This is a genomic window from Allobosea sp. (assembly GCF_035999205.1).
Classification (GTDB): domain Bacteria; phylum Pseudomonadota; class Alphaproteobacteria; order Rhizobiales; family Beijerinckiaceae; genus Allobosea.
The window spans coordinates 1-57,671 of sequence record NZ_DASYHA010000003.1 but is presented as its reverse complement, the minus strand read 5'-3'; the positions used below and the strand labels follow the sequence as shown (position 1 = coordinate 57,671).

At 65.1% G+C, this 57,671-nt stretch carries 44 protein-coding genes and 1 tRNA gene (1 of these 45 running past the window's edge); 18 read left to right on the top strand and 27 right to left on the bottom strand.

All coding sequences use genetic code 11. From position 1 onward, the window contains the following. Both VGN82_RS00545 and VGN82_RS00540 read right to left on the bottom strand, forming a co-directional pair. Window positions 1-151 carry the 5' portion of a monovalent cation/H+ antiporter complex subunit F gene (locus tag VGN82_RS00545; RefSeq protein WP_327525023.1) on the bottom strand. 125 nt of this gene lie to the left of the window's left edge, so 151 of the gene's 276 nt are visible here — the first part of the coding sequence; the start codon lies at window positions 149-151; its stop codon lies off the left edge, out of view. Then, window positions 144-656 (bottom strand): Na+/H+ antiporter subunit E, encoded by a 513-nt coding sequence (locus VGN82_RS00540; protein ID WP_327525022.1) that lies wholly within the window; start codon window positions 654-656, stop codon window positions 144-146. The genes VGN82_RS00545 and VGN82_RS00540 overlap by 8 nt, the downstream gene beginning before the upstream one ends. A gap of 368 nt (window positions 657-1,024) precedes the next feature. Between VGN82_RS00540 and VGN82_RS00535 the strand changes: the two genes are divergently transcribed. Further along, window positions 1,025-2,758: a metallophosphoesterase family protein gene (locus VGN82_RS00535; RefSeq protein ID WP_327525021.1), complete on the top strand. Its 1,734-nt coding sequence runs from the start codon at window positions 1,025-1,027 to the stop codon at window positions 2,756-2,758. A gap of 75 nt (window positions 2,759-2,833) precedes the next feature. Here the strand turns inward: VGN82_RS00535 and VGN82_RS00530 are convergent, their stop codons facing one another. The 9 genes from VGN82_RS00530 to VGN82_RS00490 form a co-directional block, all read right to left on the bottom strand. Further along, window positions 2,834-3,910: an AI-2E family transporter gene (locus tag VGN82_RS00530; RefSeq protein ID WP_327525055.1), complete on the bottom strand. Its 1,077-nt coding sequence runs from the start codon at window positions 3,908-3,910 to the stop codon at window positions 2,834-2,836. 196 nt (window positions 3,911-4,106) lie between these two features. Continuing rightward, window positions 4,107-5,177 (bottom strand): patatin-like phospholipase family protein, encoded by a 1,071-nt coding sequence (locus VGN82_RS00525; RefSeq protein WP_327525020.1) that lies wholly within the window; start codon window positions 5,175-5,177, stop codon window positions 4,107-4,109. 35 nt (window positions 5,178-5,212) lie between these two features. Beyond that, window positions 5,213-6,952, bottom strand: a complete 1,740-nt coding sequence (locus tag VGN82_RS00520; protein ID WP_327525019.1) for a hypothetical protein — start codon at window positions 6,950-6,952, stop codon at window positions 5,213-5,215. Next, entirely contained in the window at window positions 6,949-7,467 is a 519-nt protein-coding gene (locus tag VGN82_RS00515) for a DUF1269 domain-containing protein (RefSeq protein ID WP_327525018.1), read from the bottom strand. Before VGN82_RS00515 ends, VGN82_RS00520 begins: the two co-directional genes overlap by 4 nt. A 64-nt stretch (window positions 7,468-7,531) precedes the next feature. Continuing rightward, the gene (locus tag VGN82_RS00510) at window positions 7,532-8,701 is read right to left on the bottom strand and encodes an efflux RND transporter periplasmic adaptor subunit (RefSeq protein WP_327525017.1); all 1,170 of its coding nucleotides are present in this window, start codon (window positions 8,699-8,701) and stop codon (window positions 7,532-7,534) included. Beyond that, on the bottom strand, window positions 8,698-11,826 hold the full coding sequence (locus VGN82_RS00505) for an efflux RND transporter permease subunit (RefSeq protein WP_327525016.1): 3,129 nt from the start codon (window positions 11,824-11,826) through the stop codon (window positions 8,698-8,700). Before VGN82_RS00505 ends, VGN82_RS00510 begins: the two co-directional genes overlap by 4 nt. Continuing rightward, window positions 11,823-12,911 (bottom strand): efflux RND transporter periplasmic adaptor subunit, encoded by a 1,089-nt coding sequence (locus tag VGN82_RS00500; protein WP_327525015.1) that lies wholly within the window; start codon window positions 12,909-12,911, stop codon window positions 11,823-11,825. The genes VGN82_RS00505 and VGN82_RS00500 overlap by 4 nt, the downstream gene beginning before the upstream one ends. Window positions 12,912-13,196: 285 nt before the next feature. Next, the gene (locus VGN82_RS00495) at window positions 13,197-14,036 is read right to left on the bottom strand and encodes a helix-turn-helix domain-containing protein (protein ID WP_327525014.1); all 840 of its coding nucleotides are present in this window, start codon (window positions 14,034-14,036) and stop codon (window positions 13,197-13,199) included. Window positions 14,037-14,392: 356 nt separating this feature from the next. Further along, window positions 14,393-15,517: an alpha/beta hydrolase gene (locus tag VGN82_RS00490; protein WP_327525013.1), complete on the bottom strand. Its 1,125-nt coding sequence runs from the start codon at window positions 15,515-15,517 to the stop codon at window positions 14,393-14,395. Between the two features lie 411 nt (window positions 15,518-15,928). Between VGN82_RS00490 and VGN82_RS00485 the strand changes: the two genes are divergently transcribed. The 5 genes from VGN82_RS00485 (at window position 15,929) to VGN82_RS00465 (ending at window position 22,091) form a co-directional block, all read left to right on the top strand. Continuing rightward, window positions 15,929-17,482: an AbgT family transporter gene (locus VGN82_RS00485; RefSeq protein ID WP_327525012.1), complete on the top strand. Its 1,554-nt coding sequence runs from the start codon at window positions 15,929-15,931 to the stop codon at window positions 17,480-17,482. A gap of 60 nt (window positions 17,483-17,542) precedes the next feature. Beyond that, window positions 17,543-18,754, top strand: coding sequence for a M20/M25/M40 family metallo-hydrolase (locus VGN82_RS00480; protein ID WP_327525011.1), 1,212 nt, complete (start codon window positions 17,543-17,545; stop codon window positions 18,752-18,754). 50 nt (window positions 18,755-18,804) lie between these two features. After that, on the top strand, window positions 18,805-20,643 hold the full coding sequence (locus tag VGN82_RS00475) for an SLC13 family permease (RefSeq protein ID WP_327525010.1): 1,839 nt from the start codon (window positions 18,805-18,807) through the stop codon (window positions 20,641-20,643). 42 nt (window positions 20,644-20,685) lie between these two features. Beyond that, the gene (locus tag VGN82_RS00470; RefSeq protein ID WP_327525009.1) at window positions 20,686-20,913 is read left to right on the top strand and encodes a hypothetical protein; all 228 of its coding nucleotides are present in this window, start codon (window positions 20,686-20,688) and stop codon (window positions 20,911-20,913) included. A 344-nt stretch (window positions 20,914-21,257) separates the two neighbouring features. Further along, complete coding sequence (locus tag VGN82_RS00465; RefSeq protein ID WP_327525008.1) at window positions 21,258-22,091, top strand: helix-turn-helix domain-containing protein; 834 nt, start codon at window positions 21,258-21,260, stop codon at window positions 22,089-22,091. 39 nt (window positions 22,092-22,130) lie between these two features. Here VGN82_RS00465 and VGN82_RS00460 read toward each other — a convergent pair whose 3' ends face one another. Further along, window positions 22,131-22,694: a hypothetical protein gene (locus VGN82_RS00460; protein ID WP_327525007.1), complete on the bottom strand. Its 564-nt coding sequence runs from the start codon at window positions 22,692-22,694 to the stop codon at window positions 22,131-22,133. A 464-nt stretch (window positions 22,695-23,158) separates the two neighbouring features. Further along, a complete protein-coding gene (locus tag VGN82_RS00455) occupies window positions 23,159-23,974 on the bottom strand; it encodes an IS1595 family transposase (RefSeq protein WP_327525006.1) in 816 nt (271 codons plus the stop codon). 531 nt (window positions 23,975-24,505) lie between these two features. On the opposite strand from VGN82_RS00455, the gene VGN82_RS00450 reads away from it, so the two are divergent. The 4 genes from VGN82_RS00450 (at window position 24,506) to VGN82_RS00435 (ending at window position 31,020) form a co-directional block, all read left to right on the top strand. After that, complete coding sequence (locus VGN82_RS00450) at window positions 24,506-25,375, top strand: hypothetical protein (RefSeq protein ID WP_327525005.1); 870 nt, start codon at window positions 24,506-24,508, stop codon at window positions 25,373-25,375. A 140-nt stretch (window positions 25,376-25,515) separates the two neighbouring features. Further along, complete coding sequence (locus VGN82_RS00445; RefSeq protein ID WP_327525004.1) at window positions 25,516-27,525, top strand: hypothetical protein; 2,010 nt, start codon at window positions 25,516-25,518, stop codon at window positions 27,523-27,525. 17 nt (window positions 27,526-27,542) lie between these two features. Next, window positions 27,543-29,567, top strand: coding sequence for a type I secretion system permease/ATPase (locus tag VGN82_RS00440; RefSeq protein WP_327525003.1), 2,025 nt, complete (start codon window positions 27,543-27,545; stop codon window positions 29,565-29,567). A gap of 109 nt (window positions 29,568-29,676) precedes the next feature. After that, entirely contained in the window at window positions 29,677-31,020 is a 1,344-nt protein-coding gene (locus VGN82_RS00435; RefSeq protein ID WP_327525002.1) for an HlyD family type I secretion periplasmic adaptor subunit, read from the top strand. 84 nt (window positions 31,021-31,104) lie between these two features. Here the strand turns inward: VGN82_RS00435 and VGN82_RS00430 are convergent, their stop codons facing one another. From VGN82_RS00430 to VGN82_RS00395, 8 genes are all read right to left on the bottom strand, one after another. Continuing rightward, window positions 31,105-31,953 (bottom strand): transporter substrate-binding domain-containing protein, encoded by an 849-nt coding sequence (locus VGN82_RS00430; RefSeq protein WP_327525001.1) that lies wholly within the window; start codon window positions 31,951-31,953, stop codon window positions 31,105-31,107. 46 nt (window positions 31,954-31,999) lie between these two features. Beyond that, window positions 32,000-32,770, bottom strand: a complete 771-nt coding sequence (locus VGN82_RS00425) for an ABC transporter ATP-binding protein (protein WP_327525000.1) — start codon at window positions 32,768-32,770, stop codon at window positions 32,000-32,002. Further along, a complete protein-coding gene (locus VGN82_RS00420; protein ID WP_327524999.1) occupies window positions 32,767-33,492 on the bottom strand; it encodes an ABC transporter permease in 726 nt (241 codons plus the stop codon). Before VGN82_RS00420 ends, VGN82_RS00425 begins: the two co-directional genes overlap by 4 nt. Beyond that, entirely contained in the window at window positions 33,492-34,211 is a 720-nt protein-coding gene (locus tag VGN82_RS00415; protein ID WP_327524998.1) for an ABC transporter permease, read from the bottom strand. The genes VGN82_RS00420 and VGN82_RS00415 overlap by 1 nt, the downstream gene beginning before the upstream one ends. Before the next feature lie 28 nt (window positions 34,212-34,239). Beyond that, on the bottom strand, window positions 34,240-35,661 hold the full coding sequence (locus VGN82_RS00410; RefSeq protein WP_327524997.1) for a M20 family metallopeptidase: 1,422 nt from the start codon (window positions 35,659-35,661) through the stop codon (window positions 34,240-34,242). A 128-nt stretch (window positions 35,662-35,789) separates the two neighbouring features. Further along, a complete protein-coding gene (locus VGN82_RS00405; protein WP_327524996.1) occupies window positions 35,790-37,187 on the bottom strand; it encodes an MATE family efflux transporter in 1,398 nt (465 codons plus the stop codon). A gap of 189 nt (window positions 37,188-37,376) precedes the next feature. Beyond that, complete coding sequence (locus tag VGN82_RS00400) at window positions 37,377-37,901, bottom strand: DUF7847 domain-containing protein (RefSeq protein ID WP_327524995.1); 525 nt, start codon at window positions 37,899-37,901, stop codon at window positions 37,377-37,379. A gap of 410 nt (window positions 37,902-38,311) precedes the next feature. Beyond that, window positions 38,312-40,585, bottom strand: a complete 2,274-nt coding sequence (locus tag VGN82_RS00395) for a bifunctional diguanylate cyclase/phosphodiesterase (RefSeq protein ID WP_327524994.1) — start codon at window positions 40,583-40,585, stop codon at window positions 38,312-38,314. A gap of 634 nt (window positions 40,586-41,219) precedes the next feature. On the opposite strand from VGN82_RS00395, the gene VGN82_RS00390 reads away from it, so the two are divergent. Beyond that, on the top strand, window positions 41,220-42,071 hold the full coding sequence (locus VGN82_RS00390) for an MBL fold metallo-hydrolase (RefSeq protein WP_327524993.1): 852 nt from the start codon (window positions 41,220-41,222) through the stop codon (window positions 42,069-42,071). Between the two features lie 12 nt (window positions 42,072-42,083). Here VGN82_RS00390 and VGN82_RS00385 read toward each other — a convergent pair whose 3' ends face one another. Then, window positions 42,084-42,458: a hypothetical protein gene (locus VGN82_RS00385; RefSeq protein WP_327524992.1), complete on the bottom strand. Its 375-nt coding sequence runs from the start codon at window positions 42,456-42,458 to the stop codon at window positions 42,084-42,086. A 657-nt stretch (window positions 42,459-43,115) separates the two neighbouring features. Here VGN82_RS00385 and VGN82_RS00380 point away from each other — a divergent pair. From VGN82_RS00380 to VGN82_RS00370, 3 genes are all read left to right on the top strand, one after another. After that, the gene (locus tag VGN82_RS00380; protein WP_327524991.1) at window positions 43,116-45,203 is read left to right on the top strand and encodes an FAD-dependent oxidoreductase; all 2,088 of its coding nucleotides are present in this window, start codon (window positions 43,116-43,118) and stop codon (window positions 45,201-45,203) included. 63 nt (window positions 45,204-45,266) lie between these two features. Next, window positions 45,267-47,261: an ABC transporter ATP-binding protein gene (locus VGN82_RS00375; RefSeq protein WP_327524990.1), complete on the top strand. Its 1,995-nt coding sequence runs from the start codon at window positions 45,267-45,269 to the stop codon at window positions 47,259-47,261. 597 nt (window positions 47,262-47,858) lie between these two features. After that, window positions 47,859-48,455, top strand: coding sequence for a hypothetical protein (locus VGN82_RS00370; protein WP_327524989.1), 597 nt, complete (start codon window positions 47,859-47,861; stop codon window positions 48,453-48,455). Between the two features lie 98 nt (window positions 48,456-48,553). Here the strand turns inward: VGN82_RS00370 and VGN82_RS00365 are convergent, their stop codons facing one another. Then, complete coding sequence (locus VGN82_RS00365) at window positions 48,554-49,135, bottom strand: NADAR family protein (protein WP_327524988.1); 582 nt, start codon at window positions 49,133-49,135, stop codon at window positions 48,554-48,556. Window positions 49,136-49,181: 46 nt separating this feature from the next. Further along, entirely contained in the window at window positions 49,182-50,231 is a 1,050-nt protein-coding gene (locus VGN82_RS00360) for a phosphoribosyltransferase-like protein (RefSeq protein ID WP_327524987.1), read from the bottom strand. Between the two features lie 223 nt (window positions 50,232-50,454). On the opposite strand from VGN82_RS00360, the gene VGN82_RS00355 reads away from it, so the two are divergent. The 4 genes from VGN82_RS00355 to VGN82_RS00340 all read left to right on the top strand — a co-directional run bounded on the left by VGN82_RS00355 (window position 50,455) and on the right by VGN82_RS00340 (window position 54,799). Beyond that, a complete protein-coding gene (locus tag VGN82_RS00355) occupies window positions 50,455-51,090 on the top strand; it encodes a recombinase family protein (RefSeq protein ID WP_327524986.1) in 636 nt (211 codons plus the stop codon). Between the two features lie 370 nt (window positions 51,091-51,460). Further along, the gene (locus VGN82_RS00350) at window positions 51,461-52,888 is read left to right on the top strand and encodes a DNA sulfur modification protein DndB (protein WP_327524985.1); all 1,428 of its coding nucleotides are present in this window, start codon (window positions 51,461-51,463) and stop codon (window positions 52,886-52,888) included. A gap of 553 nt (window positions 52,889-53,441) precedes the next feature. Continuing rightward, the gene (locus tag VGN82_RS00345) at window positions 53,442-53,966 is read left to right on the top strand and encodes a hypothetical protein (protein ID WP_327524984.1); all 525 of its coding nucleotides are present in this window, start codon (window positions 53,442-53,444) and stop codon (window positions 53,964-53,966) included. Then, the gene (locus VGN82_RS00340) at window positions 53,963-54,799 is read left to right on the top strand and encodes a ParB/Srx family N-terminal domain-containing protein (protein ID WP_327524983.1); all 837 of its coding nucleotides are present in this window, start codon (window positions 53,963-53,965) and stop codon (window positions 54,797-54,799) included. The genes VGN82_RS00345 and VGN82_RS00340 overlap by 4 nt, the downstream gene beginning before the upstream one ends. 49 nt (window positions 54,800-54,848) lie before the next feature. Here the strand turns inward: VGN82_RS00340 and VGN82_RS00335 are convergent, their stop codons facing one another. From VGN82_RS00335 to VGN82_RS00325, 3 genes are all read right to left on the bottom strand, one after another. Further along, on the bottom strand, window positions 54,849-56,378 hold the full coding sequence (locus tag VGN82_RS00335; RefSeq protein WP_327524982.1) for a DUF6538 domain-containing protein: 1,530 nt from the start codon (window positions 56,376-56,378) through the stop codon (window positions 54,849-54,851). An 84-nt stretch (window positions 56,379-56,462) separates the two neighbouring features. Further along, window positions 56,463-56,549, bottom strand: a tRNA-Leu gene (locus VGN82_RS00330). 138 nt (window positions 56,550-56,687) lie between these two features. Then, window positions 56,688-57,671 (bottom strand): methyl-accepting chemotaxis protein (locus VGN82_RS00325; protein WP_327524981.1); only part of this gene is annotated, 984 nt, incomplete at its 5' end.

The window sequence follows — 57,671 nt, the reverse complement described above, 5'->3', positions numbered from 1 at the left end:
CGAGCAGGAGCAGCGTCGCCGCGCCCCCCGTTCCGAGCAGTTGCACCGCCATCAGCCGCTCGATCGCGATGCGCGAGCGCAGCACCACCACCAGCCCCGCCGCGCTGGCCAGTAGGACGAACAAGGCGACAGTGGTCAGGCTTTCAGCCACGATCGCGCCCTCCCGGCTTTGTGCTGTCCTGGCCCTGCGCAGGGTGCAGGATGCCGAGGAAGGCCGCTTCATCGGCCGCGAGCTCGGCCGCCACCGGCGCGTCCATGTCGAGGCAGTGGACCCGCATGTCGCCGCTGACCGAGCAGGAGACCGGCAGCTTGCCCGGCTGGAGGCTCATCACCGCGCACATCGCGCCCTGCGCCAGGCCGGACGGAAGCGTCGCACGATAATCGACCAGCCCAGGCCTGAGCGCGATGCGCGGCGCCAGGGCGCGCCGGGCGATATCGGCACCCGCAATCAGTGATTGCGGCAAGAAGCGCAGGACGAAGCGTGCGAGGCCGGACGGCGACAGCCGTCCATCCGATGGCCAGAGCCAGGTGCTCGCCCATGTCGCCGCCGCCGTCGCAAGGACGCCGAACGGCATGTCCTTCGCCGCGGTGCCGATCAAGGCGAGCCAGACAAGGAAGAAGCCGAAGCTCCGCGCCAGAAGGGAGGCGGTCAGCATGCGTCCGCGCGCTTCTGGAAGGTCATTCATCACGAAGATGCCCGCTGGATGCGGACGAAAATGTCAGATGACGCCAGCTTGCACGGATGCGAACAAGCAAGATCGCTCGGTGAGTTCAACGAATTACTCGGTCTGGAAGAAAGAGGTCTTTCCAGTTTCATTCGGGGTGAGTGTCTCTTGTTAAATCGAACGGTATGATATTGCGTTACGCTGATGGATTAAGGTAGCATCCGCTTCCGGGGCGGGCATCTGCCGCCTGTCTCAGTTCTGTGCCCGCCGTCCCATTTTGCGGGCGGGCCGTTTCAGGTCGTGCCGATGGTTCCAGTGAGACGTTTGCAAGCGTCAGCGTCCTCCGGAGGCCTCCGCCGATGCTGATCGAACCGCGCCACGGCGACGCCGAGGACGATGCGAGCAGCACCAAGACGCATTCGCTCATCGCCATCGCGGGCTCCCTCCTCGGTGAGATCAACCTGCCGAAACTCGCCCTGGCCTGGGTCATCCTGGCTCTGGTTCCGGGCATCCTGCTCGGCGTCGCACCGCTCCTCGTCACCGCCTGGTTCGGCAACATCTCCGGCCGGATCATGGCGCTGGCCGGAATTGGCCCGCTTTTGATCCTCGTCGCGGTTGGCGCCATCGGCTGGTTCGGATTGCGGCCCTTGTTCCGGGCGGCGGAGCGCAGCTTCTGGTCGCTCAATTCGCTGGCCGTCCAGCCAGGCTATGTGCTCTCCCGCGAAGGGCTGCGCCATCTGGCCGAGCGCTTCCTCCCTGCCGGCGCCAGCGAGGACAGCCGAGCCCGCCTGCGGGCGCTGACGGCCTTCGCAGCCGGGCTCGGCGCGGCGCTCGTAGCGGGCGGCATCGCCACCGCCGTCTGGCCGGCGACACGCTGGTCGGGAGAGGTCGCTGATCTCGCGCATCCCTTGCGCCTCGCGGTGCCGGCGCTGGCCAACACGGTCGCCGTCATGAGCGGCTTCTTCGCGGTCGCCGCGCTGGCCTGGGGCATCGCCGATGCCATCATGGATCAGCCGCGCGATCTGGCCCGGTTCGATGATGCGCCGGCAACGGGGCGGCAATGGCGCGTGGCGCATCTCTCCGACATCCATGTCGTCGGCGAGCGCTATGGCTTCCGCATCGAGAGCGGGCGCGCCGGTCCGCGCGGCAACGAGCGGCTCGGGCTCGTACTGGAGCGGTTGGCGGCGATCCACGCCGAGGCGCCGCTCGACGCCGTGCTGATCACCGGCGACATGACCGATGCTGGTCGTTCGGCCGAATGGGCGGAGTTCCTCGACGCGCTGGCGCGCCATCCGCAGCTCGCCAAGCGCACGCTGATCCTGCCCGGCAATCACGACGTCAACATCGTAGACAGGGCCAATCCGGCGCGGCTCGAACTGCCGACGAGCCCGGGTAAGCGCCTCCGGCAGATGCGGACGCTCTCGGCCATGGAAGCCGTGCAGGGCGCGCGCGTCCATGTCGTCGACAAAAATGCGGGTGAGATCGGCAAGACCCTGTCCGACCGGCTCGAACCTCATCGTGAGGCGATCGGGGCCTTCGCCGATGCGGGCGGCCTTCGGTTGTCGATGGGCCTGTCGGCGATCTGGGAGGAGGTCTTTCCGATGGTGCTCCCGCCGGCGCAGGCGGATGGGCTCGGCGTGGTGCTGCTGAACTCGAATGCAGAGACGCATTTCTCCTTCACCAATGCGCTCGGCCTCGTCGCCGAGGAGGATATGCGGGCCATGCTCGCCGCGCTGGCTCAATATCCGCAGGCGCGCTGGATCATCGCGCTGCATCACCATCCGGTCGAGTATCCGCAGCGAGCCAAGGCCTTCTCGGAGCGGATCGGCACGGCGCTGATCAATGGCAGCCGCTTCGTGCGCCAGCTCAAGCCGCATGGGCGCAGGCTGGTCGCGATGCATGGGCACCGCCATGTCGACTGGATCGGCCGCTGCGGCGCGCTCCGGATCGTCTCGGCGCCGTCGCCCGTCATGGAGGCGACGAACGATGAGCCGACCGCCTTCTACATCCACCGACTTGCCGCCGGTGCCGATGGGGGGCTCGCCCTGCTGGCGCCGGAGAGGGTCGAGATCTCGCCTGGAAACCCGATCTGAGCAAACAGCGTGGTCGCGCCCTGCGCGGGCGCGCGTCTTACGACGAGGCGCGAGATCTTCCGGCCCGGTGAGCGCTCAAGGCCGGTTGGCCAGCGCGCCGCTCACGCTTTCGTCGTTCGCCGGTATTGGTTCGCGCGGGGAGGAGCCTAACAGTTCTGCCACCCACAGGCTCGCCGGGTGCTGTGCGCAGAAGGTCAGCAGGGCGATGCTGATCGGCACGCCGATGAAGGCGCCGAAGATGCCCCAGAGATAGCTCCAGAAGAACACCGAGAACAGCACCAGCGCCGGCGACATCGCGAGGGCGCTGCCGGAGACGCGCGGCTCGATATAGCTACCGACGACGAACTGGATCAGGTTCAGGCAGGCGAAGACCGAAACCACCGCCTCCCACGACCCGAACTGGGTCATCGCGAACAGCGTCGGGAAGACGGTCGCGACCAAGGGGCCGAGGAAGGGGATGTAGTTCAGCGAAAAGGCGATGAAGCCCCATTCTGCCGCCAGCGGCAGGCCGACGGCCTTCGCGAAGCCCCAGACGAGCAGGCCTGTAACGACGCTCATCGCAGTCCGCACCAGCATATAGCGGTAGAGCTTCGCCGCCGTCTGCTCGCTGCCGCGCAACAGTACGTCGCCGACGACGCGGTTACGCATGGCCTTCAGCTTGCGCGCAAAGTCCTCGACCTCGAGCAGGCCGAGGATGACGTAGACCAGCACCACCAGCCAGAAGCTCATTGTCGTGTTGAGGCGGCCGGTCACGGTCTGCGCCGTGCGCAGCATCCAGGCGACGTTGAAGTTCTCGGCCCAGAGACCGGTCACGGCGATCCCGTGTCCTTCGAGCCAGGTCGTCGCCTGGTCGTACAGTGCCTGGAAGCGGCCGGCGTCACTGACGATCCAGCGCCCGACCCGGCCGAAGGCCCAGACGATCAGCGAGCCGAAGGCGAAGAATGCCAGCACCATCACGACGATGCTGATGAACAGCGCCAGCATGCGTGGCAGGGCACCCTGCAAGGCGCGTTGCAGCGGCCAGACCAGCGCAATGATGAACAGCGCGAAGGCGACCGGAGCGAAGACGGAACTCGCCACGGACAGGGCCGCGACCACCAGGATGATGGCGATCAGCACCTGGGCGCCTTGATGAATCTTGCCGCTTGTCATCTGCATTCCCGTCAAGTCCTGCCCGCGCGGAGCCTGGAGTAGAAAGTCGTGTCGTCATCCCAGGCGCAGCGAAGCCGAGACCCGGGATCCATTCCGCCACATTCGCCGGAAAGGGTTGGGAATGGATCCCGGATCTCCCTGGGGGCGCCCGCTGTGACCGGCGCGGATCGCCGGAGAAATGAGCGAAACAGTCCGCTCACACGCCCTCGGTCAACTCGTCGAGGTCCAGCGTCGAGCGCTTGCCGATATCGTCCTGATGCGTCCGATAGAACAGCTCTGCGGACTGGCGGCCCTCGGCGCGCAGCATCGTGAGGAACTCCCACTCCGCGTTGAGCTTCGAGGAGTAGCCGAGCTCGGCCATCCTGTCGCTGGTGATGCGGTGGACCCGCATCCCCGCCCAACGCGCGCCCTCGCCGTCTTTCGGATTTGCGCCCTTGCGCAGCATCGCCATCATCCTGAGTTCCTTGAGCAGGACACCGTTGAACGAGACCTCGTTCAGTCGGTTGAGGATATCCCGCGCCGTGGTCGGCGTGCCCGGCCGTTCGACCGGGTTGATCTGGACCAGGATCGTGTCGAGCGCATTGCTCTCGCGGATCAGCGGGGTCATCGTCGGGTTGCCGGAATAGCCGCCGTCCCAATAGCCGTCGCCGTCGATTTCGATCGCCTGGAAGAGGGTCGGCAGGCAGGCCGAGGCAAGCAGCACCTGCGGCGTGATCTCGGCATTGCGGAAGACGCGGCCCCGGCCGGTGCGGACATTGGTGGCCGTGATGAAGAGCTTGATCGGGCCGGCCGCCAGCGCCTCGAAATCGATCACGTCCGTCAGGATGTCCGCCAGCGGGTTCGAGCCGCCGGGGTTGAGGCTATAGGGCGAGACGACGCGGGACATCATGTCCATCGCGACGAAGAGAGGCGAATTGTCGAGCGTCCAGCGTCCGAGCAGGATGTCGAGCGGGCTGCGCTGGAACGGGCTGAACCGCGCCGCCTCCGATGTCTTGCGCCAGAACGCCTCGAGCGCCAGCCTTGCACCTTCCCGGCCGCCCTTTGCGAAGCCCGACGCCAGCACGGCGGCATTCATGGCTCCGGCCGAGGTGCCCGAGATCGCCTCGATCGTCAGCCAGTCCTCCTCGAGGATGCGGTCGAGCACGCCCCAGGTGAAGGCGCCATGCGCGCCGCCGCCCTGCAATGCCAGGTCGATGATGAGCGGCGCGCGTTCGCTGCCGCTCGCAGCCGTCGCCGCACCCTGTTGTGCCTTTGGAGCCTTGCTCAACCCTCACCCCCTCGCAGTAGCGCCGGCCGGTCCGATCATGTCGATTTCACCAGCCCCGAGAAACCCGCGACCGCCAGCAGGCTGAGCGCCCAGCCGACGATCGCCTGGAAATAGAAGTAATTGATCGCGATCCTGCCGACGGTGCTGTTCGGATTCGGGCGCCAGAACGATTTCTGGCCGAGGTCGAGCACCGGCAGCAGCGTGTCGAGCGAATAGAACCACGGGTTGAAGGCAGGGTAGCTCGAAGCCTCGCCTTGCTCGCGATAGCAGGCGAGTTGCGTCTGCCCCGGTGCCGCCCGCCCGCTCATCGACTGCGGCGGTGAGCCGATCAGGCGTTGCTCGGCGGTGGTCACCCCGCACAGCGCCCATTCCGGCGAGCGCAGCACGACGGCGCTGTTGGGCTTGAAGGCACCGCCGGCCTCCGCCACCCCGAAGACCGCAACGCCGGTGACCCAGAACAGGGTCAGCCAGAGAAAGGCCAGCAGCGGCTGGCGCCCATAGCGGACGGTCACCGCGAGGAAGTTGTCGTTCAGCCGCAGCAGGGCCCGCCAGAGCGGGTTGCGCGCCCGCGCCCGCCGCGCCCGGCGTTGCAGCTTTTCCTTCATGATCAGGACGCTGCGGGCATCCTCGCCATGGCCCATCTCGCGGAAGACGGAGGCGAGCTGCTCATAGGGCTGCGGCCAGAAATCCTCGCCCCAGCGCTGGGGTGCCTGCCGGGACAGCCAGTCGAGCCGGCTCGCAGCATCGACCGGGGCGGCGATGAAGGCGCCGTAGCGGCAGCGGTTGAGCAGGAGGTCGCCAGGCGCCGGCCAGCAGACCGCCTCGTCATGGATGGTGCCGATCGAGGCTCCGGTCATGGCGAGCGCACCGCCGATGCGGGCCTCGTTGCGCAGGAAGAAAGCACCTTTGATCTGGGCACGGCTGAGGTCGAGCGCCATCGTGCCCGGCTGCTTCAGTTCGGCGCCGCTGACGTCGAGATCGCCGCTGACCACGGCCGCGACGAGGCGGACTTCGCCGGCGATCTGGGCCTTGCGCAGCACGACGCTGCCGCCGTTCTCGACCTCAGTCGCATCGATTGCGACGCTGTCCGCTTCCTCGATCACCGCGCCTGCGCAGTCGAGATCGGCGGTGATACGGGCGCCGGCGACCGTGATGCCACCGCGCAGGGTCGCCCCACGCAGCAGCAGGTTGCGCAGCTCGATCGCTGCCGCGTCGATCGCGCGCCCGCTCGGCGCGCGGATGGTCGCCCCGTCGCATTCGAGATTTCCGCCGAGCCGGGACTGGGGGATGTTGACCTCGCCCTGGACATGCGCGCCGCGCAGATAGACGCCGCCGCGCGCCTCCAGACGCTCGGCCTCGAGGCCGGGCAGGGACGAGCCGTCCAGGAACAGACGGTTGATGATCGCGGCGCGCAGGATCGGCGTCGCTTCGAAATGGCAATCGATCAGCCCGATGTCGCGGAAGACATGGCAGGCTTCAAGATCGAGCGTCTCGGTGATCCAGGCCCCGGTGATCCGGACGCCCTTCTCGTGCGGGCGGCAACCCTCCTGCCCGCCAAGCATCAGGAAGCGCAGGAAGGAGGCGCGGATAACGCGGCTCGGATCGGGTGCCTCGGGCCTCGTGCCGTCGCCGAGCCGGTCGTAGTTGCCGCTGAGCAGCCGGGCGACGACCTCTTCCTCCGCCGGCAGCAGCGGCTGGAAGTCGTCGAGCCGCGCGGTCGCAAGCGCCCATTGCGCCCGCTCCGCCAAGGGCCCGGCCGCTGCGGCTGCGCTCATGTCGCGGCCGGTGCAGCCGTTCCGCTCGGGGCCGCGGCCGCCAGCGCCTCGCGCAAGGCCGCCTCCTTGGTCTCGTCGAAGGAGGTGCTCATCAGCGTACCGCCGCTGCCGCGCAGATCGGCCAGCACCTTGTCCGTCGTCATCTTGCGGATCAGCAGGAACAGCCCGGCGGTGCCCGGCTGGAGTGCCTCCGCCGTATCCTTCATGAACTGGTCGTTGATGCCGACATCGGTCAGCCTGCCGCCGAGAGCGCCCGAGGCTGCGCCAAGCGCGGTCCCGAGCAGCGGCGCCATGAAGATGAAGCCGATCAGCGTGCCCCAGAGCGCCCCAGAGGCTGCCCCGGTCGTGGTCAGGTTCATCAGTTGGTTCAGCTTGATGTGCCCGGCCTGGTCCTTGACCACGACGACGGCGTCGCCGAGCTCGATCAGGTATTCGCGCTGCATCGCGAGCACCTTCTTGCGGACCTCCTCGGCCTTTTCCTCTGTCGGGAATGCGATGAAGACCAGATCGCTCATGTTCTCGGCTCCTTCGGTTGAGGTCTCAGCTGTCTTTGCGGATGCGCTCCGCGTCCGGGCGCGGTCAGCCCGGCGTCTTGGCGGCGCCGGCCGCCGCGCTGCGTGCGCCCGCCGCCGGCAACGGTGCCACCCGCTGCCCGGAATGCAGCGCCTGGACGCCGGCCGAGACGATGGTCTCGCCGGGCGCGAGCCCTTGCGAAACGATCACGTGGTCGGGGTCGAAGCGCAGGATGTCGATCGGCCGCAGGCTGACGGTGGAATTGACGGGGTCGACGATCCAGACCGCAGGCGAGGTGCCCGATTGGGTCAGGGCTGTCGCGGGGATTGCGGTGATCACGGCGGACGAGGTCTCGATCGACCCCACGACCGTCGAGCCGAGGCGCATCGCCTCCGGCGGATCCTGCAGCCCGACCCTGACCTGGAAAGTCCGCGTGACTGGATCGGCTTGCGGCGAGACTTCGCGAATCCGCCCGACCGCGCTGACGCCGGGTGCCTCGGCAAGCCTCACCCGGACGATCTGCTCGCCGGCCTTCGCTTCCAGCAGCCTGGCCGGGACGCTGAAGACGGCGTCGCGACCGTCATCGCGCGCGATCTGGACGATGGCCTGGCCGGGCTGGACGACCTCTCCGGGCTCGGCACTGCGGGCCGTCACCACGCCGGCGACATCGCTGCGCAAATCGGTGAAGCCGAGCCTGTCCTGCGCCAGCTCGAGCTGAGCTTCGGCATTTTCGAGCGCGGCCTGGGCCGCTTCCTGCGCCTTCTCGGCGGCATCGAAGCGTGGCCGGGTGGTGAAGCCCTGGCCCATCAGCCGTTCCTGCCGCTCGAAGGTGTTGCGTGCGGTCACGACCTCGCCGCGTGCTGCCTCCAGCGCGGCACGGGCGGCGGTGACGGCATTGGTCTCGATCGTCCGGTCGAGCCGGGCGACGATCTGGCCGGGCGCGACCCGGTCGCCGACATTGACCGGGCGATCGGTGATCCGGCCGGCGATGCGGAACGCAAGCGACACGGTCTTCTCAGCCTGGATCTCGCCGCTGAGGTCGACGCCTCCCGCGAGCTTGCCCGCCTCGATCTTGACCACCTGCACCGGCCGGCCGGCGCTCGGCGCGGCCTTCTCGGCGCGGTCGCAGGCGGTGAGCGCGAGCAGCAGGGTCACGCCGAGCAGGGCGCGCCCGGGGAGGGGGCGTGCCGGGCGGGAACGATCCGTGTTCATCGTGAGGAGAGGGCGACGGGTCATCGTGCAGTCGCTCCCGCGGTGCGAGGGGGCTTGCCTTGGCCCTTGGTCTGGCCGTTGCCCTGGACCTTGCTGGCAGGGGCCTTGTCGGCGCCGGGCGATGTGCCGCCGAAGACGGTGACATAGAGCACGGGCAGCAGGATCAGCGTCAGGACGGTCGCGACCAGCAGGCCGCCCATGATCGCGAAGGCCATCGGCCCCCAGAAGACGGTCGGCGCGATCGGAATCATGCCGAGCACGGTCGAAACCGCGGTCAGCATGATCGGCCGGAAGCGGGTCGAGGCGGCGTCCAGCGCGGCCTCCGTGATGCTCTTGCCGGCCGCCCGTTCGGATTCGATCTGACCGATCAGGATCACCGCGTTCTTGGTGATGATGCCGATCAGCGCGAGCACGCCGAGCAGGGCGACGAAGCCGAGCGGCTTGCCGGACAGTAACAGCGCGCCGACGACGCCGATCATGCCGAGCGGCGCGATGCTGACCACGATCGCGAAGAGCCTGAAGCTGCGCAGTTCCGCCATCAGTACGGTGAACATGATCAGCAGCATCACCGGCACCACCGCGATCACCGAAGCCTGCGACTTCGCGCTTTCCTCCACCGTGCCGCCAGTGGCGATGCCGTAGGCGGGCGGCAATGTCTTGCGCAGCTCCTCGACGGCGGGTGCCAACGCGCTGACGACCGTGTCGGGCAGCACGCCGGGCTTGATGTCGGAGGCCACGGTCAGCGTCGGCACCCGGTCGCGACGCCAGATCAGCGGCGCGTCGAGATCGTAGCTGAAGGTAACGAATTGCGAGAGCGGCACAGAGCGGCCGCCGGGCAGTGCCACCTGCATCGTGCGTAGCGTGTCGAGCGAAATCCGGTCCGCGCCCTGGGCGCGCACGACGACATCGACCAGATAGATGTCGTCGCGCAGCTGCGTCACGACCGTGCCGGAGACGACCGTGTTGACAATGCCGGCGAGCGCCGCCGAGCTCAGGCCGAGCCGGCGCGCCTCGTCCTGGTCGACCCGCAACCGCAATTCGCGAGAGGGTTCGATCCAGTCGAAACTGATCTGGTCGGTATTCGCGTTGCTGGCGACAACCTGCGCCAGCTTCATGGCGATGGTCCGGACCTCGACGATATCGGGCCCCGTCACGCGGTACTGCACCGGCGAGCCGACCGGCGGGCCGAGCTCGAGCGGATAGACGCGAGCGACGAGATTTGGGAATTCTGTCGCGAGCCGAGCCTCCAGCTTCTTCTGCAGCCTGTCGCGCGCCGCCAAGTCCTTGGCAACGATCACAGCCTGATTGAAGAAGTCGTTCGGAAGCTGTGCATTCAGCGGCAGGTAGAAGCGGATCGCGCCACGACCGACATAGGTGCTCCAGCGCGCGACGTCGGGATCATCCTTCAAGGCCGCTTCGAAACGCTTCACCAGCGACTCGCTGGCATAGATCGAGGCGTTCTGCGGCAGCGTCATGTCGACGAGCAGCTCGGTGCGGTCCGAGGCCGGGAAGAACTGCCGCGGCACCAGCGGAAGGGCGAGCAGCGAAGCCACGAACAGTCCGAGCGTCACCGCGATCGTCAGCCAGCGCACGCGGATCGCTCCGGAGAGGAGGTTCCTAAACCCCTTCTCGACCCGGCCGGGGCCGGAGGCCTTCGCCGAAGTCTGCGGCGCCTTCAGCAGCGCCATGCCCAGCACCGGCGCGAAGATCACCGCCACGAACCAAGATACGACGAGCGCAATCGTGACGACTGCGAAGAGCGAGAAGGTGTATTCGCCGGCCGAGCTCGCCGCGAAGCCGATCGGCACGAAACCGGCGATGGTCACGAGCGTGCCCGCAAACATCGCCACGGCATATTTATCGAAGGCGAAGGTCGCTGCCTTCTCTTTCGCGTCGCCGGCCGCGAGCCGCGTCACCATGGCGTCAGTCGTCGTCATCGCGTCGTCGACGAGGAGCGCCAGCGCGATGATGAGGGCGCCCAGCGAAATGCGCTGCATGTCGATGTTGACGACGTTCATGACGGCGAAGACCACGGCGAGCGTCAACGGGATCGAGAGCGCCACCACGAGGCCCGGCCGCACGCCGAGACTGATGAAGCTGACCACCAGAATGATCGCGACCGATTGCCAGAGCGAGGTCATGAAGTCGTCGATGGCCTCGTCGACCGTGACGGACTGGTCGGCCACGAGCCGGGGCTCGATGCCGACAGGCAAGTCCGCTGTGATCTTGTCCATCGCGGCCTTGATGTTCTGCCCCAGCGCCAGGATGTCGCCGCCATCGCGCATGGCGATGCCAAGCCCGATCGCCTCCTGACCGTTGACGCGGAACATCGGCTGCGGCGGATCGGCAAAGCCACGCCTGACCGTTGCGATGTCGGCGAGCCGGACCATGCGGTCGCCGACCGGGAAATTGACGTTGAGCAGGTCGGCCTCGGACTGGAAGGCGCCGGTGACCCGCAGCGAGAAGCTCTCGTTCTGAGTCTGCACGACGCCGGCCGGCCTGACCACGTTCTGGCTCTGCAGCGCGCCGAGCAGGGCGCTGCGATCGATGCCGAGATTGGCGAGTTCCCGCACCGAGAATTCGATGAAGATGCGCTCGTCCTGCGCGCCGATGATCTCGATCTTGGAGACGTCGGGCACGAGCAGCAGCTTCGACCGGGCTGCCTCGACGTGGTCGCGCAATTCGCGGCCGCTGAAGCCGTCGGCGGTGAAGCCGTAGATGATGCCGAAGGTGTCGCCGAAGCGGTCGTTGAAGAACGGCCCCTGCGTGCCGGCCGGCAGCGTGTGGCGGATATCGGCAACGAGATTGCGGACCTTGAACCAGGTCTCCTGCACATCGCGCCCCGGCACGGAATCCTTCAGATTGACGAAGATCGTCGTCCGGCCGGGCGTCGTGAAGCTGCGCACGAAGTCGAGCCCGGGCGTCTCCTCGATCTGGCGCTCCAGCCGCTCGGTCAACTGCTTGAGCGTGTCTTCCATGGTCGCGCCTGGCCATGCGGCAGCGACGACCATCGACTTGATGACGAAGGCGGGGTCTTCGTTGCGGCCGAGCTTGACGAAGGAGAAGATGCCGGCCGCGACCGCCACGATCATGAGGTAGATCACGACCGAGCGGCTCTTCAGGGCCCATTCGGAGAGGTTGAACTTCATCGTGCCTCGGTCCCGGACAGGCGCACGCGCTGCCCTTCCTTCAGGAGATTTGCGCCGGCGGTGACGACGATGTCGCCGAGAGCCAGCCCCTTGCCGACGATGGCTGTAGCGGGATCGCGCGAGAGCAGTTCGAGCTTGCGCAGCGAGACCGTCAGCGCGTTCGGATCAACGATCCACACGCCGGTATCCTGCCCGTTCTTCGCCAGCGCCGTCGCGGGAATCGCGATGCCCGAGACCTCGCCACCACGGATGCTGCCGGAAACCGCGGTGCCGAGGCGGAAGGAGGGCGGCGGGTTCGCCAATCCGACGCGGACCCGGAAGGTGCGTGTCACCGGGTCGGCCTGCGGTGCGACCTCGCGGACATGGCCGCGCACGCTGACCGCGGGGTCACTCGACAGAGAGACATAGATGGTGGCGTCGGCGGGAATGGCGCGGATCGTCTCGGCCGGCAGCTCGAAGACGGCATCGCGCCCGTCGCGCCGCGCGAGCTGCACGATCATCCGCCCGGCCGCAACGACCTCCGCCGGCTCGGCACCGACCCGCGTCACGATGCCCGGCGCATCGGCCTTGAGCGTCGTGAACGCGACGATGTCCTCGGCCGTCCGGACGCGGGCCTGCGCCGCTTCGACCTGCGCGCGCGCCGCGACGCGGCCCTGCTCGGCGGCCTCGAAATCGGCCTGGCTGGTGACATTGCGCGCGAGCAGGTGCTCCTGCCGCTGATGCTGGTTCTCGGCCTTCCGCAGCGCGCCCTCAGCGGCCGTGAGCGCCGCGCGGGCGGCGCGCAGATCATTGAGCTCGTTCTCGGGATCGAGCCTCGCGACGACTTCGCCCTCGGCCACGGTGGCGCCGACACCGACGAGGCGTTCAGCCAACCGTCCGCCGATGCGGAAGGACAGGGCGGCCTGATCCTGCGCCTCGACATGGCCGGTGAAGCCGAGATCGCCAATCTGGCGCGGCGCTTCGACCGTGGTCGTGCGCACCGTCCGGACCGGCGGGGCAGCGGGCTTCTCGGCTTCGCGCTGGCAGCCCCCGACGAGAAGCATGATCGCGGTAAGGCAGCCGGCGAGGTGAAGGCTTCTCGGCATGGCGACGCCGCGCCCGTTCATGCCGCGCGACCCGTCTTCGCCGTTGTTCCGGCCGTCTCCGCCATCATCATGTCCTGCCTGCAAGAGTCCTGGCCTTCGCATCAATCATCCGCTCGCATCGCGATTGTCCTGGGCGTCTGTCCTGGGCGTCGCAAGACCGCGTCCGTCTGACCACGACACGGGCACGTGTCTTCTGGGCAGGCATTGTCACAGGCATGCGTCATCGCGCCCATTTTTCAGGCGGCTGCCGGAAGGCTAGCAACACTCCCCCGCAGCCGGATCAGCTCAGAATCCCAAAACTGGGCTGTTCATCCCATTCTCCGGCAGAGCTTCGCGACCGGTATCGGGGCGGGAGAGAAGGGCGCGCTCGCGCGCCTCGGTCGGGCTGCAGCCATATTCCCGACGAAAGGCCCGGCTGAAGGTCGAATGATCGCGGAAGCCGACCTGATTGGCGATCGCGTGGACCGAACCTGCTTCGCGGGGAGAGGTCAGATCGTCCCATGCCCGGGTCAGTCTTTCGCGGTTGATGAAATGAGCGACACCGCCGTCGCCGTCGAGCAGGCGGTAGAGCTTCGAGCGCGACATCGCCAGCAGCCGGGCCAGCTGTTGCGGACCGAAATCCGGCGAGCCCATGTGCCGTTGCACGACGAGCCGGGCGCGCTCGACAGCACCGGAGGCGATGCAGGGGGCGGTGGCTGCGGCAGGCACGCTTGCCGGGGCCGTACAGGCGAGAACCAGCGCGCGCGTGGCGGCCGCCAGCATGGCGGCCCGATCATCGGGTATGTGGTCGAGCTGCCCTGCGAGCTGGCGCATAAAAAGCGCCAGCAGGGCGCCAGTGCCTGTCGAGGCGTCGATCCGCCGCGCCTGCATGGCTGCCTCGGGCTCCGAGCCCGCGAACGCATCGATGGGCAGAAACAGCGTCAGAACCTCGCGACCCTGTCCGGAACGGGGTTGCGGCCAGGCGAGCGGAGGCTTGGCGAGACCGGCACGCGGCGCCACGATCAATGTCGGCGGCGCGCGCTCCGGATCAGTGCGGAGCAGTGTAACGCTGCCATGGCGTCGCGCGTGGTGGGGGGATGGTTGCCAAGGTTCGCGTTGCCCATCGCGACGGATCTCGCGGGTCAAGGTCAGATCGCCGAAGCGCCATTCCGAGAATGTGTCCGTGCACTCATCGGGAAGCCGCGGCGTCGAGCGTGGAACGAGCATCCCGGCGGTGGCGAAGATCCGTTCGTCCAACTCATGGCCGGGGTCGCCTTGCGGGATCGCGACCGAAGGGAAAAAGCTCTCCGGAAGTTGATGGCGCTGGGCGCTCGAGTGAGTTGTCATACTCGCCTCCGTCGGCTGCTTCTCATCAGAATTAGATCAAAGAACGTGCTGTCATTTCCCTAGGATTCAGATCGTTTTTGTCGTGATGTTCGGCTTTGATCTTGATCAACCGCGTCGATTTATTGCGTTTGAAACATGTGCTGGGCAGAGTGCTCCTACCTTGTGGTGGCTGCGTCGAAGACGCGGATCGGGGCGGTGATCAGAAGGCCGGCGGCCGAGCCCAGCGTCTCGACAGCCGTCGAGGTGCCCGTGACGTCGGAATCGGTGATGACCTGGCCCTGCAGCAGCCTGTCTCCGATCAGCCGGACGATTTCGGGGCTGGAGGCGTAGGTGTCGTGGTTGATGCGATCGCTCGCGCGCACGTCGCTCATATCGATCACGGTGATCCCCGCGAGGCCGCCCAGCTGCGCCTGGTATTGCTCGCGTGAGAGATCGATCGCGCCCAGCCTTGTCGCGCCGCGGGCGAGGAATTGGGAGAGCTGCAGCGCCCGGTCGTTCTGCGAGGCGAAGATCGTGATCTGCGGGCGGCGCGGCCCCATCTCCTCGACCTGGCGGCGGAAGACGTCGATGTCGAGATCGGGCGATGCCAGGATCAGATTGTTGATCTTGGGCGGAACTCCGCCCTTCTTCAGCGCGACCTGCTTCAGCGCCTCGACCGCGACCCAGGCGCCCATGGAATGCGCGAGCACGACGACCTCGCCGACCGCCGGGCTGTTAGCGGCCATAAGCAGGAGGTCGGCGAGGTCGGTACGCGAGAAGGAGGCGTTGTCGAGGTCCAGCCTGTAGTCGAACAAGTGGCCGCGGGACGGCCATGAGAACAGCACGGGCGCCGCATTGGCATCCGCGTCATGCGCGAGCTGGGCAAAACGGAAGACCGCGCGGTCGAATTGGGTGTTGAAGCCGTGGACGAAGACGAAGGCCCGGCGCTTGCGCCCCCCGGTCGAGGCGAACCAACCCGGCAGCTCGGCTCGGCTCAAAGCCCTGGCTGAACTGACGGTGAAGTCCGTAGCCGGGTTGCCAGGCGCGGTGCGCGGCAGCTGGATTGTCCCGGCCTCCCGACCGGGCGGGATCGAGACGACGATATTGCTGAAGGAGACGCCGCGGCCGCGGTCGCCGCTGTAGAGGACTCCCGGTTCTTGCGATGCAGCGCGCGTGGTTGCGGTCAGCATGTTAACCTTGTCCGTGCCGGCGATCGGCCCGACCGGCTGCAGCAATCCGCTGGGTGTCGAGCCGCAGGCTGCCAGCAGCAGTGCCATGACCGTCGCCAGGGCGCTGCGCATTGCTGTTCCCGCGCCGATCCTCATCAACCGACCTGCCATGGACACGCGGGGCGGGCCAGCACATCGCGGCCCTGCAAGAACCTGCTGCATCCATACGCGCGCATTTACGTAAGCTCCGAAGTCGTCCCGATGAGGACAGCCAGATCGGAGCCCCCCTCCGAACGATCCCGGTCAGGATAGTGAAGCGCCGTGTCGGCAGCAAGACAAGTTGGCCCGGTCATGCCGTTCAGCGGTTGTGCATGCCTGCCGAATTCCTGCCAAGTTTGGGACATCCGGCCCAAGCTTTGGGATTCTGTGCAGATGCCCTTCGGGCATAGGCGACTAAGTTCGGCGAGACGTCTCCGCCGCGATCATGTCGCGGCGGCTTGATCGTTTCGCACTGGGTGTTGTCCCAGTCTGGGGGAGGCCGACATGTCCACCATTGAAAGCACCGCACCGAAAACGGCGATGCAGCGCTTCCTCGACGGCGTCGAGAAGGTCGGCAACATGGTGCCGCATCCGGTTGTGATCTTCCTGATCCTGATCGGCATCGTGATCGTCCTCTCGGCGGTACTCAGCCTGTTCGGTGCCGCCGTCACCTTCGAGCGCATCAATCCCGACACCCATAAGGTCGAGACCGCGACAACGGCGATCCGCAGCCTGCTCAATATCGAGGGCATTCGCTTCATCTACTCGTCGCTGATCCCGAATTTCATGAGCTTCACCGCGGTCGGCCTGATGATCGTCGCGATGATCGGCGCAGGCGTCGCCGAGGAATCGGGCCTGGTCACGGCACTGATCCGCAAGCTCGTGATCGTTTCGCCGCACTGGGCGCTGACCTACATCCTCGCCTTCGTGGGCATCATCGCCAGCATCGCTGCGGATGCCGGCTATCTCGTGCTGATCCCGCTTGCCGGCATCGCCTACCTAGCAGTCGGTCGCAATCCGCTGGCGGGCCTCGCGCTCGGCTTTGCGGCGGTGGCGGGCGCCTTCACCGTCAACATGCTGATCAAGCCGCTCGACGCGGTCCTGGTCGAGTTCACCAACGACGCCGCCCATCTCGTCGATCCCAATCGCTCGATCGGCCTCGCCTCGAACGTCTGGTTCTCGATCGCCTCGGTGCTGTTCCTGACGGTGATCATCGCCTTCATTACAGACAAGATGATCGCGCCGCGGCTCGGCCCTTACGATCCCAAGCTCGCGGCCGAGGGCACGACCACCGAGCAGGGCGCGGCGCTCTCCGAACAGGAATCGCGCGGTCTGCGCTATGCCGGGCTCGGCCTGCTCGGGCTGATCGCGGTCTTCCTCGTGCTCACGGTGCCGTCCTGGGCGCCGCTGCGCAATCCGACCACCGGCGAACTGATCGGCAACTCGCCCTTCATGAATGGGCTGATCGCGCTGATCATGCTAATGTTCCTGACCACCGGCTGGTGCTATGGCATCGGCGCCGGCACGCTCAGGACGCTGACCGAGGTCATTGCCGCGATCGAGAAGTCGATCAAGAATCTCGGCGGCACGATCTTCCTGTTCTTCGTGCTCAGCCAGTTCGTCGCCTATTTCACCTATACCAATATGGGCACCGTGATGGCGCTCAGCCTGTCGGGCATCCTGCAATCGGCCAATATCGGCGCGCTGCCGCTGCTGCTCGGCTTCATCGTCGTCGTCGCGATCATCGATCTGCTGCTGACCGGCGCCATCGCGAAATGGGCGATCTTCGCACCCGTCTTCGTGCCGCTCCTGATGAAGCTCGGCGTCGAGCCGGAGGCCGTGCTGGCGGCCTATCGCGTCGGCGATTCCCCGATGAACGCGATCACCCCGCTCAACGCCTATTTCGCCCTCGTGGTCGGCTTCGCCCAGAAATACGACCGCAACGCCGGCGTCGGCACCATCGTCTCGCTGATGCTGCCTTACGTCGTCTGGATGTTCGTGCTGTGGACCGCACTCTTCGCGGTCTGGAAGATGCTCGGGCTGCCCTGGGGGCTGTAGGCGGCTACGCCAATTCTGGAACACTCCTGGCTAGGCCTTCGAACAAGGGCCCAAATTCGGATGGATGTCATGAGCACTGCCAATGTGCCGCTCGATGTCGAAGCGGCGATCGACCACCTGATGAACTTCCTCTCGGTCGAGGGCGTCACCGGCGAGGAGGCCGCGATTGCCGCTGCCGTCAGTGAGGCCTTGAAGAAGATCGGCGTGCCTGCTTCGGCGATCCGCTTCGACGACGCCAACAAGCGCATCCCGCTGCCGACGCAGACCGGCAACCTGATCGTCGAGTTGCCCGGCACCAAGCCGGGCCCGCGCCTGCTGTTCTCGACCCATCTCGACACCGTGCCGCTTTGTGCTGGAGCCAAGCCGAAGCGCGAGGGGGATCGCATCGTCTCCGACGGCACGACCGCGCTCGGCGGCGATGCGCGCACGGGCGTCGCGCTGCTCGTCGTGCTGGCCGAGACGCTGATCAAGAACAAGCTGCCCCACCCGCCGATCACGCTGCTGTTCACGGTGCGCGAGGAGAGCGGCCTTCACGGCGCCCGCGAGCTCGATCCCAAGGAGCTCAAGCAGCCGGCCATGTGCGTCAATGTCGACGGCCAGCTTGCCTCCGAACTGATCATCGGCGCGGTCGGTCAGGAGAACTGGGAAGTCGAGATCAAAGGGCGCGCCTCCCATGCCGGCGTTGCACCCGACAAGGGCATCTCGGCGACGCTGGTCGGCGCGATAGGCCTCGCCGAGGCCAAGGCGGCCGGCTGGTTCGGCAAGGTCGTCAAGGGCAAGGAGTTCGGCACCAGCAATATCGGCATCTTCGGCGGCAAGAACGGCAAGCCGGCCGGCGACGCCACCAACGTCGTCACCGACTACGCCTTCCTCAAGGGCGAGGCGCGCAGCCCCGAACTCAGCTTCGCGACCAAGATCGTCGACGGCTACGAGGCTGCCTTCGCGAAGGCCAAGGCTGCTGTGACAGACCACGAGGGCGACACCGCGGATGTGACCTTCCGCCGCGCCGCCGCCTATCCGCCCTTCGAGCTCGGCAAGGACACGCCTGTCGTGAAGCGCGCCACCAAGGCGCTCGGACTGCTCGGTATCGAACCGACCTACCTGTTCTCCAATGGCGGGCTCGACGCCAACTGGCTCGACAAGGCCGGTGTCCCCACGATCACCATCGGAGCGGGGCAGGCCGAGATCCACACGATCAAGGAGTATGTCCGGCTCGACGAGTACGAGAAGGGTTGCCGGCTCGGCATCCTGATGGCGACGCTCGAGGACTGAGGTCTTCGGCGAGATAGCGTGGCCGGAAGGGCCCAGGAAGGAGCTGCCTCGTGAGCCCGATTGCCTATACCGGCCTCATTATCGCCGTTGCCGTCGTGCTGTTCGTCACGAACAAGGTGCCCGTCGTGCTCGTCGCGATGGGCACCTCTCTGGCGCTCTGGGCGACGGGCGTCCTGACCCTGCCGCAGGCGCTGAGCGGGTTCGGCGACCCGGCTGTCATCTTCATCGCCTCGCTCTTCGTCGTCAGCTCGGGCCTGGAGATGACCGGCGTGACGGCCTGGGCCGGTCAGCTCCTGATCAAGGGCGCGGGTGAGGAGAGTCGGACACGGCTGCTCTTGCTGATGATGGGCCTCGTCGCGCTGCTGGTCGCGTTGATCAGCCTGAACGGTGCCGTCGCAGCCCTGCTGCCGGTCGTCGTCGTCATCGCGGTTCGCCTCAGACGCAATTCCTCGCAATTGCTGATGCCCCTGGTCTTCGCTGGCCATGCCGGATCGATGCTGGCCCTCACCGGCACGCCGGTGAACGTGCTGGTCTCGGAGGCGGCGATCGACGCCGGCAAGGCCGGCTTCGGCTTCTTCGAATTCGCGCTCGCCGGCATTCCGCTGCTGGCCGGCACGATGGCGATCATCATCCTCTTCGGCGAGAAGCTGCTGCCGCAGCGCAACGGCGCGACCATGCCGACAGATTTCAGCCGTCACGCCAGGACGCTGGTCGAGCAATACGGCCTTGCCAGCGGCGTCTACCAGATGCGCGTGCGCGCCACCTGTCCCTATATCGGCCAGTCGGCGTCCGTGGTGGATCTTGCGGCCTATCCCGGGCTTCAGTTCGTGGCGATCCAGGAGGGCGAGAGTGGAGGCCCGCTGCGCCGTGGAACGATCGCGGAAGGTGACCAGATCCTGCTGCGCGGCGACGCCGAGGCCGCGGCCAACTTCTCGGTCGCGATGCATCTCGCCTTCCGTGACGAGAGCGCCGCTTCCGGCCAGGGCGAGGAAACCCTGTTCAACCGCCGTTCCGGCCTTGCCGAAGTCGTTATCCCTCCGCGTTCCGGCCTGATCGGGCAGACCGTATTCCCGGGTATGGTGACCGAGAGCGGTGATCTCATCGTCCTTGCCGTGCAGCGTGCGGGCGAGGAGATCGTAGCCGCCAACGCCACCAAGGGAGCCGGAGGCATCGTGCTCCAGTCTGGCGACACCATGCTGCTCCAGGGCACTTGGAAGGCGCTCGATACCCATCTCGACGATCCCGACGTGCTGGTCGTGAGTTCGCCGGAGCTCGTCCGGCGCCAGGCCGTGCCGATGGGACCGGGCGCCAAGCAGGCGGTCATCATCCTGTTCGCGATGGTGCTCATGCTGGCGACCGGCATCGTGCCCTCGGCGGTGGCCGGGCTGCTCGCTGCCGGCGCGATCATCCTCTGCGGCATCATGAGCGTCGAGCAGTCCTATCGCGCGATCAGCTGGACGACGGTGATCCTAGTCGGGGCGATGATGCCGCTCTCGACCGCGATGATTGACACCGGGGCGGCCAAGATGCTTGCCGACCGTCTCGTCGCCTTGGTTGGCGACGCCGGCCCCACGGCGCTGCTTGCCGGCCTCTTCGTCCTGACTGCGATCATGGGCCAGCTCATCAGCAACACCGCCACGGCCCTGATCATCATCCCGATCGGGGTCGCAGCGGCCGCCTCTATGGGTATCTCGCCGCGCCCGGTGCTGATGAGCACGGCGGTTGCGGCAGCTGCATCGTTCCTCACGCCGATCGCGACGCCGACCAATCTCATGGTGATGGGACCTGGCGGCTACAAGTTCAGTGACTACTGGAAGCTTGGTCTGCCGCTGATGATCTGGTTCTTCGTAGTCTCGGTCTTCATCGTGCCGCTGATCTGGCGCTTCTGAACAGCGGGCCGGGCGGCAGACTGCCTGAGAAAGGAAATGAACATGTTCATTCGACAATGCGCGCTGGCCGCCGGACTTCTCCTTGCCGTCGTGGTGACGGATGGCGCTGTCGCAGCCCCGGTGGCCTCGGCTCCGGGCGTCAGCACCGAGAGCGACGTCGAACTGGCCCAGTGGGGGCCGCGCCGCCGCTGCTGGTGGGAGACACGGCGCTTCCGCGACCATCGCGGCCGCTGGCAGACGCGCCGGGTCCAGGTCTGCCGCCGCTGGTGATGGACGTTTCTGTTCCTGCCGTAGCAGGAGCGGGAAAACAGGCCGAAATTCGATGCTCAGCACGGCATTCGCAGCGACGCCGCGAATGCCGCAATGCAATAGTGTAGGTTGCTGCGGTCTGTCGGCATCATGTAACTCTGCGGCATCTGCGTTTGTGGTGCCCCATGATTCCTGTCCGTTTTTCCACGAGTGAGCTTCCTCTTAGGCAGCAATTCGACGCGTGGCAGGGCTGGTTCGAGGGCGTCTTCGATGTTGAGCTGGCCGAGCAGGACTCCGGCTTCGCTGCCAGCAGTGTCGTTTGGGCGCTGGATAATTTCGGTCTGAGTCACGTCAAGGCGCCGGGTTTGACGGCAGTCCGCAACCGCACGCTCCTGCGCGCGAACCCGATCGACCACTGGGTCATCACATTGGGCCGGCGACGGACCGTCGGGTCTGCCGGCGATGGCGTCGAACTCGATGTACCGCCCTCCGTGCCCTATGTGTCGTCGCTCGGGCGGGAACTCGTCAGCCAGCGCTCCCGGGACGAACGGCTGCAGCTCTATCTGCCGCGCGACAGCTTCCGGGAACTCGCCCCGGTGCTGGATGCGGCCCAGGCGCAGGCCCTCGACACCCCGCTCGGTCGGCTGCTCGGAGACTATATCGGGCTGCTCGAGCGGAGCTTTGTTGATCTCGAGCCGGCCGACATGCCGCGCCTGACCAATGCCGTTCGCGCCATGGTGCTGGCCTGCACCGGTCCGTCCTCTGATCGGCTCGACGTTGCCACCAGCCAGATCAACCTGACCCGCCGCGAGAAGGTGCGGCAGTTCATCGACAGGAATCTCCGCGAGCCCGAGCTCGATGCCGCCTTGCTGTGCCGCGAGATTGGCATGTCGCGCACGCAGCTCTACCGGCTCGTCCATGACGATGGCGGGGTGGCTCGCTATATCCGCCAGCGCCGGCTGCTGCGCGCCTATGCGGATTTGTCCGATGCATCGAACAGCGCCAGCATCAACGCCATCGCCGATGCGCTGTGTTTCGAGGATGCATCGAGCTTCAGCCGTGCCTTCAAGCAGGAATTCGGCCTGAACCCGCGGGATGTGCGCGCGGCCGCCGTAGCGGGGCAGACGCTGCGGATCAAGCCCGATGAGCCGTCGTCGGAGATGCCGTCGACGCTGCGGGAATGCCTGCTGCGGTTCTGACTTGGCCGGCGACGGAGCGCCCAGGCGCGAGCCCCGGTGTCAGGCCGACAAGGCCGGGGCCGCCCGGTCGGCGATGGCCTGTTCCAGGAGCGGCAGGAACGCCCAGATGCGGCGATTGAGCGTCTTCAGATCCTGAACGGCCTCGTGGATTTCGTGGAGCCGTTGCTCATCCAGGGAACGCACCGCGCCGAAGCGCAGCTTCCTGCCGCCTTCCTGCAGCTTCATGCTCTGCGTATGCGAGACCTCGCCATGGCTGCCGGGAACGAAGGTCGCGTGGGTGAGCTCGTTGCGCAGCCTCGTGCTGTTCGAGAACGTGTTGACGATGTCGTCGAGTTCGCGGCGAACGATGCCGTCGGCGAGGACGACCTTGGACAGGCGCTGGACGAGATCCAGCCGTGCCCGTGTCGTGTTCAGGGTCGCATGAATGATCGCTGCCTTGACCTCATCCGTACCGGCGAGAAGCATCAGCACATAGATGAACAGGCTCTCATTGTTCGACCACGAGAAGTTGAGATCTCCGACCAGCGCCATGAATTTCTGACGCTCGTCATTGCCCGCCTGCGCAGCCGCTTCCAACGTGGCGAAATCTGGGGGCTGCGGCAAGGATGATCGTTTCATCGCCAACGCCTTCCTCTATATTGAGCCCCGACACGCTGTTGCCGCGGGCCAGAACATGTTCGGTCTCGTCAGAGCCAGATCGGTGAGCCGCTCGATCGCGGCGACGCTCGCGCCCTTCCTGCGCGAGGATCTTGCCGTTTCGCTGCAACTCGGTGCGCCGCTGCCTTCGAACCCTGCGGTTCCGCCCGGCGAATGGCTGCATCCGCGGGTGCTCGGTTTCCTGTCGACGGTCGTAACCCTCCTCGCCGAGCGCCGGGCGGCGCATTTGCCTGACCATGCGCTTGCCTCGGTGCAAGCATCGGTGCTCACCGCCATTACGGGCGCCGGCGGCGAGCTGATCGGCGCGGAACTCTGCCTGCTGTCGAGCAGCGACGATGCCGACTTCCTTGATGGCGCGGCCGCCGGTTTCGGCTTCTTCCAGGCGCTGGAGCTCATCGACCCCTCCGCCACTAGCGAAGGGCAAATCTGGAGCCCGGATTTGGTGCAACCCGATGGCGCTGCGGAACTGGGCGCTGCTGGCGAAGGGCAGCACCGCCGCTATCTCCAGGCGTTATGGGATCAGCATGTGACTCTGCCGCTTGCTGGCGCGCACCGTTGACCGCCTCCTCCGCCCATCCGGCCGGTCGGTGACTGGTCGGGCCGACTTCGCGGAAATCGAATGCGAGCTCGAGCTGGAATTCCTCGTCCTCGCCTGCATCGGCCGTCGGTCGCCGGCATCCAAGCAGGCTGGACAGGCCCGACAGAAAGCGATTCCAGGTTACGGGGGACCTGGTCGGCCCGACGACCGCCAGGAAGCGCTCATAGCGGCAGGCGCTCGCCCACGAGGCCTGCGCCTGCTCGCTTTCGTTCACGACGATGCCCCCGTTGTCGGGCATAGCGTCAGGTGAAAATTGATGGGTGGTGACCTCGGAAAGCGCCGCAACGATTTTCTGCTTCAGGTGCCACGCCGTGCGCTGCGACACGCTCAGCGTCTGAACGAGCGCGAGCACGCTGGTCGTGCCGCCCGCATCGGCGAGCAGATACAGCGCCTGCAGCCAGACATGCAGCGGCACATGGCTGTGATGGAAGGCTGTCCCGATCCGGACCGAAAACGGCTTCCTGCACCGATAGCACTTCCAGGTGCCGATCGTGGTGCTGCTGCCCTGGAGGCGCCCGAGCCGCTCCTGCTCCCCGCAATGTGGACAGCGCGGCCGCTCTTCCCAAGCGAGCCTCTCCACGAAGTGATAAGCCGCCGCTTCATTGCGGAACATGCTCGAGCCCGGCATCGCGCGTCCTCCCGCCTGCCGATCCGCGCTGGGTAAGCAAAGGGTTACAGCCAACGCTTGTTGGGTAGCACTTATCAAAGTTGACGGATGCGTACCATAATTAAATTATCGTTTCAATAAGACGGGGACCGGGCGAAAATTTTGCCCATCACTCGCCAATGAAGATATTCGAGAGTGTATTTTCTCGCTCTCGAAAGTGTATATTGTTGATCGATAAAGTTTTAAAGATACATATTATAAGTAGATGTATGTCAATTCTATTGATGTCCGAATACGGACATGAAGACGTGGCGTGACGCCATGGGCCATAGCATTGATGCGGGAGGCTCAACCAATGACTTAGTGCATATCGTAAATCTCGCCGTTGCGGCGGGATCGAGGGAGCGTTTGCTTGCGAATGTTGCGGCAAAGCGCGCCTGAATTCAGTTTGAGAATATTTGCCACGAGCTCGGACGGCATCCACAGTCGCAGCACAGAAGAGATGCGATTGCGCCTGCCCTCCGATGCTCCCTCGATTTTCAGGAGAGCATTATGGGTCAGTCATACAAGCACAAGCCATATGATCCGAGCCAGGATCAGGACCAGACACAGGGCCAGGCCGAAGGCCAGGCCCAGGCTCAGGCGGAACTCCAGGCCCAGCTTCAGGGACAGGGTCAAGGCCAGGGACAAGGCCAGGGCCAGGGCCAGGGGCAGTATCAGTATGCCGGGCAGGCGGTTGACACGAGCGTCTGGAACGCCTCGCTCAACGGGAACGCCAACGGCAACCTGAACGGCAATGGCAACGGCAACCTGAACCTCAACGGGAACGGCAACGAGAACGTCAACGGTAACGAGAACACCAACTCGAATACCAACACGAACACGGTCGAGAACCATGTCGAGAACACCGTCGACACGCACGTCAACGTGTGCGTGGACGTCGATCTCGGCCTCGATCTGACTTCCTATGGCCTTCCGGACGATGACGACGTGATCGACATCGAGAACATCACCGGGATCACCCAGTCGATCGTGATGCCGGATGTCGTCAATCAGGAAACGATCAACGGCTCGAACTTCAATATCGATCAGGTCAGCAACCTGACCGACAATGACACCCTCAACGGCGCCTCGGTGTCCTACGATGCCGGCGGGGTCGATCCCTCCTGCTGGAGCCGGTGCGACGAAGCCAGCGCGGTGGGCGACTTCTCGATGACGGCCACGGCCCGGGGCGGCAGCGCCACCTCGAACCTCGAGACGATCACCGGAGACGACGGCGATTTCGGCGGAATCGGTGCGGCCAGCGCTGCGGCCTCGATCACGCAGGAAGCCTTCACCCAGCACATCGCCATGGGCGCGAACATCCAGTTCAACTCCATCGATCTGCAGGTCGTCGGCGGAGACCTCAACGACGGCGTCTGAAGATACAACCGGCCTTGGGGCCGGACGGACGGAACGAACCGCGCGGAAGGGCTAGGCCATCCGCGCGGCCTTCCGCGCCGCCACCCATCTTCAGTTCATGAACGGCCCGACGCGACCGTCGCAGTTGGCAGGATCATGTCATGACCGCCGTTGGCTTTACTGAGACCATCTGGCATTTCGCTGGTTATCTCCACATCGCTGATGCTCTCGCCCGATCGACCGAGATCTACGACGGCGAGCGCGGGCCCCGACAACCTGACGATTTCTACGCGTCCTTGCGGGGCAGTGGCGTACGGCCGGAGTTCGAGGAAACCGCATCGCGTCCCGTTCTCCTGCCCGAACCGTCATTCACGGACGTATCCCACCATCTTTCTCGTGCGCCGACGCCGGCAGCGGCGGCCCCCCATCCTGGCGTGGCGTCGACGCAGGTGCCCTTCACCAAGCTGCCGCTTCAGCATGAGGCGGAACTGACGGTCCACGGCAAGCTGGTGATCCAGCTGCACCTCTCGCCGAAGATCGCCGTCGAGTATGCCGATGGCGGCTACGACACCATGGTCGCCATCAAGCAGATCAATCAGATGGAGGACCGTGACACGCTCACGGCCGACACCCTCGTGCTCCAGGGCGAGCACGCCGAAGATGGCACGATCATCGTGCCCGAGGCTGTCGACACCTCACCGATTGTCGAGAACATGATTGCGCGAGCCCTTGCCGAGACCCCGGATTCGATGCCGCGCATCGCGGCGGGCGACGGCGCCTCGATGATCGCGGCGATCCATGACCGCGATGCCGGTTGGCGCGCCGAGGGCCACTCGCCGGAGGCCGACGCGACGGTAGTGCCACCAGTTGGCCGCATCGTCGACGGCGTCGCGACGGACGCGCCGCTGCCGGTGATCGACCCTTATGACACGGTGCCCTGGCGCACGGCTCCAGCCCAGCCGGTGATCGCGGCCGAGAGCCGCATCGACAGCGCTGCGCCGGTGGGAGGGGTCGGAACGCAGGCCGAGACAGGACAGAACATCCAGGTCAATGCGGCCGTCATCATCGATGCCAATGAGATGAGCGGTTCGCTGATCGTCGGCGGCGATTACTTCTTCAGTCGCGGCATCGTGCAGGTGAACATCCTGACCGATTCCGACCATGTCGACATCGCCCGGCCGGACGATGCGCTGCCCGACGTCAGGACCAGTGGCAACGAGGTCCACAACGTTGCCGAGTTCGTGACGCATGACATCATCGTCGTCCATCAGGGTGCTGCCGGGACGCCGAGATGGCAGATCGACGTCTTCAAGGGCGACTTCTACGACGTCAAGGCGATCGTCCAGTTCAACGGTCTCGATGACAATGATCGGACCGTGCAGACGACGGAGAATACGCTCTTCGACGCCAAGACCGGCGGCAACGAACAAACCAACCTGGCGCAGGTCTACGGCTTCGACCACTACGACATCATCATGATCCGCGGCGACTTTCATCGCGTCGACTGGATCTTCCAATACAACATCGTGTTGGACAGTGATGCCGCGAAGCTGCTCTCCGGCGGTCATGACGACGGCGACGGTGCCCAGGTCTCGACCGGCTTCAACAGCCTCGTCAACGAGGCCAGCATCACCACCTACGACAGCGCCGGTTTCAAGCCGCTCAACGAGGCGCAGCGCTCGTTGCTCGACGGCTTCGACCAGAAGGTCACGGCCCTGACGCCGAATGCTGACTGGATGCTGACTGGCAGCATCACCGGGACGCTGAAGGTGCTGTATGTCGACGGCAACTATTACGACATCAACACGATCACCCAGATCAACGTCCTCTCGGATGTCGACCAGAGCATGGCCGCGAGCACCACCGACAACAGCATCCAGGGTGTTTCGGCCGGTGGCAACTCGGCCCGAAACGAGGCGCATATCGTCGACCCCGGCACGCTCTCCACGTCCAAATATGTCGGCGGCGACCTCTATGAGGAAAGCATTCTGGTCCAGACCAACATCATCACCGAGAACGACAAGGTGGTCGTTCACGACACCAGCACGCTTGTGACGGAGTTCGTCGCCTTTGCCGACGAGCACGGCCATGCGGAGAGTTGTCAGCCGGACGCTCGACCGACGGAACCCACCGTTTCGAGTGACCACATCATGTCACAGTTGCTCAGCTGAGGGGCGCCGGCGCGGCCATGACCCAGGAAAATCCCAATCCGCCGGCAACGGAGGAGCCTCCTCCCGTCCGTTCGGCCATCGCCATGCCGCGCGCCCAAGGGTTCGAGAGCTCTGTTTCGTTCCCAAGTGCGAACACCAACGAGCGGGCGCAGGCGGCGCCTCCACCGCGTGCCGAGACGCCGGTTGCGCCAGAGTTCCGGCAGGCGCCGCCCCCGGGTACGGCCCTGCCGAAGGTTCCCTCGACCCAGGCCGGCGGCGTGTCCCCGCCTCGCAACGGCGGCGGTGGTGGCGGTCGCGGCGGAGGAGGTGGTGGTTCGCCGATCGAGCAGCGGCTCGGTGACCGCGATTTCAAGCAGGTTCTCGGCAAGGGCTTGGCGGACGCGCGCCACAACCTTGTTGTCGTCGCCCTGTTCTCGATCGTCGTGAACACGCTCGTGTTGGCGGTGCCGATCTATCTCTTCCAGATGTCCGACCGCGTATTGACCAGCCGCAGCCTCGATACGCTGGTCATGCTCTCGATCATCGTGATGGTGGCGATCCTCGCACATGTCCTGCTCGACATGATGCGGCGCTTTATCCTCATGCGGGTAGCCGTCGATGTCGAAAGCCGCCTCGGCGCACCGGTGCTGGCCGCCGCTGCCAAGGCAGCCCAATCGGGCTCCGGCCGCGAGTTTCAGGTGCTCGCCGATCTCCAGCAGATCCGCAGTTTCCTGACCGGGCCGGTCATCCTGACCATGTTGGACGCGCCGACGGCGCCGATCTATCTGCTCGCCGTGTTCCTGATCCATCCGGATCTCGGCTACATCGTCACCGTCGCGGCGCTGGTCCTGTTCCTGATCGCCTATCTCAACCAGCAGGTCACGGCGGTGCCCTTTGCCCGCGCCAGCGCCTACTCGACGCGGGCCAACCTGCAATCCGAGGCGATGTCGCGCAACGCCCAGGTGATCAACGCCATGGGCATGATCCCGGAGGGGGTCATGATCTGGGGGCGCGAGACGGCCGAGTCGCTGAAGGCGCAGGTCAGCGCCCAGGACCGCAACATCCTGATGACCGGCTTCTCGAAGTTCTTCCGGCTCGGGACCCAGATCGCCATGCTCGGCTGGGGCGCCTGGCTGTCGCTTTCCGGCCAGCTCACCGGCGGCATGGTGATTGCGTCGTCCGTCGTCGCGGGCCGGGCGCTGGCGCCGCTGGAAGGCACCATCGAGGGTTGGCGCAGCTTCATTCATGCCCGTGCCGCCTATTCCCGCGTGCAGGCGCTGCTGCAGAGCTCCCCGCTCAATCTCGACCGGCTTCGCCTGCCGCGCCCGAGCGGTCGGCTCGATGTCGAGCGCATCCTCTATGTCCCGCCGCCCAACAAGAAGGTCATCCTCAACGGCATCAGCTTCAGCCTGAACCCGGGCGACTCGCTGGCGATCGTCGGTGCCTCCGGCTGTGGCAAGTCGACTCTCGCGCGCATGCTCGTCGGGTCGATCAATCCGACGGCTGGAAATGTCAGGCTCGATCTGATGGATCTGCGCAACTGGGATCCGCGCCAGTTCGGCGAGAGCGTCGGCTACCTGCCGCAGGACATGCAGCTCTTCCCTGCCTCGATAAAGGCCAACATCGCCCGCATGCGCGAGGATGCCTCCGACGCCGAGGTCTTCGAGGCGGCCGAGATCGCCGACATCCACGAGATGATCTCGCAGTTCTCGCAAGGCTACGAGACCCAGATCGGCATGGATGGCAGCCCGCTGTCGGGCGGGCAGAAGCAACGCATCGGGCTCGCGCGGGCCTTCTTCGGCAATCCGAAGCTGGTCGTACTCGATGAGCCGAACTCCAATCTCGACGTGCTCGGCGAGAAGGCGCTCGCGGTCGCCCTGCAACGGGCCAAGGAACGCGGCATGACTGTGGTCGCGGTGACGCAGCGCCCGACCCTGCTGCGCAGCGTCGACAAGATCATGATGATCAAGGACGGCGCCGTGCAGGTCATGGGCACGCGCGACGAAATCCTGCCTCTGATCACGGGCCAGCGCAGCCTCGAGGGCGGAGCCCAGCCCGCATGAACGCCCCACGGCATCGACCCGATGCCGTAGGTCTTTGATTTCATATCGATCCTTTCGAAGCTGCGTTCGGGCTTTCGGATCGATGCCTTGGCCACGGGAGGCGCGTGCGATGTCCGATACAGCCGCCAAGATTGAGCCCTGGTACGAGGGCATCCCACGCAGCACGGCCAAGGCGAAGCTCGTCGGCACGGTCGTCATGGTGGCGACGGTGATGGGCTTCGGGGTCTGGGGCAACACCGCGCCGATCTCAGGCGCGGTGATCGCGACCGGCGTCTTCGTAACGACCGGGCAGAACAAGACGATCCAGCATCTCGAAGGCGGCGTGATCAACAAGATCATGGTGCACGAGGGCGATGTGGTGGAAAGCGGTCAGCTCCTGATGACGCTGGACGACGTGGCGCCCCGCGCCGAGCTGCGCCGGCTCCTGCTGCGACAGATGCGTGCCGAGGCGATCGAGACCCGGCTGCGGGCGGAAGCGGCGAGCAAGCCCCGTCTCGAATTCCCGATGCACCTACTGGCGGCAGAAGCCGATCCCGACATCGCAGCGCTGCTGTCGAGCCAGCGCTCCACCTTCGCGGCCCGACAGGCGAGCATCACCAGCGACATCATCACCTATCAGAAGAGCATCGACGGGCTCGAGGAGCGGATCGCGGGCAGCCGCACCCAGCTCGCCGCGATCCAGGAGCAGTCCAAGCTGCTCAAGGAAGAGCTTGAGGCGAAGGTGGCCCTGCTCGCGCGCGGCTATATCCGCAAGCCCGAGGTCCTGGCGCTGCAGCGCGCCTCGGCCAACCTCCAGGGTGAGGTCGGGCGCATCAACGGCGACATCGGCGATTCCCGCGAGCGCATCGCCCGCTCGCTCGAACAGATCGAGGGCGTCCGCAAGCAGGCGGCCAAGACCGCCTCCGAGCAGTTGCAGGAGATCGGCGCCGAGCTGAACGACGTGCGCGAGCGGGGCCGCAGCATCCGCAACCAGCTCGACCGCATGCGCATCACGGCTCCGGTCAAGGGAACGGTCGTGAAGATGCGCTATCACACGCCGGGCGGCGTCATCGAGCCCGGCAAGGCCATCATGGAGATCGTCTCGCTGCAGGACGAGGTCGTGATCGAGGCGCGGGTGCGCCCGCAGGACATCGACAAGATCAAACACAGCCAGACCGCGATGGTCAGGCTGACCGCACTCAACCAGCGCACGACGCCGATGGTCGATGGGCAGGTGATCTACATTTCCGCGGACGCCCTGCCGGACGACAAGACGCGTTCGCTGCCGGCCGCGCCCGACATCTATGTTGTCCGCGTCAGGCTGGAAGCCGCCAGCGTCAACAAGGTCCGCGGCTTCGAGCCGACGCCTGGCATGCCGGCCGAAGTCTACATCCGCACGACCGAACGGACTTTCTTCGAATATCTGATGCAACCCCTCAGGGACAGCATGGCCCGCGCCTTCCGCGAGAGCTGAGTTCCGTTCGGCGCATCCCGACCATGAAAAAGCCCGCCGGTGCCTTGGCTCCGGCGGGCTTTCCCGATCCGTTTCGGTGTCGGCTCAGCGCACCGAGACGTCGAAGCCGAAATACTTCTCCGACAGCGTCTTGATCGTGCCGTCGGCATTGGCCTCGGCGATCGCCTTGTCGAACTTGGCCTTGAGCTCGGTGTCGCCCTTGCGCAGGCCGACGGCGCTGCCCTTGCCGACGATGCCGCCCTGGAAGCGCGGACCGACGACGGACATGTCCTCGTTGCCGGGCTTCGACGCGGCCGTCGAGAGATAGGCCATCGAGGCCACCACGGCGTCGATGCGGCCGGCAGCGAGGTCGAGATCGTGCTGCTCGGTGGTCTTGTACTCGCGGATCTCGACGACGCCCTTGAAGTACTTCTCCAGAAAGGCGCCGTTGATCGTCGAGGTCTGCACGCCGATCACCTTGCCCTTGAGCAGCGGCTTCAGCTTCTCGATTCCGGCGAGCGCCCCGGCCTCGTCATTGCTCAGGTGAAGGATCTTGCCCTTCTCGGGGAGGTTGGCGAGGGGGCTGCCCTTCGGCACGGCGAAGGTCTGGCCGGTCGAGCCGTAGGGCACGGAGAAGGCGATCGCCTCCTCGCGCTTCGGGGTCACCGACATGCCGGCCATGATCGCGTCGAACTTGCCTGCGTTCAGCGCCGGGATCATGCCGTCGAAGGACTGCGCCTCGATGCTGCAATCGAGGTTCGCGCGCTTGCACAGGTCCTTGTAGAGCTCGATCTCGAAACCGGCGAGCGTGCCGTTGGCCTCGGTCCAGTTCCACGGGCGGAAGGCGCCTTCGGTCGCGATACGCACCTTCTGCGGCGCCTGCGCGAGGGCAGGAACGGCAAGGCCGGTGACGGCGAGGGCCGCGAGCGCGGCCAGTCTGGCGATCGTCTTCATGGTGGGATCATCCCTGTTAGCTGGGCCGGTGGCCCGGTTCGGATACTCAGCCCGCCAGGAACTGGCGGAAGCGTTCGGAGCGGCTGTTGGCGAAGACCTCGGCCGGCAGGCCTTCCTCCTCGACGACGCCCTTGTGCAGGAAGACGACCTTGCTGGAGACGTCGCGGGCGAAGCCCATCTCATGCGTCACGACCAGCATGGTCCGGCCTTCCTCGGCGAGCGAGCGCATCACGCGCAGGACCTCGCCGACCAGCTCCGGATCGAGTGCCGAGGTCGGCTCGTCGAACAGCATCACCTCCGGGCGCTGCGCCAGGGCGCGGGCTATCGCCGCGCGCTGCTGCTGGCCGCCGGAGAGATGCGCCGGATAGTGATTGCGCTTGTCGGCGATTCCGACGCGGGCGAGGATCGCTTCGGCCTCGGCGATGCATTCGGCCCGCGGCCGTCCCTGCACATGCACGGGGGCTTCGATCACGTTTTCCAGGATCGTCAGATGCGACCAGAGATTGAAGCTCTGGAACACCATCGCGGTCCGAGCCCGCAGGCGCTGCACCTGGGCGGCATCGGCCGGACGGACGCCATGGCGGGTCTGCCTCAGCGCGATGCTCTCGCCCGCGACAGTGATCTCGCCGCTGTCGGGCACCTCCAGCAGGTTGAGGCAGCGCAGCATCGTCGACTTGCCCGAGCCCGACGAGCCGAGGATGGAGACGACGTCGCCGACACGGGCATCAAGCGAAATGCCCTTCAGCACCTCGAGTTCGCCGAAGGTCTTGCGCAGGCCGCTGATGCGGACGGCGAGGGGGCGCTCGGCTTCGGTCATGCGGCGGCTTTCGGTTCGGTCGCGACGGCGGCGGCCGGGGCGGGGCGCAGATGCGGGGAGAGCCGGAATTCGGCGAACTGGATCAGCCGCGTCACGATGAAGTTGATGGCGAGATAGATCAGGCCGGCGACGATGAAGACCTCGATGGCGCGGTAGGTCTGTGAGATCAGCTTGGCGGCGAGGCCGGTCACCTCCATCAGCGTGATGATCGAGGCGAGCGAGGTCGCCTTGATCATCAGGATCACCTCGTTGCCATAGCCGGGCAGCGCCTGCCGGATCGCCAGCGGCAGGGTGATGCGCCGGAACAGCAGCAGGCGCCCCATCCCGGCGGCGCGCGCCGCCTCGATCTGCCCGGCCGGCACGGCCTGCAGGCCGCCACGGATGATCTCGCAGGCATAGGCCGCGGTGTTGAGCGACAGTGCGAGCAGGGCGCACCACCAGGGCTCGCGCAGGAACGGCCAGATCATGCTGCCGCGGATCTCGCGGAACTGGCTGAGGCCGTAATAGATGATGAAGATCTGCACGAGCAGCGGCGTCGAGCGGAACACGAAGACGTAGATGCGCACCAGCCATTCGAGCGGCGGAATGCCGGAAACCCGGAGAGTCGCGAGCACGAGCGCCAGCACGCCGCCGCAGGCGACCGAGGCGAAGGCGAGCTGCAGCGTCAGCGGCACGCCAGGCAACAGCGTGAGAAGCGTCTCGTAGAGGAACGCGAAATCCATCAGGCCCTCCGCAGGCCGCGCGTCAGGCGCAGCTCCGCCAGGCGCAGACCCCAGCCCGAGACCGACGAGATCACGAGGTAGAGGATCGCCGCCGCGATGAAGAAGGTGAAGGGCTGGCGCGTCGAGCCGGCGCCGATCTGCGCCTGCCTGAGGATCTCGACAAGGCCGACCACGGAGATAAGCGCGGTTTCCTTCAGCACGAGCTGCCAGACATTGCCGAGCCCCGGCATGGCGTAGCGCAAGACCAGCGGCCCTGTGATCCGGCGCAGTCGCAGCAGCGGGGACATGCCGCTGGCGATCGCTGCCTCGATCTCGCCGCGCGAGACGGCGCGATAGGCGCCGCGGAAGACCTCGGTGTGATAGGCGCCCGAGACGACGCCGATCGCCAGCGCACCGGCGAGGAAGCCGGGCAGGCTGACGAAGCCGGTGGCGCCGAAGAGCCGGCCGAGCGGCGTCAGCACGGCGCTGGAGCCGAAATAGAAAAGGTAGATGACGAGCAGGTCGGGAATGCCGCGCAGCACGGTGGTGTAGGCGTCGGCGATGCCGCGGGCGACACGCCCGCCCGCGATCTTGGCCCAGGCGCCGAGACCGCCGATCACGGCCCCGACAACGAAGCCGGTCAGGGCGACGGCGATCGTCATGCCGGCGGCCGCCAGCATGGCCGGGCCCCAGCCGTTCGGACCGAAGCCGAGCAGTTCGAGAAATCCAGGCTGGTTCATCGTCTGAGCGTTCTGGCCTCGGAAGCGCTCAGTGGGCGGCCATGTCGAGCGGCGGCTCGATGTCGTCGGTGATCGGATTGACGAAGGGGTTCTTCGCCCGGAATGCCGCGAATTCGGCCTGTGCGGCTTCGAGCAGGGCCGGGTTCTCGATGACGTCGGCGGCGACGCCGGCCATCGCCTTGGCGGCGAGCGCCAGGCCCTTGTGAGCCGCCGGTGCACGCCCTTGCGCCACGAGCTGCCAGGAATGGCCGGGCGTGCCGATCGCATAGCAGGCGGTGCGGCACTGGACGGTCGGGACGACCCAGCTCACCGTGCCGACATCGGTGGAACCGACCGAATTGTCGTTGCCGGCGCCGAGCGGGTAGATGATGTCGCTCAGGGCCTCGCCCGGCTGCGGTTCGAGATCGAAGCGGGCATAGGAGGCGGCGATGTCCTCCTGGCTCAGCGTCGCCTGGAACCTGGCCGCGAAGGCGTGGTCGGCAACATCGAAGCCGGGCCCGCCGATCGCCTCGAGATTGGCCTGCATGGCCTGTTCGAGCGGCAGGTTGCCGACGAGGTTCGCATCGCCGCTGAGCTGCTGCGCGACGACCTGGGTCTCGGTCATCAGGGCGGCGCCCTCGGCGATCTTCTTCACCCGTCCGACCATGTCCCACATCTCGGCCAGGTTGCGGGCGCGGATCAGGTGGCGCACGGTCGCCTTGGCCTGCACGACGTTGGGCGCGATGCCGCCGGCGTCGATGATCGCGTAGTGCACGCGCGCCGTCGAAGGCATGTGCTCGCGCATGTAGTTGACGCCGATATTCATCAGCTCGACGGCATCGAGCGCACTGCGGCCGAGATGCGGCGCGGCGGCGGCATGCGAGGCGCGACCGGTGAAGGTGAATTCGACCTCGACGCAGGCGAGCGAGAAGGCGCGGTTGACGCCGCTGAACGAGGCCGGGTGCCAGCAGAGCGCGACGTCGACGTCGTCGAACAGGCCGGCACGGACCATGAAGCCCTTCGACGAGCCGCCTTCCTCGGCCGGGCAGCCGTAATAACGCACGCGGCCCTTGAGCCCCTGGGCAGCGAGCCAGTCCTTGACGGCAGCGGCCGCGAGCAGCGACGCGGAGCCCAGCATGTTGTGGCCGCAGCCATGGCCGTTGCCGTTCGCTTCCAGCGGCTCGGGAGTCGCGACGCCCTCGGCCTGGCTGAGACCGGGCAGGGCGTCGTACTCGCCCATGATCGCGATGACCGGGCCATCCTCGCCCGCCTCGCCGATGACGGCGGTCGGCAGGCCGGCGGCGCCCATGGTGACGCGGAAGCCTTCGGCCTCCAGCATGGCGCGGTGCTCGGCGGCGGAACGGACCTCCTGGTAGTTCAGCTCCGGCATGCCCCAGATCCGGTCCGACAGCGCGAAATAGGCGGGCGCCTTTTCGTCGATGCGCGACCAGACGTTCTTGCTGTTGGACATGGGACTCTCCGGCACACGGCGTTTTTTTAGGCAGCGTCCCCTTGCATGGCACCATGGCGCGCGCAAGCGTCGTTGGCGTCGCGTCCTCTGCAGAAACAGCAGGGCGCCCTTGCGCCGCAGGGACTGTATCAGCGCATCGCGCCGAGCAGCCCCAGTCGTTCGCGGGCCCGCCAGCGCCCGAGCATCAATATGGCGACGATGGCCAGCGCGACGGCTAGCCCGATCCAGATGCCGATGCCCGCCAGCGGCGTCCAGAAGCCGAGCGCGGCCGCGAGCGGCAGCCCGATGACCCAATAGCCGACGCCGGCGAAGATCATCGGCACGCGCGTATCGCCGAGGCCGCGCAGGATACTGGAGCCGACGACCTGCGCGCCGTCGGCGATCTGGAAGATTGCGGCATAGAGCAGGAAGGCCATGGCCAGCGCCGCGACCTCGGTTGCGCCGGGCTTGGTCGTGTCGAGGAAGGGGCTGACCAGAATCTGCGGCGCGAACAGCATCACCAGCGCGGTGAGCGCCATGAAGCCGAGGCCGAGCGCGATCGCCACGCTGCCGGCCCGGGCGATGCCATCCCTGTCGCCGGCGCCGAAGGCCCGCCCGACGCGCACGGTCGCCGCCTGGCCAATGCCCATCGGCACCATGAAGGTCAGCGAGGCGATCTGGATTGCGATCGCATGGGCGGCAAGCGAGGTCGGGCCGAGCAGGCCCATCAGCAGGGCCGCGCCGTTGAAGATCACCACCTCGAAGGCCAGCGTCGTGCCGATTGGCAGCCCGAGCCGCCAGAAGGCGCGGAAGCGCTGCCAGTCGGCCACCCAGAACCGCCCGAACAGGCGAAAGCGCCGGAAGCGGCGATCACGCGTCACGACCAGGGCCATGCCCAGGAACATGACGAGCGATGACAGCGCGGTCGCCAGCCCCGAACCGGGCAGGCCGAGTGCCGGGAAGCCGAGCGCGCCGAACATCAGGCACCAGTTGGCGAGCGCGTTGAAGGCGACGGCGATAACGACGACGACGGATGCGGCGAAGGGGCGCTGCAGTGCCGCCACGAAGCCGCGCAGCACGAGATAGAAGAAGAACGGCAGCAGCCCCCATTGCAGCGTATGCATGTAGGATGCGGCGGCGCTCGAGAGCGCCTTGTCCTGCCCCATTGCGGTCAGGATCGTTTCGGCCTGCCAGAGGAACAGCCACATCGGGCCCACGAGGACCGCCGCCGCCCAGAAGCCCTGCCGCACTGTGCGGCGAACCTCGCGCACGGCGTGCCGGTTGCGACCGAGCTCGATCGAGATCATCGGCGCGACGGCCGCCATCACGCCGATGCCGAAGATCAGCACGGCCATGTAGAGATTGGCGCCGAGCGCACCGGCCGCCAGCGCCTCCGGGCTGAGATGCCCCATCATCACGACGTCGGTGGCCGTCATCGCCGTCTGGGCGACATTGGTCAGCACCATCGGCCAGCTCAGCGAGAGCATGGCCCTGGCCTCGGCGAGCCACGGGCTCGCCTGTCGGGTCTGAAGCGCGATATCCGTCATGGTGCCGCGTTCTAGCCCTCGCGGCGCACAAAAAACAGTCACTGCCTTGCCGGACGGACCTGCGCCCAATGGATGGCCTGGTTCCGGTCCGGGCGCTGGTGCTGCCCGACAGTCGAGCGGGAGGAAAGCAAACGGCGGCCACCCGAGGGTGACCGCCGCAGTGCGAAGCGCCTTCAGCCGGCGCGCAGTTCAATCGAAGACGTCCGCCTGCGCGCCGAGATGGACGCCTTCCTTCGCGGCCCTCAGGTCATGATAGACGACCGCGCAGAGTACCGCGCCGAATGCGGTCGAGACGACCTGCCAGGCGAAGCTGAGCAGTTGCCCGACGATCCCATTGCCACCAATCGCGGTCAGCACCATTTCGCCCACGAGCGCCATGAGGACCACCAGCAGGAACAGGCCGAAGATCTGCCAGCGATAGCCCTGGGTCAGCGCGACACTGCGGCTGAGGCTCTCGGTGACTCCGGTCTTCTCGATGACGCAGGCCGGGATCGCGACGAAGAGCATGCAGCCGATGATAACGCCCGGGACGATGAAGAGCAGGATCCCGAGGCCGATTGCTAGGCCGGCAAGGAGCGCGACACCGACGACGGGAACCGCGCGGGCCAATCCGATCTGGAGTGATTGGCCGATGGTGAAGGGCTGTCCACGCATGTCCTGGAAAGCGCCATAGAGGCTCGTCGCCTGAGCCACGGTCTGTAGAACGAAGGTCAAGACCGCCGTCAGGGCTCCCGCGAGTGCGAAACCCGCTCCATGAACCTGAGCGTTGCCTGGCATCGTCAGGATCAAGAGAAGCAGAGGCGCCATCGGCATGAGTGCAAGAAGAGCGAACTTGCCGAATTGATGGCTTAGGATCGCGAATGATTTGTTGATGATTGCGCTGACACGAAATTCTGTCGCGGTGGTCCGACGGTTGGCGGCAGAAAGGTCGCTCATCGAATCATTCCTTACCTTACGGCGGCAGGTTGGCATGGCCTGCGTGAAGCGGCAATTTGCAGTCGATGGCCGAGATTTATTCGGCGAGCGGACGATACCGTCATCCTTCGGATGAAGGTTTGCTCCCGTGCTGGATCAGCATATTCTGGCTCGCTAGTGCGGGCCGGCTTGCATGATTGCGAAATGCGTCACGCTGCCCGGGCGGGCTTTGCCTGCTGCAGGAAGCCGGCGATCTGGCTCTCCGGCATCGGCTTGGCGAAGAGATAGCCCTGGGCCTGGGACGCGCCGGCGGCCGTCAGTTCGGCCAATTGCTGCTGCGTTTCGACGCCCTCTGCCGTCGTCTCGATCTTGAGCGCCCGTGCCAGGTTGATGGTCGCCTCGACGATGGCGCGGCTCTTCGGATTGGCCATGTTCGCGACAAAGGACCGATCGATCTTGATCTTGTCGTAGGGGTAGGACTCCAGATAGCTCATCGACGCGAAGCCGGTGCCGAAATCGTCCAGGGCGATCGACACGCCCATCCTGCGGATCCTGCGGAGACGTTCCAGGGCGCCGTCGCCGAGTAGAACGGATTCGGTCACCTCGATCGTTAGCCGGCTGGCGCGCAGCTTGGATCGTTGCAGAGCCTCCCTGATGTGCTCGATGACGTCGTCCGATGCGAGCTGGATCGGCGAGACATTGACCGAGATATGCATCGACGCCGGCCACTTCGACGCTGCCGTGCAGGCGTCGATCAGGATTCTCCGTCCGAGCGGAATGATCAGGCCGATCGCCTCGAGCGTGGGAATGAACGCGTGCGGCGGAACCAGGCCATGTCCCGGCCGGCGCCAGCGCACCAGGCTTTCGAACCCCCAATAGCGTCCGGTCTTGAGCGAGACGATCGGCTGGTAGTGCAGTTCGAACTCGCCGTTCTCGATGGCGCGAGGAAGAGCGGCTTCGAGGTCGCGGCGTTTCAGGCGCTGCGCATTCAGCTCGGCATCGTAGAACCTGAAGCCGCTCGCAGGATCGGCCTTGGCCGCATAAAGCGCGAGATCGGCGGCCTTGAGGAGTTCGTCCGCGTTCGAGCCGTGAGTTGGTCCAATGGAAATGCCGACCGAGCATTTGCACTGCAGGGCCTTGCCGCTGATCTGATGGGGTTCTGCGAGCCTTGCCAGCAGGTGGATGGCAAGGCCCTCGGCGGCTTCGAGGCTGGCGATGTCCTTAACGATGACCGCGAATTCATCGCCGCCGATTCTGGCGACGAAATCGCTTGTGCTCACGCAATCCCGCAGGCGCCTGACAATGCTCTGAATCATCAGATCGCCTGTCGGGTGGCCCAGCGTGTCGTTGATCTCCTTGAAGCGATTGAGGTCGATCACGAACAAGGCGAACTCGCGGCCACTTTCCGCAGCCGCATCGATCGTTCTTTGCATCTTCTCGACGAAGTACAGGCGATTGGGCGCCTTGGTCAGGACATCGTGGCGCGCCAGGAACCGTTCGGTGGCGGCTTGCAGGACGCTGGCCTCGACATGCCGCCGGCCAAGGAACCAGGCGATGGCGATGGCGATGTTCATCAGAAGCGCAGCGACGGCGATGCCGGTTGCCTGCATCCGCCAATTGGCGAGAATGCTGCCATAGGCGTCGCTGACGAGGATTGAGACCGGAAAGGCAGCGGATCCTTTGACTGCGACGAGGCGCCGTTCGCCGTTGGGGGTGGTGATGTCCGTCGTCGTTGTCGTGTCGGTGATCTTCAGGAGCGGCCAGAGCCGCTGGGCGATGTGCGGCGAGGCGCTCATGTTTCCTTCTTGAGGAAATTGGGCCAGTCGCGCTCCATCGTTGCGCACGAGCCGCGTCTGTAGATAAGTCTTCGAGGCCAGGCGGCTGTAGAGGGATGTGAAGTGTTCAATGTCGAGTGAGGCGTTGATGATACCCAGATAGGTTCCGTCCTCTGACGTGATCTTCCGGGAGAACATGATGGCCTTGACGCCGGAAACACGCGAATCCATCGCATCGCTGATCGTGATTTGGTCGTCCTTGGCGGACGCGGCAACTCTGAAATAGTCGCGATCTCCGATATTCTGTGGCCGGTATTTCGCCTTCTTTTGCGATGTCGCTACGATCTCGCCATCCTTGCGGATGATCGCCAGCCCGTTGACGTGAGGGAGATCGGCGGCCCTTTCGGCCAGGGCCTTGAAGGTTCCGTTCGAGCTGGCGACGTCGTCGAAGGATCGCGCATGCGATGCCATTTCGAAGCGGATCCGCTCGGTGATGCCCTTCTGAACGAACTCGACGGCCTGCAGGGCTCGATCTGTCTGCTCGACGAGGACATGAGCGTAGTTCCTGAGCTCGTCTTCGGCTCGCTCGATTGCGTTCTGGCGGCCGAAATAGATGAACAGCGCACATCCGATCGTAGCGGCCGCAGCGACGAAGAGGCACAGGAGGCGGATCGCATTGAGGGGTACTAGTCGGAGGCCGCTACGCACAACTTCTGTCCTTGCCCGGCCCCGGCCGATCGGGGCCAGTGCCGAAAACGCGCTCGTCTTGATCCTCGTCGCGGCCTCTTGCCGCCAGTCCCTCACAACAGGCAAGAACAACTAACAAACCTTTGCGTGCCGCAATGCACCCGCAGGTCGAGATGCAACTCCGCACGAATATCGTAAATGGATCCAGCAAGAAGTGCCGATCTTCTCCTATGCCCTCAGCGGAAGGGCACGGCGCCGGTCGTCGTTAGGCATTGAGGGGGCGTCCATGTGGATCGTAGAAATACATTGAGATTACGTAGCGAAAGCTAAGTAATGTTGTCACAAACGGTGATTTTCGGTCGAGGAATAGATTGATTTTCTACTAATGGGCACTGAGTACTCAGATTATTGGGGGCGAGCGGGGGCGTCGGCAAGCGCGATGCGCGGCGAAATGGGCGTCGTCACCAGAGCGGTTCGCTCTGCCACAATCTGGGCGACAGGCAAGGTGGCCGTGCTGAGGCCGCAGAAAGACATCTTCCTGGGGTTGATGGAAGAGTCCCGGATCTGGCGCTCTCCGTCATGCGCCTGATCGTCGGGCGACTGCGGGGCAATGTCACAGCCGTCACCCGGCGTGATTTTCAGGAAGCGTTACCGCGTGAATGAGACGACAGGGTTGCTCGGCTGCACTTTTGGCATCCGCTTCTGGGGCGCTCGCGGGTCGATTCCCGTCTCGGGGCGCTCATACGATCGCTTCGGGGGCGACACTACGTGCTTCGAGGTCCTGATCGCGGGGCATCGGATCATCGTCGATGCGGGCTCGGGCCTGCGCCGCCTCGGGCGGGCCATGGCGGGGGCTGGCGAGAGCGACGCGACAATCCTCTTCAGCCACCTCCATCTCGACCACGTCATCGGCCTTACGGCCTTCACGCCGCTCTGGGGAATGTCTGGCAAGACCACGATGCATGTGCCTGCTCCCGAGGGCGTCGATCCGGCAGTGCATTTCTCGACCCTGCTCAGCGAGCCGTTCTTTCCGGTCGGCCTCCATCAGGCTCCAGGCAAGGTTGCAGTGTTGCGGTTCTTGCCAGGCAGTTCCTTCTCGCTCTCCGGGCTCGATATCGCCACCGTCGCGTTGCAGTTCGACGATCGGGCCGCTGGATTTCGCTTCCGCCACGCCGGCCGGACGATCGTGATCCTCACCGACTATGAGCACGGGCCGGACGATCCCGATCCCCGAATCGTCTCCTTCTGCCGCGGCGCGGATCTGATCGTCTATGATGCGATGTGGGACGAGGCGATCGACTACCAGAGGCATCGCGGTTGGGGGCACTCGACCTGGCAAGCCGGGCTGCGCCTGCTGCAAGCCGCCGGCGCACGGCGCCTGGCCTGTCTGCACCACCCGCCAAGCCTGACCGATGTGGCGATCGAGGCGCGTGAGGCCGATCTGAAGCGATGCCATTCGGAGAGCTTCTTCGCGCGCCAGGACGACGTGCTTGTCCTGATTGCCTGAGGCGAGTGCTTCTCAGGCATCGTGAAGCGAGGCCGGTCTCCCATGCGCTCGAAGCCCGCCTGAGCTTGGGCCGTTAGAAAGCCTGAGGCTTATGGTGATCGGCCGCGCCGGAGGCGTAGGCAGCACATTCAGGCCGTTGGGGTCGGCATTCGCATTGCTCTGATGCCGCAGGCCGAGCCGCGCGAAGCCGGAGAAATGGCTGACCTGCTGGCGCCGGTCTATCTCCGTCAGGAAGCTTTGGACGCGCAGGCGCACTTCCGCCGGCGTGTCGGGCTGCTCGGTGGCCGAAGTCAGATAAGTCTTCGCCTGCCCGTAAGAGCCGAGCTTAAAATAAAGAACGCCGAGTTCCAGGCGAACGCGCTGCAGGCCGAGGTCGAAGATCAGCATGCGCTCCAATGCGCAGATGGCTGCCTCGTATTCATTCAGCAGAGATGCAACCGATGCGAATTTTAGAGCAGTGTCAAGATCATTCGGGTTAGCCGGGTGAGCTAAAAAGGCGACCGTATTATTAGGGATAAGCGAACGACGAATGGGCGATGGCTGAGACAATGAGCGTCGGGTCAATGATTTCGGTCATGATCACGGTGTAAGGTCTGCCAAGCAATATATTTAGCGTGAGCAAAGTCTTGTTTTTATTGTAGAAATGCACCTTTTGGTGGGCGGATGGATGCCCCGAATTGTTGGATTCCGTTGCGGCATGGTACGTTCCTGCGACTTTATCGGGTTGGAGGCCATGGGCTCGCGTTGAGAGGGAGGTTTTCGCAGGTCGCCTGAGGGAGGGGCTGAACCGCTCGTCGCCGGCATCATCCGACGCGATGCGATGAAGCTGGTGCTGACTGATGGCCGGGTAACGCCGTCAAAGGCCGCTCGTCAGGTCGGGCTGTCGAGGCGCGCTTGCCGGCGCCAGGCGGCCGTCGCAGGTCTCGAGGATGTGCCGTCGTAAGGGCCGAGGCCAAGGCGGAGGACTGCAGGAGCACGGCAAGCCTGTGCGCCCTACGCCAGCGTGACTAGGCGCAGCATGTATGGGGGGCGGCGCGAATGGGAATGTTCGAAGTGGGAATTGTCGGGGGCGGCCCCGGCGGGCTGATGGCGGCCTGGCATCTCCGCCGGAAGCTGCAGGGCCTGTGCCGCGTAACCTTGTTCGAGGCGTCGGAAAGGCTCGGCGGCAAGATCGTGTCGCGCCGCTTCGACAGCGCGCCGGCGCTCTACGAGGCGGGGGTCGCCGAGATCTATGGCTATGGCCATCTCGGCTACGATCCGCTGCGCGAGATGATCGAAGGCTTCGGCTTCCAGACGATTCCGATGGATTCGCAGGCCCTCGTTCTCGATGGCCAGCTCGTCGACGGCGTGGAGGGCATCCGCCGGCGCTATGGCGACACCAGCGCCGACGCCATCCTGGCCTTCCGGGCGCGCTGCGTCGGACAGATGTCGCAGCAGGCCTATTACGAGGGCGCCGGAAAGCACGACAATGGCCACCCCTGGATGTTTCTCACCGCTGACGAGGTGCTCGATCGGGAGGTGGCCGATCCGGTGGCGCGGCGCTTCTTCCGGGCGATGGCGCGCTCCGACATCGCAGCCGAGGGGCACCTGAGCAACGGCCTCAACGCCCTGAAGAACTATCTGATGGATGTCGACGGCTACATCGACATCTACTCGATCCAGAACGGCAACGAACAGCTGGTCGAGGGCCTGAGCGCCAGCCTCGATGCCGAGGTCTTCCTGAACCACCGTGTCCTTGGCGTCGGCAAGGCGGCGGGCGGGCGCTACCGGCTCGACATGATGAACGGCAAGGGGCCGGAGGCGCGCGAATTCGACTTCGTGCTGATGTGCCTGCCGCACAACTGGCTCGGCACCATCGACTGGGGCGAGGGCCTGCTGCGCCGGAGCATGACGCGCCATCTCGCGCATTTCGACCGGCCGGCGCATTACCTGCGCGTCGCCGCTCTCTTCGACAAGCCGTTCTGGGAGGGCCAGGTCGAGGGCGCCTGGTTCATGTCGGAGAGCCTCGGCGGCTGCTGCGTCTACATCGAGGGCGCGCGGCACGATGTCGGGCGCCACGGCGTGCTCAACTGGCTGATCGCCGGCAACGATGCGCTGTCCTACGCAAATCTCGGCGACGAGGCGCTCACCCAGATCGCCCTGAAGTCGCTTCCAGCCTCGCTGGGCGATCCCTTTCCGCATCTGATCGAGGCGAAGGTGCATCGCTGGCTGGCCTCGGTGAACGCAGTCCCGGGCGGGATGCCGGTGCGCGACGTCGTGACCAACCATCTGCCGGAGCCGAAGGAGCATGACGGGCTGATGGTCGTCGGCGATTATCTGTTCGACTCGACGCTGAATGGCGTGCTCGATTCTGCCGACATCGCCAGCGACCTGCTACTGGGCAAGGTGATGCGCCGCCGCTACGCCGCCGGGCTCGCCAGGAGCGCCGGGGAGGCTGGCGGCATCGTCGTGCCCGAACCGTCCCAGCGCATCGATCGCGGTTATTTCGACACCTACCGGGGCGCTGGGCCCTATCACGAGGTCTGGCATCGCTTCAGCGATCCTGCCTATATCCGTGACTTGATCGAGCTGGTCTGGCGGCCCGAGCCCGGCTTCAGGATGCTCGTCGCCGGCTCCGCTTCGGGCGAGCTCGTCGAGGCGCTGCGGCAGCTCGGCATCGACGCCTGCGGCGTCGAGAACAATCGCTACATCCATCGCCGGACGCCGTCGCGCCGGACCGGCTACAACCTGTTCGGGACGGTCGCGGACCTGCCTTTCGATGACGGCTCCTTCGACATCGTCTATGAGAGCTGCCTCGCCCATCTCGGCGCGCGCGGCATCCGCGACGCGCTCGGCGAACTGCATCGGGTTGCGCGGCGCGGCGTCTATTTCGGCTCGGTGACGGCCGATCTCACCACCGAGGTCTGCGACATGTACGACCTGCTGCGCGGGGTCAAGAAGATCGCGACCTGGTGGGAGTGGTCGGAGCTGTTCTTCGAGGAGGATTTCGACCTGGCGATCCAGAGCCAGGAGATGCTCGATCTGGTCTGGCAGCGCACGCTCGCCGCCGACAAGGGGCCCGGCCGCTGGTATGAGGATGCGGAGAGCCTGCGCTACTGCTTCTTCAATCGCGTCACGCCCGATGACGCCTGAGCAAGGCCGGTCATTCCAATCTGACAGGGAGCGGCGGAGCCCGTTGAGCTCGGCCGGTGATCAGTGAGCGACGACGAGGCCAGGCCGGGCACGGGCGAACAAGGTGCAGCCTCCGATCCGCTGGAAAAATCCGCCGGCGCAGCCCAGAGGCCGGCGCCGCGGGCCGTCCCGGAGCCGAAGCGGCACGCCCTGAAGTCAGGCGCCGCCGAGCCGGAGGATGACGACGACGAAGAGGACGAGGAGGACGACGAAGACAACGAAGACGATGACGGCCCGGTCGTCTACACCGCCGCGCAAGCCGCGCAGGCGCTGAAGGGCGTCGTCTTCTTCACCTGGCCGCATCTCGGCCCGCATCGGCTCGGCATCGCCCTCGTCGGGCTCGGCCTCCTGATCGAGATGGCCTTCAACGTGCTGATGCCGCTCTCGCTCAAATACCTCCTCGACGAGGTGTTCGAGGACAAGGATCGCGGCGAGCTCGTCTTCATCCTCTCGGTGCTCGCCGTGGCCGGCATCGTCACCTCGATCGTGGCGATCTGGTATGAGTGGATCGACGCCAGGGTCACGGCCGCCATCACCACCGATGTGCGCCGCTCGCTGTTCGGGCATATCCAGAAGCTGCCGCTGAGCTTCTACGAGCGTCATCGCCGCGGCGAGATCCTGTCGCGCTTCTCCAACGACATGACCGCCTATGAGGAGGCGGTCATCCATTTCGCCAACTGGGGGGCGCTGCCGCTGCTGGAGCTACTGGCCGGCGTCGTCCTGCTCATCGTGCTCAACCTGGAGCTCGGCCTCCTGGCGCTGCTGATCATCCCGATCGCGCTGGTCGGGCCGCGGCTGATCACGCCGAAGGCGGTCGCCGCCAGCTATGAGGTCAAGCGGGCCCAGGCCGGAGAGCTCGGCGTCGTGCAGGAGAACATCGGGGCACAGCCGGTGGTGAAGGCGTTCGGTCTCGTCGGTGTGTCGCAGCGCTGGTTCGGCCAGCGCAACCAGGTGCTGCGGTCAGCGCAGGCCCGCTCGACCTTCCTCAACACGATGGTCGAGCGCTCGATCACCATCGTGGTGCTGTGGCTGCACCTGATCGTGCTGGCGATCGGCGCCTATCTGACCTTCAACGACGTGATCACCGTCGGCACCTTCATCGCCTTCGAGGCCGTGTTCTGGGAGATCACCTACAATCTCAATCACCTGACCCAGTACATCCCGGTGGTGATCGATGCCTCCGGAGCCGTCAGGCATATGCGCGACATCCTCGACGAGCCGATCCGGGTTTCCGACCGGCCGAACGCGGTCGATTGCCCCAGGATCGCGCACGGGATCTGCTTCGAGGGCGTGCGCTTCTCCTATGGCGGCGAGGGGGCAGAGATCGACGGACTCGATCTGACAATTCCCGCCGGGGCGCGCGTCGCCATCGTCGGGCCGAGCGGGGCCGGCAAGAGCACGCTGCTCAGCCTGTTGCTGCGCTTCCACGACCCGCAGCGGGGGCGGGTGACGATCGACGGCGTCGACATCGCAGACGTCACGCGCGCTTCGCTGAACGCCCAGATGGCCGTGGTGTTTCAGGACAACGTCCTGTTCCACACCTCGCTGCGCGAGAACATCCGGCTCGGTGCGCTCGAAGCGTCGGATGCCAGGGTCGAGGCGGCGGCGAAGAAGGCCGAGATCCACAAGTTCATCACCAGCCTGCCGCAGGGCTATGACACCATCGTCGGCGAGCGTGGTGACACCCTGTCGGGTGGCCAGCGCCAGCGTATCGCCATTGCCCGGGCTCTGCTGCGCGATCCGGCGATCCTCCTGCTCGACGAGGCGACTTCCGCGCTCGACCAGACGACCGAGGCCGCGATCAATCGGACCCTGGGAAAGATCGGTCGTGGCCGCACCCTGCTGTTCGTGACGCACCGGCTGACCTCGGTTGTCGACATGGACGAGATCATCGTCATGGATGCGGGCCGCGTGGTGCAGCGTGGCGATCACGCTGCTTTGCTGCGCAGGCGCGGCGGCCTCTACCGCAGGCTTTGGAACGACCAGATGAGAGCCATGGCGGATGACGAGGGGGAATGATTTTGACGCCGGAGGCCGCAGCGGGACGTTGAGCGCGGTTCTGCGGCACAAGATGGGACCGCAGGTGCCCCGCCATCTGGCGGGTGTCGCCGGTTCGCGCCATCGGAGAGAGCGTCATGATGGAAGCGGCACGAGGCAAGCCAAGCGCCCGCTTGTTGGCGAGCCAAGGGCGCCCGCCGACATGAAGAAGTCGGCGAGACGCTAGCCCTTGATCATCGGCTAAGTCCTTGAGGTTGGTAGTCCTCAAAGAAAGATGGTGCCCAGGAGAGGACCGGGCGCTCAATGCGAAAAGATCAATAAAATCAGTGACAGGAGGTGTCCCGCTTGCTGTCCGCTGTATCACCGCCTTGGAGCATTTGTCGAGCCCCTTCCGCAAGCCCTGAGAAATCGCGCTCGCCCCTGAGCGCCAGCCGAGAGCTTCGCCTACGGTAGGGGGCAGAATGTCTGGCGAGAAAATCTGAGACACCCCCTACGTGGAAGCGAAACCGAAACTCCCCCCGTGGCGGGGCCTCCGGAACAAGGTGGTGGTCAACGCAAGCCCGGCTTGGGTAGATGAACATGCGCGGCGCTGGCCGAGCCGTGGATGCAGGGGCGCACATGGAAACGGCAGAGACGAGCAAGCAGGCACTGAGCAGTTGGATTGGCCCCGCCGACCGGATGCCTGAAGCGGAGGTGGCCCTGCGGCTGGCAGAGTACCTGTCTGAGTGTCCCGGCTTCGGCGGTCACGTTGAGGTCGCCATTGACGGAGCGTCGGTCCGCGTCGCCGAGGCAGAAGTGTTCGACATCGTCGGCTACTTGGCTGGCGCAGGGTGGGCTCGCGATGCCGAGGTCACGGGCAAGAATGCCTGGGCCACTCTGTACCGACGCGGCAACGCCACGCTGCGGGTCCACTCTCGATCAGGACAAGGCGATGTTGAGACCACGGTGAACGGCCGACGCATCATCGCAGAGTGCAAGAAGGGGCCTCTCGTCAAGAAGCCCGGCAGCCCGGAGTATCCGCTTCTCACTACTGCCATCGGTCAAGCTCTGCTCTTCGACGCCGATGAGGCGGACCTTCTGGTTGCGGCTGTCCCGGACACGCCGAGCTTCCGGCGCATCGCCGAGGCATGGCGCAACAGGCCCCGGCTGCGAGCGAGCGGCATCGAGATTGCGCTTGTGTCGCGCTCAGGCTCGGTCTCAGGTCTGTCGGTGTAGCATAGCGCTTGGACTCGATGTCGTTCGAGTAGAAGCGGAAGGGTCAGGCGCAACTGAAGATCGGCGCTAACTCCTGAGGTGGGACACCGCGCCGGCGCTTAAAGAAAGCTGGCTTGGTCGCCATTCGGTTCACGAACGCTCCGATAAGGGGTGACCGTGCCGATGGGCTCGCCAAGCAGCATGAATTGAGGGATCGTCAACGGATAAACAGTCTTAAGCGCTCCGTCGGCATCGCATTTCAGAAGTTCGCGCAGCTCCATCAGTAGGCGACCCAATACGTTCTGGCCAACGAGCGTGTCTACATCCGTCTCAGTTACCTTGGCTCCCCAATAATCATCTTTTCGCGACTGCTCAACGATAGATTTGTTCTTAGTCGATAGCAGAAGGCGTCCAAATTCATCGTAGTTTTGAGCGAGTTTAACAAGGAGGCACCAGCGCATGATCTTCGTTCTGACCTCGTCCCAATCTGCCCGTGAGTTCGGGCGATGAGGTTTGCCTTTCATCTTCGCTGTCATTGGGCTGTGCTGCTCGATGATCTCGCGCTGCACGTCTGGCATGTGAGGAAAGCGGCATGCCTGGTACAGAGCTTCCGACGTCTGTATCCCCACTCCATTGACCCGCAGCTGGAAGCCGGCGGCCATGTTAGACAGACCTCCAAAGAGTTCGCGGGTCTTAAACACGATTACGACCTCCTCACGCCGATAAGTGCGGAGAAGGTTCCTGCGCTCAGAGGGTAACGTCTTCAAAGCCATTAAATACGTTCTCCGGTGCCGCGTACGTCTTTCGCCGCAACAGGGGATACCAGTGAAGCGGCCCAGAAGTAGCTTCTGGATCGCCCCACCAAAGTGCCAGCGGGCTGTTATTGGGGCAATTCCGGTAGGTGGCGATCATTGATCCGAAGCCCACGCCAAAAGGGCCAAAGCCCAACGGGCGGGTCATGCTCTTGGGCGACTGAGTAAGGGACCTGATCTTGACGCCCGCGATTAGAAGCTCGCTTTCAAGAATTTGGCGTCCGGCTTCTGACGAAAACACGCCCAAGGCGCCCCCTGCGTTTCGCAAGACCAGAGGGAACCTTTGTTCGGCGGCAACATAGGCCTGCACCTCTGCATCCGCCGGAACGACAGCTGGCCAAAGAACCTCTGACTCGTCCTTTTGGTTTTTCTGGTTCTTGAATTCGACCGCCCGCCAAAAGCGAATGGCAATCTCTTTTCCGGACGCTGCGACAGCATTCTTCAACCGAGTGTTTTTGATAAAAAAGTGACCGCCGGTGTGAAGCGCCATAAGGACAATGTGGACAGTTGCCTTCGCTGGAGCTGCAGCCTTGATCCACGCTTCGAGGTCGGCCGCAACGCGATTGCCGGTGAATAGTACGTCATCCAGATAGATGTAATCGCCGTCCGCAGCCCCGCAGGTCGAGAGGTCCAAGCCACACTTCTGATGCAACACTTCAGCAAATAGACCGACCATTTCGTTCTGGCTCTGACCTGCCCCCTGGATGCTAAGAAAGTTCGCACGAGCCCAGTATGCTGCTGGGTCGGTCCCCGCCAGGCTTTCGGTTGTCACTAATGTGCCCAGGAAACCCGTGACGGTCTCTCTGGAAATAAACGTCTGCTTAATGACGTGGTCGAACTCCCGGAGGAAAGGTAGTTGATTGTCGGCGGTAAATTGGCTGACCCAGCGATCAACATGTGCTGGATCGGGCTCGACAATTTCGCCAATGCGATACGTCTTAATCGTGCCGGCGACGGACGCCAGCAGGCTATCTCGTTCAGTCATTAAATCCCCCCACATGCCGTCTGCAATGTAGGGGCAGTTTGCCCGCGACGCGCAAGGCGGGCCAATTGCCAAATCAGAAAGTTGGGGCCATCATTCTGTCCGTTGAGGTATACCGTAGCGGACAAGGTGCGAGGGCGGCACAAGCCTGTCCGTATGAGTTGACGAGAGTCTACGGACATGTATTCTTGCGGACATGATCTCTACGGACAATGAGTGGCCGTTCATGCAGACCGTCTTTTATGCTCGCGTTTCCACAGCCGATCAGACCATCCAGCATCAGGAAAAGCAGGCGAGGGATGCCGGCTTCACCATTGACCGGGTGGTGGCGGATCATGGCGTCTCCGGTGTCAGCACCCGCCTTGCCGAACGGCCCGAAGGAAAGCGCCTCTTCGATATGCTACGGGCCGGCGACGTGCTGGTGGTGCGATGGGTAGACCGCCTCGGCCGAAACTACGCCGATGTCACCGAGACCATCCGGGAGTTTATGCGACAAGGCGTGGTCATCAAGACGATCATTAACCGCATGACGTTCGACGGGGCCACTCTGGACCCCATGCAGCAGGCCGTCAGGGACGCCCTCATCGCCTTCATGGCGGCATCGGCGCAGGCCCAGGCGGAGGCCACCAAGGTTGCGCAGGCGGCCGGCATCGAGCACGCCAAGGCCACCGAAGCGAACGCCTACAGGGGCCGCAAGCCGAGCTTCACGCGGGCGCAGATGGAAGCCGTTAGAGACATGCTTGCGCAGGCCGCGTCGATCAGCGTCATCGCGAAGAGCACCGGCCTCTCTCGGCAGACCATCTATCGAGTGAAGGAGGAGCCAGCGGAGGCGGAAGCTGCGCTGGCGAAGTGGGGCATGTGAGGCACGGGGCCTCACCGCAGGCCGTTGACGGTCCTCCTGTTGCGTGGGCCAGCACGCCATCCAGGCAGCACGGACTAATGCACCGTAACGGACTTCCGTGAAGTGAGAAATCCTGGATTTGTTTTTGAGTACACCTGGATGAGCAATAAGCTCCCGCAAAAACGAAAATCAGCCTCAAAATGTCGGTTGCGTATTCCAGGAATGTGTGAGATATGAGTTTTCAGGCAGCGCGGTGCTGCCAGCCGATCCCTGGGCAGGCTTAAATCTGTTTGGGAGGAGGTAAGTGGCCAGGCTCTTCTGGCAGGTGGCCGTCCGAAGCGACCCGCAAAGTGCAGCTTCAGACGGCCGATCCCCAATACGGAGACTACAAATGAATATCACATCTTCTGGAAAGATCGAAATCGGCGATCTGGGCAATCTCGGTCGCAAGGCATACCCGACAATCGTCAATGGTGCGTTCGGGGTTCAGACACTTACACTCAGCATCCCGGTCGAGGAGTTCATTGCTCGCTCCATCGTTCCCAACCAGGCGGGCCTCTCTCTCGGAGGCGATATGGGTGATATCCCGTCCCAGCGCCCGATCAACCAGCCGCACGCCCAGGGCCTTGCCGTTTACATGTTGAAGGCCGAGATCGCGACCGTTGCTCAACGTTACCAGGCCCATGAGATGCCCGTTGCTCTCAAGCAGATTCAGGCGGACCTCGGCATGGAAAGCTATTACGGGATTGCGCCGATTGTGGCCAATATTCAGCCTCGCAAGAAGATCACTGTCGAGCTGAAGGACGGCGTCCCGCATCTCTTCGTGGATGATGTCGAAATCTTTCGAGTGATCGACGGGCAGCACCGTCGTGAAGGTCGAGACATTCAGATGAAGTGGCTGAAATCAGTTCTGGAGACCGGCCGCTATCCCACCGGCCGCAAGACCGGGGCCGCGCTCTATGTGCCTGCCGATGGACACGTGGAAGTGCCGCCCGAAGAGCGTCAGATTTGGGGCGAGGTCCACCGTAACTCTCTCCGAAGTGGCTTTGAAGTGTCGCTTCACTTGGATCTGAACACCGAGCAGGAGCGTCAACTCTTCTACGTGCTCAATAACCTTGTGCGGCCGGTCGAAAGCAGCATGGCCTTCGATTTTGACGAGAGCAATCCGGTGAACCAGTTCATCAAGGGTGTTCTGATCGGTGAGCTTAAGATCCCGGTCGTTGCGAAGGACGTGGCTGCCCGAGACGAAGGTGAACTGGCGCTGAAGGACTTGGTCGCCATCAACGCCATTCTGATCTTGAACAAGACGAACGTGCGCAGCGCGACGCCACCTGTCGTCGATGCGCGGAGACACGTTGCTCGAGATTTCTGGGGCAAAGTGACTCAGATCCCAGGCTTTGGTCAGTCCAAGGCCAAGGCGACTACGGTGGCCGCGCAGCCCGTCGTCCTCAAAGCGCTCGCGAAGCTCGTCCACGATTTCGCCTTTGCTCAGGGCGACGAGGCCAGCCTCGATGAGTTGCTTGAGAAGATTCCGGACTTTGATTTGAGCCACGGGAACAAGTTGTGGCGTGCTTACGATCTCGATCCGGCGCAACGCGAAAAGATGTTTCCGGGAATTGCTGCTTACCTTCCGCCTGAGGGGACCGGAAACCGCGACCTCGGCGGATTTGATGCCTCGACGGGGTTGATGCACTTCGGCGCAAAGCACAATGACATCTTTCCGATCATTGGCGATCTGATCCGGTGGCAGCTGCAATTGCCCGCACGCCAACATCGTGGAAAGGCCGAGGCAGCTGAAGCTACTTCCGCAGCAGCGTAATCCGGCCTCCCACGCGAGAACGGCGGGGTAAATCCCGCCGTTTATTTTCGCTTACCGGGAGCGAGTAGCCTCGGCGAGAGATGTCTTACCCTTCGCCCGTTCGAGAACAGTATTGGCCTCATTCGAGGTTGAGAGTGAACGCTTGGAGCAACTGCGGACCGCCGGGCGGTGGATCGGTGGCGAGTTTGCGCTGTGCGCTTGTGCTTGGTCTGGGGGGCGCTGATCGACCAGCGGTGGCCTGGCCAAGTGAGCCGGGCTTTGGTGGCAGAACCGGCATAACAATCCAAGGTAGCGTCACTGCACTTGTGTCTGCGATGGTTGGCGAGGTGACAGGAGGCTTGCCGGCGATCCTCTCCGCTTTTATTTCCGCGTCTGTCTCTCAGGGGAGGGACGCAGATAATCGGAACATCGGATGGCTGGCCTCTGCCGAGCTCCGGGTTGCGGCAAGCCGGCGACCCGATATGGACACTACTGCACGACTCACAAAAGTCGCTGGAGGCGGCATGGGGATGTCGCCCAGCAGGGCGTCACCAAAGAGACCCTGAGGCCCTACGTGGCGCTCGTGAAGGCTCGCATCGCGAAGAATGCGGGAAACCCTACATGGGCCGCCTGCGATGCCCGCTGGCTGACCATCGTGGACCGCGCCCGGGCCATCCTCGGCGAAGCTCAGCGGGGCGTTCCGGGGGACCGGAGCGAGCGCGTGGCGGCATCCGCCGTGGTGAAGCTGGCGGATCACGTCGAGGCGCGGGAGGTGGTGAAAGCCGTCCTCGGCATGTATCTGATGCAGGATCAGGAGCCGCGCCGGTTCCGCTCCGATGCCGCGTTCCGGGTTCAGCTTGTCCGCCGCGTGATGCGACTCAGCGAAGTCAGCGCGGACGCATGGCCGGACCCCAGGACGGGCCGTGTCAGACGGACCTACCGGGACTTCACGCCGCAAGCTGCGGGCATCATCGCGGGATGGCTGGCGGAGGCGCTGGGGTCTACAGGGGTACACCTTGCCAAGCTGGAGCTGAGGGATGCCGAAAAGGCCCGGCAGGAGCGGACGGAGTTTCACAGGGCCTTGGCGGATTTGACATGAACGAGATGGGAAGCGTGATCGACGCCACGGCGGACGAGAAGCCGGAGTTCGAGCCGCTGGAGCTGTTGACGAGGCTGGAGGCGCAAGCCCGGGAGGCGGCCCCTGCCGTTCTGTCGGACAAGCTGGCATGGACGGCTATCCGGCAGGAGCCCGGCCTGTTTCAAGCGCGTGGCGGGCAACTCTACGAGCCGCATCTGAGCGACCTTGCGAGCGCCATTGGGCGGGAAGGAATGCTGACCCCTGTCGATGTGATCCAGATCGGTTCGCAAGCCGTGCTGATCGAAGGCCATCACCGAATGGAGGCGTATCGGCGGGCAGGGATCACCGAGGACATCCCGGTCGTCTATTTCAAGGGGACCATTGAGGACGCCGTTGCGGAGAGCGGGAGGGCCAACTCGCGGGCCAAGCTGCCGATGCCGCTGCGGGAGCGCAGCGACTACGCATGGAAGCTCGTGAAGCTCGGCCGCCACTCGATCAAGGAGACGGCCACTGCGGCGAACATCTCTGAGCGGCAGGTCGCGATCATGCGAAAGGCGGCGAAGGCGCTCGGCGACAGAGCCTTCAGTTATGAGGGGTGGATGGCCGCCCTACAGGCGTCCAAGGGCATCGCGCCCCTGACGTGGGAGCCGGACGAGATCGAAGCGAGGAAGGAGGCGCAGGCGCAGGAATACGCTGAGCGCCTCTCCAAAGCCTTCTACACGAAGCTCACGAACAACCCCGAGATTGCCGCACGGGCCTTGGCGCTGCACTTCGGGGACAAACTCGAAGAAGTCTTTCGGGAACTGGAGGGGTACGTCGGGCAGCGGCGTGACGAGGAAGAGGACGACTTCTGAGGCTGCCCTCTGCATCCCCTTGGTGTGCATTCTGCATAGGCTGTCGCCCTCAGACCTGCCTCGGGAACTTCGCCATGGCCAGCGCCATAGCGGCCACCGTTACGTCCCCGTAGTCGTCCCCTGCGGTCCTCGGGGCGTGCCCTTGGATGGCGTCCACTACCCGGCCGTCCATGCCGACCGAACGGGCGACCGTCTTGAAACGGTGTCGCCAGCCGTGGTTCGGCTGCACTCTCGGGTCCGTGACAGTTTCCCGTGCGGCCTCTGCGAGGCGGTTCTTGACGCCCTGTAGCGGGCCGAGCACGTCGCCATTCTTCGCCGGAGTGAGGAACAGGTGCCCGTCCTTGCTGTCCCGCGCGAACTCGGGGAACCCCTTGGCGACAAGGTGCTCGTGCAAGACGACATCCCGTGCCTGATCCGTCTTCACCGTCCCGGCTTCCGGGCTGATGTGGATCACCCAATGGCCGGAGACTTGCCGCACATCCTCTTTGCGGAGCTGCGCCACTTCCCCGACACGGGCTCCCGTATAGGCGCACAGCCACGGCACCCACCTCTTGGCGGCGAAGGTCTTCGGGCGCTCGTTCCCTTGCTGGTGCGCGTCGGCCGCCTTCAGAAGCGCCCCGGCTTCATCATCGGTGAAGCCCTTCGGCCGCGTCACCTTCCGCTTGCCGAGCTTGATCGTGATGCCTTCGGCGGGATTGCTTGGAAGGCGCTTGTTGGTGACGGCCCAGCCGAACAGGGTCTTAAGCCCGGATAGGTCGCTGTCCTTCACGGTCTTCGCAGAGATGGGCTTGCCGGTTCTCGGATTGACTGAGGCCAGACGGTGATCCTTGAAGCTGACCACATCCTCCGGTGTCACCCGGGTGGCATCGTCATGGCCGAGGAAGGCGACGAAGTTGTCCACCGTGTTGCTGTAGCTCTCATAGGTGCTGGGCTTACGGCCCGTCGCCTGCGCCTCCCGCCACCAGTCCGCGAGGATGCCGCTCAGGCCGGCCTTGTCACTGGCTGATGCTGCGGGCTTGGGGGCTTCCTTCGGCGTCCAGTCTGGGAACCGGGAAGCCCTCGGGTCGGGGCGGTAGTCCCCTTCAGCGTTGCGCTTAAGCTGCTCGCCGGCCTGCTGAGAGGCTTCACTGACGGCGACGAGGAGCCGGGTCCGCGAGGCCGCGTCGATCTTGAGGCCGTGCTGCGCCAACAGAAGATCAACGGTGGGGCCTAACCATTGCTCCAGCTTCCCGGCGTCCCGCGCCTCCCGGTCGAGCCGCAGCCAGTGATGCCATATGGTGGGCTCGCCGGGCTCTTCCGCCATTTGCGTCGTGATGTCCCGGTAGAACACGCCAGCGAGCGCGATGATCTCCTTCTGCGTGAGAGATGCTGCGGGCGAGCGCAAGGCCTGCCAATGCCGATCTACCTCGGCGGCGATTTTCGCGTGCTGAGTGCGTGCCTCGGCCGGGTCTTTCGTGCGCAGTGTGCGAAGCTCTTCCTGCTTGCCGACTACGGCCCGGAGGTCCTTGGGAACCACCTTCCGAAACCAGTAGACGCCAGTTTTGGGATGCTTGAACGGACGCGCCATCGAAAGAACCATTGGACCACCCGATTGTATCACTCGGGTGTCCTCAAGTCGCTGATTTTCGCTAAGTTCTTGAGGTTGGTAGTCCTCAAAGAAAGATGGTGCCCAGGAGAGGACTCGAACCTCCACGCCCTTGCGAGCGCCAGCACCTGAAGCTGGTGCGTCTACCAATTCCGCCACCTGGGCAACGGCGGTTCGTTTACGGAGGCGCCGCGGGACTGTCAACGCCTCCGGAGCGATTTCTTTCGATCATTCGATTTTCGTTGTGCGAAACGGTGGCGCCCGCCGCGGCAGCCCGTGCAGCGGCGGGAAATTCGCCGATTCTCACGCGGCGCGCTGGGCGTTGCCGTGCCAGCCGTCGAGGGCCTTGTCGTCCGCTCTGGCGCCGTTGCCCCCGTCCTGCCCGGTCCTGAAGGCGGCGACGAGGTCGTTGAGCTGGCCGATGCGGGAGGAGAGGGAGGCGGCGGAGGCGGCGCTCTGTTCGGCCAGAGCCGCATTGGCCTGGGTCATCTCGTCGAGATGGGCGACGGCCTGGCTCATCTCGTCGATGCCGTTGGCCTGTTCGCCCGAGGCCGCCGAGATGTCGGCGATGGTGGCGGCGACCTTGCGGGAGTGGCTGAGGATCTGGTCGAGCTGGTCGCCGGCCTGGCGCACCAGCTTGACGCCCTCGCCGACCTCCATGTTCGAGGACGAGATCAGGCCGGAGATGTCCTTGGCGGCGGCGCTCGAGCGCTGGGCGAGCGTGCGCACCTCCGAGGCCACGACGGCGAAGCCCTTGCCGGCATCGCCGGCACGCGCGGCTTCCACCGCCGCGTTGAGCGCCAGCAGGTTGGTCTGGAAGGCGATGTCGTCGATCACCCGGATGATGTCGGAGATCTTCTGCGAGGCGCTCTCGATGCGGGCCATGGCCTCGACCGCCTGGCCGGCGATGACGCCGCCCGACTGGGCTGCCTGCATGGCCTCGTCGGCGATGCTGGCGGCATCCTTCGAGGCCTGGGCCGAGGCCTTGACCGAGGCTGCGAGCTCCTCGGTGGTGGCGGCGGTTTCTTCCAGCGAGGAGGCCTGCTCCTCGGTGCGCTTGGAGAGGTCGTCGGCGCCGGTGTTGATCTCGCGGGCGGCCAGCCCGACATCGGCCGAGGTCACCTGGATGGTGCGCACGGTCGTCGAGAGCCGGTCGACGGTCTCGTTGATCGCGCCCTTGAGCTCGGCGAACTTGCCGCGATAGGCCGAATCGACCCGCACGGTGAGGTCGCCGCCGGCGACCGCCTGGAGCGCCCGGGCGAATTCGGCGGTGGCGGAATCGACCAC

Excerpts from the sequence above, each read along its gene's own strand:
- VGN82_RS00540 (WP_327525022.1), bottom strand. The coding sequence starts at position 656 with ATGCTGACCGCCTCCCTTCTGGCGCGGAGCTTCGGCTTCTTCCTTGTC.
- VGN82_RS00535 (WP_327525021.1), top strand. The coding sequence starts at position 1,025 with ATGCTGATCGAACCGCGCCACGGCGACGCCGAGGACGATGCGAGCAGC.
- VGN82_RS00530 (WP_327525055.1), bottom strand. The coding sequence starts at position 3,910 with ATGACAAGCGGCAAGATTCATCAAGGCGCCCAGGTGCTGATCGCCATC.
- VGN82_RS00520 (WP_327525019.1), bottom strand. The coding sequence starts at position 6,952 with ATGAGCGCAGCCGCAGCGGCCGGGCCCTTGGCGGAGCGGGCGCAATGG.
- VGN82_RS00515 (WP_327525018.1), bottom strand. The coding sequence starts at position 7,467 with ATGAGCGATCTGGTCTTCATCGCATTCCCGACAGAGGAAAAGGCCGAG.
- VGN82_RS00510 (WP_327525017.1), bottom strand. The coding sequence starts at position 8,701 with ATGACCCGTCGCCCTCTCCTCACGATGAACACGGATCGTTCCCGCCCG.
- VGN82_RS00505 (WP_327525016.1), bottom strand. The coding sequence starts at position 11,826 with ATGAAGTTCAACCTCTCCGAATGGGCCCTGAAGAGCCGCTCGGTCGTG.
- VGN82_RS00500 (WP_327525015.1), bottom strand. The coding sequence starts at position 12,911 with ATGCCGAGAAGCCTTCACCTCGCCGGCTGCCTTACCGCGATCATGCTT.
- VGN82_RS00490 (WP_327525013.1), bottom strand. The coding sequence starts at position 15,517 with ATGCGCAGCGCCCTGGCGACGGTCATGGCACTGCTGCTGGCAGCCTGC.
- VGN82_RS00485 (WP_327525012.1), top strand. The coding sequence starts at position 15,929 with ATGTCCACCATTGAAAGCACCGCACCGAAAACGGCGATGCAGCGCTTC.
- VGN82_RS00480 (WP_327525011.1), top strand. The coding sequence starts at position 17,543 with ATGGATGTCATGAGCACTGCCAATGTGCCGCTCGATGTCGAAGCGGCG.
- VGN82_RS00470 (WP_327525009.1), top strand. The coding sequence starts at position 20,686 with ATGTTCATTCGACAATGCGCGCTGGCCGCCGGACTTCTCCTTGCCGTC.
- VGN82_RS00455 (WP_327525006.1), bottom strand. The coding sequence starts at position 23,974 with ATGCCGGGCTCGAGCATGTTCCGCAATGAAGCGGCGGCTTATCACTTC.
- VGN82_RS00450 (WP_327525005.1), top strand. The coding sequence starts at position 24,506 with ATGGGTCAGTCATACAAGCACAAGCCATATGATCCGAGCCAGGATCAG.
- VGN82_RS00445 (WP_327525004.1), top strand. The coding sequence starts at position 25,516 with ATGACCGCCGTTGGCTTTACTGAGACCATCTGGCATTTCGCTGGTTAT.
- VGN82_RS00440 (WP_327525003.1), top strand. The coding sequence starts at position 27,543 with ATGACCCAGGAAAATCCCAATCCGCCGGCAACGGAGGAGCCTCCTCCC.
- VGN82_RS00435 (WP_327525002.1), top strand. The coding sequence starts at position 29,677 with ATGTCCGATACAGCCGCCAAGATTGAGCCCTGGTACGAGGGCATCCCA.
- VGN82_RS00430 (WP_327525001.1), bottom strand. The coding sequence starts at position 31,953 with ATGAAGACGATCGCCAGACTGGCCGCGCTCGCGGCCCTCGCCGTCACC.
- VGN82_RS00425 (WP_327525000.1), bottom strand. The coding sequence starts at position 32,770 with ATGACCGAAGCCGAGCGCCCCCTCGCCGTCCGCATCAGCGGCCTGCGC.
- VGN82_RS00420 (WP_327524999.1), bottom strand. The coding sequence starts at position 33,492 with ATGGATTTCGCGTTCCTCTACGAGACGCTTCTCACGCTGTTGCCTGGC.
- VGN82_RS00415 (WP_327524998.1), bottom strand. The coding sequence starts at position 34,211 with ATGAACCAGCCTGGATTTCTCGAACTGCTCGGCTTCGGTCCGAACGGC.
- VGN82_RS00410 (WP_327524997.1), bottom strand. The coding sequence starts at position 35,661 with ATGTCCAACAGCAAGAACGTCTGGTCGCGCATCGACGAAAAGGCGCCC.
- VGN82_RS00405 (WP_327524996.1), bottom strand. The coding sequence starts at position 37,187 with ATGACGGATATCGCGCTTCAGACCCGACAGGCGAGCCCGTGGCTCGCC.
- VGN82_RS00385 (WP_327524992.1), bottom strand. The coding sequence starts at position 42,458 with ATGCTGATCTTCGACCTCGGCCTGCAGCGCGTTCGCCTGGAACTCGGC.
- VGN82_RS00380 (WP_327524991.1), top strand. The coding sequence starts at position 43,116 with ATGTTCGAAGTGGGAATTGTCGGGGGCGGCCCCGGCGGGCTGATGGCG.
- VGN82_RS00370 (WP_327524989.1), top strand. The coding sequence starts at position 47,859 with ATGGAAACGGCAGAGACGAGCAAGCAGGCACTGAGCAGTTGGATTGGC.
- VGN82_RS00360 (WP_327524987.1), bottom strand. The coding sequence starts at position 50,231 with ATGACTGAACGAGATAGCCTGCTGGCGTCCGTCGCCGGCACGATTAAG.
- VGN82_RS00355 (WP_327524986.1), top strand. The coding sequence starts at position 50,455 with ATGCAGACCGTCTTTTATGCTCGCGTTTCCACAGCCGATCAGACCATC.
- VGN82_RS00350 (WP_327524985.1), top strand. The coding sequence starts at position 51,461 with ATGAATATCACATCTTCTGGAAAGATCGAAATCGGCGATCTGGGCAAT.
- VGN82_RS00340 (WP_327524983.1), top strand. The coding sequence starts at position 53,963 with ATGAACGAGATGGGAAGCGTGATCGACGCCACGGCGGACGAGAAGCCG.
- VGN82_RS00335 (WP_327524982.1), bottom strand. The coding sequence starts at position 56,378 with ATGGTTCTTTCGATGGCGCGTCCGTTCAAGCATCCCAAAACTGGCGTC.